This window comes from Bacillus sp. CGMCC 1.16607 (genome assembly GCF_042683745.1).
In the GTDB taxonomy this organism is placed as follows: Bacteria; Bacillota; Bacilli; order Bacillales; family Cytobacillaceae; genus Pseudoneobacillus.
On the sequence record NZ_JBHUJX010000018.1, the window covers coordinates 402,812 to 459,221 of the forward strand.

The window sequence follows — 56,410 nt, forward strand, 5'->3', positions numbered from 1 at the left end:
CTATTGATTGATTGCTAAATATTAAAATAAAATTTGTCGTCATTTGGACCACCTCATTTACTTTTAACTTACTAAGTTTAGAATACCGTATGTTACAAATTCAAAAAAGTGAAAATTATTTGATTCCTTTTCACCATTTACAAACCTCTACTTCATTATGTTATTGAAATTGAGTACTTCCATAAATCCAGAGCCATCACTGTTTATTTTAGCTACTATTTCTTCTTCATAGCTCCCATCTTTATTGTTTCTATCATAAATGAAATAAAGGGTGTTCTCATTTAGGTAAATAGGATGCTCTGCATAAGATTGCAAATTGGTTATTTGCCTTTTAATACCTGAAAGTATGTCCCTCTCAACTAATTCATATGGCTCCTGCCCACTCTCACTGTAAGCTACTTTTTTCCCATTTGGTGATAAAGTAGCGTTGGAAAACAGGTTCGTTTCACCATAAGCCAAAAGCTCTTTCGTATTAATGTCATAAATAATAAAATCTGTACCCTTACTACTTCCCTCTATTTTTATCACCTTTTTATTTCCATTATAAGGTATCATGATCATTCCAAGCTTTTCACCGTCTGCTGTTATCGATAGATCAGACATCCACTCACTTGAAAAGCTAGTTAGGCGTTGTTCGTCAGTACCATCAACATTCATTGAAAATAAATCATATGCATGTAGCCCTGCCGCTACACCACTGTGCGCAGCGTAAAACTCCTTTGCTTTTATCAAATAAATTCTCTTCCCATCTGGTGAAAAAATGGCGTCAGTTACGATCTCGTCTTCAGATGTTAATCTTTTATTTTCTGAACCATCCTTGTTCATAATATAAAGAACTTGATTTAATTTCTTTTTGTATATGGATGCTATATAAAGGATTTTTTCTCAATTATTTGAAAAGATAGGATTGATATGATCATCCTTCCTTGGACTAGTTAGCCTAGTAACGTTCCCTTTTAAATCGGTAAGATAGATGGCTCCTTTTCCCTTTTTAAAATATGAAAAAATAATCTCTTCTTCATTTGGGGAAATAGAGGTGCCACCATATATTCCTTGTTTAGGATAATAATCTTCAAAAAACAAACTTCCCCATAAAGATTTTCCGAAATAGAAAAATAAAATACAAAAAACGACACCTGAAAAAAGAACGAATCCTATTATTTGTTTTCGCAGCTTGTTTACCTCCTTTCAGTCTGTTCCTAAATGTTAAACCGACTAGTTAGTTTAATTGTAAAATTATTGCCTTATAGAATGACTCTTATTCATGATCGATTCCTATGTAATAAATTTTTTCTTTAGATAAACCTAATGTATAATTAATATAATAAATACGGATTGCTCAGGAAACATAATAAGAATTTGTGCTTTGTTTTTAGGAGGTAATTTATGCAACTAGCAGATTATTATTTTAGACTTTATAAAACGCTAAACACAGATTCCCAGACTTTCACTTTAATTAAGGCAAATATATTACAAATTTCTACGATATGTGATTGCACAAGTAGAAATGCAAAATATATAGTCAAGGAAATGCAGCAACAAAAGTGGATAAAGTGGCATCCTAAACCAGGCAGAGGAAACATTTCTTCTATTGAGTTCTTAAAAACTAATATAGAAGTCTTTCATCAGGTCATTCATCAAAAAATAGCTGATGGAGATCTATCTTGGTGTTACTCTCAATTAAAGCATTTTGATGCATCTACTCAAAAAGAATTCTTAGATGTCTTACATAATAAATTCGGATACGAAGCGGTCCAAAGTAGCGATAAAAACATTGATATTTTGCGATTACCAGCCTCATATAAAATTAAAGAAATAAGTCCTGAAAAATTACAATTTGTGGAGCAGTTGAATATCGTAAAACAAATATTTGATACACTTGTCAAATATAACCCAAGCAACGATCTTGTTGAGCCACATCTTGCACACTATATTGAAATAAATTCAGAAGCTACCCAATTTACATTTTATTTAAGAAAAAGTATTTCCTTTCATAATGGAAAAGGGTTTACGGGTCATGATGTAAAATATACTTTTAATCGAATAAAAAATGTACTACATCCCAGTTTTTTAAATCAAATATTTTCAAATATAATCGAAATTCAAGTCCCGCATCCTTTAATGGTTACCATTGCATTGAGGGAGCCGAATCACCTCTTTTTAAAATTTTTAACGGCAATTGAGGCTTCCATCATACCTGAAAATGCCTATGAAGAGTATGGTGGTCATTTTGATCAACTACCTATTGGAACTGGTCCCTATAAAGTAAAAGATCATACGGAAGATAGACTATATTTAGAGGCGAACCTCTTATATTTTAAAGAAAGGGCCCATATTGATACAATTGAAATTTGGACGATCCCTGAATTTGACTTTACGAATAAACCGCTTTCCTCCTTTCTTCCATCACCGCCAACAGCAAGTTGGATAAAATCAGAAACGATCGAAAATGGTGCTTTATTCCTTACATTTAACTTATCTAAAAATGGGATCACTCAAGACAAAGAATTCAGGGAATTTTTATTTTCTCAAATAAATAAAAACCATTTAGTTAGTCGATTAGGGGATGATTTCCAAACCGCTGATCGATATTTTGTTTCATCAAAAGATTGCGTATCAAAGGCATCTAATCAATGTTTGTCAAATGAATATAAAGGTCAGCTGAATCTCGTCACACTAAACAGTAATCTTTATATGATGACAGCTACTTGGTTAAAAGAATTATGTGAAAAGGTTGGGATATCATTAAATATAATTATTCTTCCTGATTTAGATGAGTCTACTTTACGTGATGTGTTTGAAATTGGAGACCTTTTCTTAATAAAAGATAGTGTGAGCGAGAATATCGAATGGGACATCTTTAATATTCTCTATTCCGATACATACTTTATCAATCGAGTGTTAAACAAAGAATTAAGGGATAAAAAGAATCAAATTCTTAAATCTGCGTTTAAAGAAATTTCTATTAAACGGAGATTCGTTTATTACCGTAAGATAGAAAATCTATTATTAAAGGAATCCATTGTTTGCTTCTTACTTAGACACCAACAGCATGTATTAACCCATCCAGGCTTGCAAACTCATTATCATGGAAATGAATTGCCTTATAATCAATTATGGTTTAAGCCATTATGTTAGTTAAATGTGAAGGGCTCCTATAATCTTCTAAAAGCAAAAGATAATCTTCGTGTCAAAAATCTATTTATGAAACAGTTGTTAAGAAGTAAATAAAATAGACCTCAAAATCTGAGGTCTATTTTATTTACTAAATTTTCATCTATCTTCTAATAATCTTATATAAAATTCCTACCAAAAACCTTGCGCATGGTGCGGTAAAGGGGAGTAAAACAATAGTATAAATTGTACCCCAAACTAATGTGTCTTCGATGTTTATCGTTTCCTTACCACCTCTAACAATATACTCACCAAAAATTGCACCTATTGTTCCACTGTATAAGGTTACAAAGAATGCACAAATACAACTAATAAGCCAAAGTTTTTTATTGGAAAGTTCTTTTCTATTGTGAAAGTATCCACCTAACACTCCAAAGGTAGCCGCAAATGGAATAATGACTGAAAAATATAACCAACTTTCACCCCAGAATGAAGTTATTCCCCCAGCCCATGCCTGCCCAATTAGCATAAACAAAAAAGCAATAATGAATGAAAATAAAGCACCAAGAATTATACCTTTTATCCGAGAAAGTTTTTTCATAATCTACACACCCACCAAGTTATCCTAAGAAGTTAAATGTAAATCATCTTTTAAAACCATACTAATATATACATCCCCATGCACTTTATTGATTTCGGTATTTTCTTTTATATATCCCGCTTCCATAAGACCATCATTAATCTTTTTTAATAATAACAGTTTAAAAAAATGCGAACGATTTGGTCCTATTTCTGCAGCGAGTTCCCAAATCCATGCTTCTAAGCTTACGCTAATCGGAATCTTCTCCGACTTTTCATTCGTCCCTCTTTTAGAACGAGATTTTTTATACAATAATCCCCTTTTTTTCTCTTTTAATATAGTCAATTTATACAGATGAGCATAAAGCTCGTTCACTTGAAAATTAGGATCAGTTGCGAAATGTTTTTTCAACTCTTGTGTTAAATAATCTAGGAATAATTGTCGAAAAAATTTGGTTCGATTGGGTTCTATTTTGCTAACAAAATCCCACATCCACTTTTCTAAATTAATACTTGCCGATATTTTTCTATTGGACGATTGACTAGGCATCATATCACCTCATTTATCATAAATAAAACGACTGATCAGTTTATTTAGAGTATAATATATTCCCCTTCTTTTCTCAATTACTTTCTTTTTATGGAATCATTTTCTTTATTTTTAAAATATTTGGAATAAATTGCAGGAATATAGTCCTAATCATCGAATTATATTTAGTCTATATATTTTTGAGGAGGAACTGTATGTCATTACGGCTTTATATTATTCACCGAATCTTCCAAGCGATTCCCTTACTCTTTATCATTTCAATTATCTCTTACTTATTAATGAGTCTCGCACCTGGTGATGTGCTTTCAATGTTCGAAGATCCTGGTGCATCCCATTTAGCTACACAAAATCAAAGAGAGCGAGTATTGGAGAGACTTGGCCTAGATGTTCCAATTTATATGCAGTATTTTAATTGGATCAAAGGAATTGTTCTACATGGTAACTTTGGGCGTTCCTTTTTAGATGGCCAGCCAATTATTCATTTAATTTTAGAAAGAATGCCAGCAACCTTAACTCTTACGATTACAGCAATTTTAATTTCACTCATTATTTCTATTCCAATTGGAATCTACTCAGCAGTGAAAAGAAATTCATTTTTCGACTTATTTTTTTCATTTAACTCTTATCTTGGTATTTCTTCCCCATCCTTTTTTATTGCTTTGATGGCGATTCTTTTTTTGAGTCTAAAGCTGGAATGGTTTCCGGTAAGCGGGATGAGAGCGGTGTTTGATCATTTTGATTTTACTGATCGGATTAGCCATTTGGTCTTACCAGCAAGCGTCCTTGCTTTTGGTATGATCGCTCAATATACTCGATTTATTCGTTCAAGTATGCTCGAAGTCATCAATCAAGATTATATACGAACAGCGCGAGCAAAAGGATTATCTGAGTTTAAAGTTATTGGTAAGCATGCCCTTCGTAATGCGTTATTGCCGATTATCACAATCATTGCGATGCAATTACCGATCATTGTCGGTGGAGCTTTTATTATTGAACTACTTTTTGCATGGCCAGGATTAGGACGATTAGGAATCCAAGCAGTCTTTATGCGTAACTTCCCGCTCATAATGGGAATAACGATGCTCGTTGCTGTAGCTATTGTTTTATGTAATTTATTAGCTGATATCCTTTATGCGATCGTTGACCCGAGGATTCGATTTCAGAAGAGAGGGTAAGCATAAAAAAATCTTATGGACTATACAATCCATAAGATTTTTTTTAAGCTATCCCTTATACTATTCGTAAAGGGGGCAACGACATGAACGAAAATCAAGCAGCGAATTATCAAGATCTTGATGAAGAAACATTATTTATGGTATCGCAAACCTTTAAAGCTTTATCAGATCCAACAAGGTTACGAATATTAAATTTGCTTTTTACTGGAGAACATTCCGTCAACGATATTGCCGATAAGCTTTCTTTATTACAATCAAATGTTTCCCATCAGCTCCGTTTTTTGAAAAATTTACGCCTAGTCAAATTCAGAAGAGAGGGTACGACTCTTTTTTATTCCCATGACGATGAGCATGTAATGGACATTTTAAAGAAAACGATTGAACACTCCAACCATCACTAATTGCAAGTACCATGATGGCTTGGGCAGCCGACTTCTTCTTTTTCAATTTGGATCGTGCTATGCTCGATTCCATATTCATCATGGAGAATGGATTGTGCGTGATGTAGCACGACATCATGCGCACCATCTCCAGCGATGCTGATATGACAGCTAAAGGAGTGGAAGTCAGATGTAATCGACCATACGTGCATATCATGGATATCTTTTACAAAAGGTATTTCCATTAGTGATTGTTTGACTTTCTGAGTATCTACCTGTGCAGGTGAACCTTCCATTAAAATATGAAGGGAAGCCTTTGTTACTCTCCAGCCGCTAATGATGATCAGAATTGCCACAATCACACTTGCAATTGGATCCGCTATTCCCCAACCAAAGAAATAGATTAATAATGCAGCAATGATTGCTCCAACTGACCCCAGCATATCCCCTAACACATGAAGAAAAGCACTGCGCACATTTAAATTTTCATCCTTATCTCCTCGCATCAAGATCCAAGCTGCGACAATATTCACGAGCAGACCGATTGTTGATATCGTTAACATTCCTAAGCTTTGAACTTCTGGTGGATCGATGAATCGGTGTATTGCCTCATAAAAAATGTAAATAGAAATTAGAATTAATGTTAATCCGTTTAAGGCTGCTGCGATAATTTCAAAGCGCTTGTATCCAAACGTTTTACTTTGGGTTTTCGCCTTTTCTCCAATTTTAATAGCGATAAAGCTTAACCCTAGTGCCGCTGCATCGCTTAGCATATGCCCTGCATCCGATAATAAAGCAAGACTATTTGTCAAAATTCCGCCTATTACCTCTACAATCATGTAAGTCGCAATTAAGATAAATGAGGTCAATAATACTTTTTTATTGTTCGATCCATGGTGATGATGCCCATGTCCATGGGAGTGAGAATGTCCGTGGTGGTGTCCCATACGATCCCTACTTTCTTTTTATATATGATTATATGTTCATATATACATTATGCAATAATTCCCTATAATGTTCAATCAAAACTTTTCCAAATTTTATATTACCTTTTAAAGTATTATTACTGTATGAATTTTTCAAGGATTTTCCGCTTACAAAACTAATAATTTCAAAACATATTACACACAGACCTTTCAGTCTGAACTTATTAAAAAAATAGGTAAATTACGATTCAATAATTCAAGTGTTTCAATTTTCTTTACAATATTTTGCTATTAGATTATAATAAAATAAACTAAATAGTCAGTTTATTAAATTCATTTAGTCAAAAGTATTAATCTGTACCATTCATTAAAAATACTAGAATTTTTAAGTTTATAGTTAATAGTTTTCAGCAAACAAATTTAGAAATAATACTGAGGTGAAGTAAAATGGCCAAAACTTCATTACTAGAAGTCAAAGGATTAAAAACTTATTTTAATATTAGTAAGGAAAAGGTAGCTAAGGCTGTTGACGGTGTTGATTTCGTTATTAATCCAGGTGAAACAGTAGCATTAGTTGGAGAGTCTGGTAGTGGAAAAAGTATCACTTCCCTATCTATCATGCAGTTGGTGGGAAAGCCAGGAAAAATTAATGAAGGAGAAATAATATTTGGCGGTAAAGATCTTGTCCAATTCTCTGACAAGCAAATGGCTAAAGTTCGTGGCAGCGAAATTGCCATGGTTTTCCAAGAGCCGATGACAGCACTAAATCCCGTCTACACGATTGGTAATCAAATTGTCGAAACTTTGATGAGGCATAAGAAGTTGTCCAAAGTGGAGGCTCGTACGAAAGCAATCGATTTGCTGAAAATTGTAGGATTTCCTCGCGCTGAAGAAACAATGAAGGAATATCCACACCAGCTTTCTGGGGGGATGCGTCAACGTGCCATGATTGCGATTGCAATTTCCTGTGACCCTAAACTGCTGATTGCAGACGAACCGACAACTGCGTTAGATGTGACAATTCAAGCCCAAATTCTAGATTTAATGGATGAGATGAAAAGGAAGTTTAATATGGCCATCTTACTGATTACACATGATTTGGGTGTTGTAGCTGAATATGCAGATCGTGTCATGGTCATGTACGGTGGACAAATTGTTGAAGAAGCAGATATCGAAACGTTGTTTTTAAACCCTAAACATCCATATACAACAGGGTTGCTAGATAGTTTACCAAGCTTAGACAAAGAGGTTGATAGACTCGGAGCGATAAAAGGAATGGTTCCACCAGCCCATAGCTTTCCAATCGGCTGCCGTTTTGCAGACCGTTGTCCAAATGTAATGAGTAAATGTAATGAAAGTAATCCAGAACTCTTTAAAGTGGAATCAGATCACAAAGTCCGTTGCTATCTTTATGAATAGGAGGTTTTACTTGTGACAGTGTTAAAGATAAAATCAGAAAAAAAATCAGAACAAGATTACATATTACAGGCGAAAAATATTAAAAAATACTTCCCTATTAAAGGTGGTGTTCTCAAATCAACGATTGGACATGTAAAAGCTGTCGATGATGTTTCTCTCGATATTTTGAGAGGGGAAACACTTGGTATCGTTGGAGAATCCGGCTCGGGGAAATCAACACTAGGTCGAGTTATTTTGCGATTGATGGATCCAACAGCGGGGCAAATCATTTTTGAAAATCAGGATATCTCTAATTTAGGGAATCGTAAGCTTCGTCCTATCAGACGAGATATGCAAATTGTCTTTCAGGATCCATTCGCTTCCCTCAACTCTAAAATGAGTGTACTCGAGCTAATTGAAGAACCGTTAATTGTTCAGACAGGTTTAAAAAGGAGAGAACGAACCGAAAAAGCTATTAATCTACTAGAAAAAGTTGGCTTAAGACCTGATGATCGATTTAAGTATCCGCACGAATTTTCCGGAGGTCAAAGACAAAGGATTAGTATCGCCAGAGCACTTGCACTTAATCCTAAATTTGTCATTTGTGATGAACCAGTATCTGCTCTTGACGTTTCCATTCAAGCACAAGTACTTAACTTAATGGTTGACCTACAAGATGAATTCAACCTAACGTACTTATTTATTGCCCATGATTTAAGTGTCGTCAAACATATTAGTGATCGTGTTGCAGTAATGTATCTCGGACGTATAGCTGAAATTGCACCTAAGAAAAACCTCTACGATACTCCTTTACATCCTTACACAGAAGCATTATTATCTGCCGTTCCGTCAACAGATATTCGAAATCGAAGACAAAAAATTATATTAAGTGGTGATTTGCCAAGCCCGTCTAACCCACCTACTGGTTGTGCATTTAGAACTCGTTGTCCGAAGGCTCACGAACAATGTGCAGCAGTTCGTCCTGAACTAACGGAAGTTTCTGAAGGACATTACGTCGCCTGCCATTTATATCAGTAGAACCATTTGTTCCAACATATAAGGAGGTGGTTTCTGTAAAGGTAATGTTTTAAGTAAGAAACATTTTATAAAATCAAAAGGGGTGCAATATGTTGAAAAAGAAAAGCTGGTTAGTCATGCTTTGCTTTGTTCTACTACTAGGAGTGTTAGCGGCATGTAGTGGTGGAAAAGAGAAAGCTTCAAATTCGAGTGATGGTAAAAGTTCAGAGCCAAAAAAAGGCGGTACAATCATTGGAGCGATGGATACAGCTCCAGCAGGATTATTCAATCCAGTGTTTTACTCTGATTCCTATGAAAATAATATTTTAGCTTTTACCCACGAAGGATTATTATCTCAAGATAAAAATCTTGGATTTATCCCAAACTTAGCAAAAGAGTGGACATTTAATGATGACCAAACAGAAGTAACCTTTAAGTTAGAAGAAGGGGCAAAATGGCATGATGGGAAGCCATTTACTGCCAATGACGTTGTATTTACCTACAAAACAATTGCTAGCCCTGGTTATATTGAAGCGGGGGGCGTTCGTACCAGTTTCGCAGAAAGATTACTTGGTTATAAAGAGTTTTCTGAAGGAAAAACGAAAGATTTCCAAGGTGTTGTTGCTGTAGATGAGCATACTGTTACGTTTAAATATGCAGAGCCGAATGTGTTAGCATTAGCTGACGCAGCATTCTCTTATTTAATGCCTGAGCACATTTTTAAAGATATTCCAATTAAAGATATGCCTTCCGCTGGACCGTCACGTAACCCAGGAGAAGTCATTGGTACTGGTCCTTTCAAATTAGCGAAGATGGTTGAAGGTGAACAATATATTCTTGAAAAGAATGCCGATTATTGGAAGGGCGAGCCATTCCTTGATAGTGTAGTATGGAAAATTGTAGATCAAGCGGTTATTTTAGGTTTGTTAGAAAATGGAGAAATTGATTTTGTATCCGACCCTAATGGATTCCAAGCAGCTGACTATGAAACGGTCGCAGCGCTCGATCACGTGAAGATCATTGAACAACCTGATTTTGGTTATCAAATCATGGGTATGATGGTAAACCATCGTGCAAAAGATGATCAATCTCTTGACCCAACGAAATGGACGGTTAATAAGAAATTGGCTGACAAAAAGGTGCGTCAAGCCATAGCCTATGCAGTAGATCGCCAAGGAATCATAAATGGTTTACTTTATGGCCGTGGAATTGTTCAAAACTCACCAATGGCAACACAATTCTGGGCATATGATGCAGAGAGTCCAAATCAATATAAGTTTGATCCAGAGCAAGCAAAGAAGCTTCTTGATGAAGCTGGTTATGTAGATAAAGACGGAGATGGATTCCGTGAAGATCCGGAAGGGGCAAAATGGGTATTACATCTAAACTACCCAACAGGAAATCAAATCCGTGAGCGTTCTGCACCAATTATTGAAGAATTCCTTGAAAAAGTAGGCATCAATATTGACCTTCGTCAACCGAAGGAAGCGGCTGCATTTTACGAAGATCTTGAATTGAATGCTCAAGATTGGGATTTATATTTAGCAGGCTGGAGTTTAGACAGTACAGATCCAGATCCAAGTGGATTATGGTCTTCAAAGGCTTCTTATAACTATTCACGCTGGAACAATCCAGAAGCGGATAAGTTGTTAGTAGAGGCTGCATCTCCACCAAATGCGTTTGAACAAGACTTCCGCAAACAAAAATATAGCGAATGGCAAGTCATGTATGGTGATGATCTTCCTGCATTGATTCTATACGCTGCAAGCAGTCTATGGGCACATAATAAACGTCTACAAGGGATTGAAGTATTACCTTATACATTTGTAAACAATCCGCATTTATGGAATGTCACTGAGTAGAAATTAACATTAGAATCCAAGAAGAGAGCGTTCGGTATGACGCCAGATGCTCTTTTCTTTTTTCAAACAGTTTAAATCCCAGCGCCACCACATACCCCCTAGTGTTGGCGCTGACCAAGGTTTTTTTGCTTTATTAGAATGGAGGGTGCAACAATGTACAAATATTTCATAAGGAGAATCCTCATTTTTATCCCTATGCTCATAGCCCTTACCATGATTGTATTTGGACTTATTCAAGCAGCACCAGGTGATCCTTTTTCAGGTAAACTTGATCCAAATATCGATCGAGAAATTTATGAAAAACAAAGAGAGGCACTTGGATTAAATGATCCAATTCCTGTTCAATATTTTCATTGGTTAAAGGACGTGGTAAAAGGGGATTTTGGGGAGTCTTATGTTTCTAAGGGACGAAGTGTAACCGATTTAATTGGAGAGCGAATTGGCAATACTTTTTACCTAGGGATATTTACTCTATTTATTACCATCATTGTCTCTATCCCTATAGGTATATACTCGGCTAGAAAACCATATTCTATTCTCGATTACGGTGCGACTGCGTTCGGCTTTTTCGGATTAGCTGTTCCAAGCTTCTTTTTCGGTTTAGTGGCCATTTATGTATTTTCTATCGAGCTTGGTTGGTTCCCTTCTCAAGGTTCCATTTCCACACCAGGGTTAGAAGGGTTTGAACTTTTTGTCGATAAACTTCAGCATTTAGTTTTGCCGGGATTGACACTTGGCTTAGCGGGTACAGCAACCTATATGCGATTTATGAGGTCAGAGGTGTTAGATGTCTTAGCTAGTGACTATATACGAACAGCAAGAGCAAAAGGCATGACCGAAAGGAATGTATTATACAAACAAACTCTACGTAATGCGATGATTCCCATTGTCACATTGCTAGGCTTTGAAATTGGAACATTATTAAGTGGAGCTATTATTACTGAAGGTGTATATCAATATCCGGGACTTGGTACGTTATTTATTAGTTCTATCACGAATCGCGACTATCCAGTCATTATGGCTATTAATCTAATGCTGGGCTTCTTTATTTTACTTGGAAACTTATTAGCAGATATATTTTACAGTGTCGTAGATCCTAGAATCCGATACGAGTGAGGTGAAAGACGTGCAAGTTAATCAACAGCAAACATTAGAAATAGATCCACAAATCCATCCTATAAAGAAACCCGACAAAAGTAATACCCCTTTTCAAATTGCTCTAAAAAGATTTATGAAAAATAAATTGGCCGTAGCTGGAGTAATCGTATTATTATTAATTATTTTAGCTGTTACATTTGCGCCTTTCTTAACCGACCAAAATCCGACTAAATCGAATTTAATGTTAATCGAACATCCTCCTAGTGAAGAGCATCTATTAGGCAATGACAGTTCTGGGCGAGACAACTTTGCTAGGCTTTTATACGGAGGAAGGATCTCACTAATTGTAGGTTTTAGCGCCATGTTATTTACATTAGTTATAGGTGTGACTGTTGGGTCAATTGCTGGTTATTATGGCGGCAAAATAGATGCCATTATCATGCGTGTAACGGATGTTATGCTCATGTTGCCTTTCTTAGTAATCGCATTAACAGTAGTTGCTATATTAGAGAGGGTAACTGTTGGGATATTTGTAACGATTATTGCTTTAACTTCATGGCCTAATTTAACGAGAATCATTAGGGGGACATATTTATCTCTCCGAGAGCAGGAATTTGTACTAGGGGCCAAAGCAATTGGAGCAAGTGATTTCCGAATTATTTTCAAGCATTTTATTCCGAACGCAATTGGTCCTATCGTTGTAAATGCTTCCTTAATGATGGCAAGCTACATAATAGTAGAATCCGCTTTAAGTTTCATAGGATTTGGTATTCCACAACCTACTCCATCATGGGGGAATATGATATCTGAAGCACAAAGTTTACGTATTTTACGGAACAGTCCAGCTGCTTGGATTCCACCTGGTCTTGCCATTCTCTTAACGGTACTCTGTATTAATTTCATCGGCGATGGTTTGCGTGATGCATTAGATCCGAAAAGTAATAAACGTTAATGTTTGAAAAATCCCTACTGATGAAAAAATCAGTAGGTTTTTTTAAGAAGCTTTGTTAATAAAGGACATGTTCTATATTTGTACTGTTAATTGGAGCAGATGGCACTTAGCAGCAAAACAATGCGGCCAATTGGCAACTATTAGCACAACCACTCCAGACGCTTGCTTTTCGCAGGTGTGCAGTAAGCCTGTCTAGCTACACAATGTACTTGTTACAGATGCTTGGAGAGCATATAAAATATATGTAAAAGAAAAAGGATTAGAGCATTATTGAATTAAATCAAATGATGGAAAACACGTTATTAGAGGGTTTATGATAGTTTCCGCCTGTCAAAATTCTCTGTATAAATATCAAAGGAGTGATTTTTTTGGAGTTTTTCGGAATTGTACTTGTTGTAATAAATATCATAATTATAGGTTTTGTTATATGGACTGTATCAAGCATCAACGAAAAACTTGAACTTTTAATAAGAATACAATTAAAAAAAAATGATATTCATTTTTCGGATAAAAACACAGAAGAAGAAGTTGAAAAGTATAGAGACAAATAAAAGTTTGGGTTAAATGCGCAGGAGGGAAATTCCAACATTTGGAACCTCCTTCTAATTTACCATAAAATCAACATTAAAGTGTAACAGAGCCATTTTAAAAGTAACCTTATTTCCCTTCAAATTCCAACTTCTATTAGTGTGCAGATTTTGAGATTGTTTATCATTTTCAATACAAGGTGCTCCATTTTTTATAGATGTTTATATTTTAATTTTGCTTCTTCAAAGTTATCTCTTCCCTTTTTCCCCCATACATAACCGTTAAAGTTAACTCATTTGGAAAGTCACTAACAATGATTCCATCATGAATCATTACTACCGTTTGATAACTACCCGTTTCATTTATTTTTTGTGGCGAGCTACTTTCTAAACTTGATTTAATCCCTTGTAGCTTAAATTCAATTTCTTTTTCATTATCTCCAGTATTCGATTGAAGGAATAATGTCTCAAAGGATGTTTCCTTTTCATCGACATACGTAAATAACCCATACCAATCCTTTCCCTCACCAAAGTATAAAACAGGAGATTTATCTTTACCTTTGCATCCTACTATTAAAAAAATTAGAATAAGAAAAATAAAAAATAGTTTTCTCATGAACTACCACCTCAGATAAATATTCCATAAGGTTATCTGCTAGTCTGCAGCTTTAAAGATTATACAAATGTAACATCCATCATGTATCGTTCAGCAATAATCGAAAAACCAATATCCTTTAGAAATGGTATAACTTCTTCTGTCGAAGATGTGAAATCACCCGTTTCGATTAATACTGAACAGTTTGAGAATGGGCGATAAATTGCTGAAACCAATTGCTCCAAGATTACTCTTTTCTCATCAATACTCGGGTTAATCTCAAATTGATGTAGTACAATCCTTTGATCCCCGTTCATTAGAGTGTTTTCAGTATATAATGCGTAACCACTAATTATGCCATTTTCATCTTTAACAATAGCAGCTCTACCATTTGGAATATTTTCAGCCTTTGACTGCCAGGCTACCTGATAATTATAAAATGATAGATTAGTAACATCAGAAGCTAGTCCTTTATATATTGTAAACCTATTATCGTTAACATTTATGGAATCCAATTCGTTCTTCTCATTTAACTTTAATACGGATAAAGACTTTGTTTTTTTATAACCATATCTTTCATACAGGGCAATTGCTCCAGCATTATTCTTTAACACCTCTAATGTTGCATGCTTTACCCCTTCTATTTGATAAACTTCAATTAGTTCATCCATGAGAATTTTCCCTATTCCTTGTCCTTGATACTGTGGAGAAACACCTGTACCACCGTTCCATGCGGTTTTAATTCCATTTATCGTTTTTATGCTTGTTAAGATAAATCCGATTGGCCTAGTATGATTAAAAATGATTGTTGAACACTTTGGGGACAATTCTCTTTTCCCAACCATAAAACCGATTTGATCAGCATTCATTTCAAAATTAATAGAGTAATTGGAAAATGCCTCATTCCAAGCAGTAGTTAGTTCGGTAAAGGTACAATCCTTTAGCCTCTTAATTTGGTACATTTAATAACCTCCAATAATTTTAGATATATGCTTATAATTCTGTTTCATTGGTTAGGATTTACTACTAACCAAGCCTCATTTAAATCTACGATGGTTCCATGAATATCTATCAAATCCTCACTAACTTGCGACTTTTCGCGTAATAATGCTAATTTATTTACTATGTATTGTTCGTGAAACTCCTTACTTTCCCAAAAGGAAGAAACAAAATACTCAGTATCTGCTTTTTCTGCTTTACAAAATACTCCACTTAAAAATCCTGTACTAGTTGACATTTCTGGGTTCCAGACTTGCTCTTGCATACTAGTAAAATGCTCTTGTTTTTCCCGATGAACAATACATTCAGCAACTCGGAGTATTTGTGCTTGGCTTAAAATTTTGGTTGGATTATTATCATTAATCATAAACATACTTTGATAAACGGATGTAGTAATACGATCAAAAGTGCCTCTCTGCTTACTTCTTTCATAAATATCGTCATGATAATCGTTCATAAATACTTTATAAGAATTGTAATCCTTCCAAAAAGCAACGATACAAGCTTCAGTTTCCTTATTCTGATTCCATCCTCCAGCTTGCCCTAAAAATCCTTCCATACTTTTTAATTCATTCCAAAATTCTTGCGCTTGCGAAAACGGTATTTTTTTATCTATCGGTACTTCAACTTTTATCCACTTTATAATCATATCTTCTCGCCCTCCTAAAAAGAGTAACAATTAACTTATACACCAAATTATATAACTGAACAGTCAGTTTATATTTTAACTGACACTCAACAAATGTCAAACATTACATTTCGTTTGGATCTCCCCAAGATTGGGAAGAGAGAACAACTAAAAACAGACTTTTGCAAGAGGACGTGACACTGTGTTTAAGGGATGGATTCAACACTTTCAAGAGTTGCCGAAGGATAGAAAGCAATTCAATTTGTATTATATTTCGTTGTTGAAAAGTAACATTTACTTTTTCTTATTTTTACGCCAAATAGAAGAAAAGAGAAGATTTGTAATAAAACCAAAAAATCTAAATATCGATTCCAATAACTCCATGGAACAATACCGCTCCTTCAATAATTAGTTATACAAAAATGAGATGATTTTATTACTCAATCTATTTATTGAAATTGAGGATTATGAATGGGTTTATAAGAAATTGATCTTTTTAGATAAGCAACTCTTGAAAAAAATAAGTATATTTCATACAAGAAAATAACAAAGGAGGAAGTGGATTTACTCATACTTCCCCCTTGATACTTATTAATCCCAAATTAAGGGTACTTCTAAACGCAACATTCTCAAATATTGTAATAACTGACCGGTATGAACAGCATCATGATAAGATTTTCTTTCTAATGCGTCTCCTAAAGTCCTATTTATTGGTTTATGCGGCCATTCAATGTAGGTAGTGTCTAGAACATCGGGAGTAAGAGATAGTATGTAATCCAAAAATTGGTTGTAGTATATATATTCGATCTTTCTATTTCATCTTGAAGATTTGTATAGGGTTCAGCCCATAAGTGACCTCGCTCCTCATCAGTAGGTAGTCTATTATCTATCAATATCTTTAGCCAAGATAAATCATGTAGCAGTACATGGCGAATAGTTTCTCCTACTGATAAAGCATTTTTATCTGGCTTCCAAGTTAATAATTCATCCTGAAAAGAATTAGCAACGATAAGAAATCTTCTTCTACACTCTTTAAAGTCTAACAAGAACATTTCAATAGCATTCATAAATGATTACCTCCTATTAAAAATAATTACATTCTTAAATTAACATGTAATCATTTTGATGCTCATCGATATATGGATATAAAGAATAGAAAGTGCTTAAATTATATGGACAAAAGAATTATTAGGTATGATAGATGACCTTACAGCTGGAAATATATAAATAAAGCAAGTGGAGAAAAACGATTAGTTTATCCCCACTTGCTTTATTTAAAGAATTAATCAGACAGCACGTTAAATTCCTTCATTATATAAATGACAAGCCGTAAAATGACCTTTTTTAACTTCTCGCCATTCTGGAACACTTGAGGCACAAATGTCAGTTGCATATTGGCATCTGGTACGGAATACGCATCCACTTGGGGGATCAATCGGACTCGGGACTTCCCCTTCCAAGACAATTCGTTCTCGTTCTACAAATGGGTCCGGAATAGGAACCGCGGACAAAAGTGCTCTTGTATAAGGATGTAATGGTTCTTTATATAAGGAATCGCTATCCGTTAACTCAACCATATTGCCTAGGTACATAACCAAAATACGATCGGATATGTATTTCACCATGGACAAGTCATGGGCTATAAAGAGATAGGTTAAATTCATCTTGTCCTGAAGATCTTTCAACAAGTTTACAACCTGTGCTTGAATCGATACATCTAGGGCGGAAATGGGCTCGTCACAAACGATAAATTTAGGATTCAAAGCTAAAGCGCGAGCAATGCCGATTCTTTGACGCTGACCACCACTAAATTCATGTGGAAAACGGTTAATGTGTTCTGCCTTAAGACCAACTAATTCAAGCAGTTCGATGATTCGCTCTCGACGTTCTTTGCCTTTAGCTATTTTGTGTAGATCGAGAGGTTCCCCAATCAAATCTTCAACGGTCATTCTAGGATTTAAAGACGAATATGGGTCCTGAAAAATAATTTGCATATCTTTCTTCAATTTATTAAGGGAACGCCCTTTTAACTTAAAAACATTTTCTCCATCAAATACTACCTCACCTGAGGTTGGCTCGTGTAAACGAATAATCGTTTTTCCAGCAGTTGACTTCCCACAGCCACTCTCTCCAACAAGACCAATGGTTTCCCCTGGATAAATGTCGAGGCTAACATCATTTACAGCTTTAAGCTGCTTGCCACCAACTTTATAGTATTTTTTTAAATTTCTTATTTGTAAAAGTGGTTCCCCTGTTTGCTTCGTTTTTACGTTCATTGCTTAACCTCCTTCGCCTGAGCTGCTGCAGCTTGTGCCTTAGGATGGTGGAGCCAGCATGCTGATTGTTGTGAGCCATGAACACTCTCTAATACAGGATGATGGTCTCTACAGATTTTCATGGCATGTTCACATCTTGGAAAAAAGGAACAACCTTTAGGTGGATCCAGTAAGTCAGGCGGACTGCCCACGATAGAATATAATCTTTCCCCTCTATCCATATCTAGACGGGGAATAGATTTCATTAAGCCTTTTGTATATGGGTGTGTTGGATTGCGGAAAATTTCTTCGACCGTTCCCGTTTCAACTACTTCCCCTGCGTACATGACGATAACTTTATCGCAGACTTCTGCCACCACTCCTAAGTCATGTGTGATTAAGATAATTGAAGTTTCAGTTTCTTTTTGAAGCCGCTTCATTAAATTTAAAATTTGAGCTTGTATCGTCACGTCCAGGGCAGTTGTCGGTTCATCCGCAATTATTAACTCCGGATCACAAGCTAAAGCCATTGCAATCATTACCCTTTGTCTCATTCCACCAGAAAATTCGTGCGGGTAATGTTTCAGGCGGCTCCCTGCTTGAGGAATACCTACTCTTTCCAATAATTGAATAGCATGCTGCTTGGCCACATTTCGTGATAGCTTTTTATGCTTGATTAATCCCTCTGTTAATTGATCACCAATTCTACTAGTTGGATTAAGGGATGACATCGGATCCTGGAAAATCATACTGATTTTATTTCCCCGAATCTGTTTCATCTCCGATTCTTTTGCCTCTAAGAGATTCTGACCATTGAAGATAATTTTACCGGATTTATATTCTGTTGGCGGGGTAGGAAGTAGCTTCATAATGCTTTTAGCCGTAACACTCTTTCCACATCCTGACTCTCCTACAATAGCAACAGCTTCTCCTTTATTAACAGTAAAGTTAATACCCCTAACTGCTTTTACCTCTCCGCCATAAGTATTAAAGCTGACATGCAAATTTTCTACTTGTAATAAATTTTCCTTCATTTTTCTCACCTCACACCTATTTTTATTTTCTCAATTTAGGATCAAGCGCATCTCTTAATCCATCACCAAGTACATTAAAGGCTAACATTGTGAGCGAGATTAATAGAGCTGGAATGGCTAATTGATAGAAATTCCCTACTAATATACTACCTACAGCATCACTAGCCATTGTTCCCCAGCTAGCTTGCGGAGCTGGAATACCCAACCCTAGAAAACTTAAAGTTGCTTCGGCAAAGATGGCGGTCGGTACAGTTAATGTAAGGTTCACCAGTATAGGTCCCATAGTATTAGGTACCATGTGTTTGCGAAGCTTCCAACTTGTTGGTGCTCCCATGGCGTTAGCCGCATGAACATAGTCAAGCTCTTTTAATTGTAAAACTTGTCCTCGAATAAGGCGGGCCATTGGAATCCACCCGGTTATCGTCATCGCGATAATGATTGGCCAAATTCCTCTCTCTAAAACAATCATCATTAAAATAACCATTAATAGATAAGGGATAGCATATAAAACTTCAGCAAAGCGCATCATAAAGTTATCCACTTTTCCACCTCGAATAGCTGAAACACCGCCGTAAATAACACCAATAACAAAATCAATGGCAGCCGCCATTAAACCAATAAATAAAGAAATTCTCGCTCCATACCACGCGCGTGTAAAAAGATCACGGCCAGATGAATCCGTACCGAACCAATGCTCCGCGTTTGGCCTTAAATTCTTTCTACTAAAATCTTGTTCATAATACGTGTAACCGCTTAAATAAGGGCCAACAATAGCCATAATCACTAATAGGACAATAACGATAAGCCCAAACATCGCTAATTTATTTTCTTTTAAGCGCCTCCAAGTGTCTCTCCAGTACGAGATACTTGGTTTAGCGATTTTTTCCGATTCTTTAAAATTATCGGCTGCAGGAGTAAACAAATCATCTGTAAAATGTAATTCTTTTGCCATTATTTACTCTCCCCCGTAAGTTTAATTCTAGGGTCAATCCAAGTGTACGCAATATCCACAATAAGGATAAGGAAAATTAAAATCATACTATAAAAAATAGTCGAACCTAAAATAACTGGGTAATCTCGATTGAAGATTCCTTTAACAAACATTTCACCGATTCCAGGTACACCAAAAATACTTTCAACAATAAAACTACCTGTCACTAGATTCGCCGCAATGATCCCGAGTACCGTAACAACTGGTAAAATAGCATTTCTTAAACCATATTTTAATAAAATAAAACCTCTATTTAATCCTTTCGATTTTGCGGTTACCATATAATCTTGATTTAATACTTCCAGCATACTAGATCTCATAAGACGTGCAATATAAGCCATCGGCAGCATCGCTAATGAAATAGTTGGAAGGATCGTGTGTTTCATTGATTGCCATGTTGCTACTGGAAGTAGTCGCCATTCAACAGCCAAATAATTAATAAGGACATAGGCTAAGATAAAGCTAGGTACAGAGATTCCGATAATTGCTAGAACCATAGCAAGGTAATCCGGCCACTTATTTCGGTTAAACGCAGCAATCACACCTAGAATAACTCCAAATATCACGGCCACAAGCAGGGCTTGTAAACCAAGTTGCAGGGAAACAGGAAATCCCTTTTCAATATAGTCATTAACGGTTAACGTTTGTGACTTTAGTGATGGGCCAAAATCAAATTGAGCAATTTGTTTTAGGTATAGCCCATATTGAACAATTCTAGGTTCATCTAAATTATAAAAAGATCTAAGATTTTGATAGACTGATTCAGGCATGGTCCCTTCTCTTGCAAATGGATCGCCTGGAACAGAATGCATAACGATAAAAGTAATGCTTATAATCGCCCATATAGTGACCAACGCCCACAGAAAGCGTTTTACGATAAAGCTAATCATGATGAGACCCCCCTTTTATAAACAAAATATGAAGAGTCTACACAAGTATCTCTTCACTTTAAAAGATCGGGTATGCGCAGGTTAGCGCATACCCAGACCAAAAAACTTTAATTTTGGATGTCAGCGTATTTAAATGATGGCTGACGATTAATTAATGAGAAAATTCCTGTTACATTTTCTTTATAAACATGCGGTCGAGTATAATAGTAAATTGGCACAATTGGCATATCATTCATTAGAATTTCTTCGGCTTTATGCATGGCATCCATACGAATTTCTGGATCCATTACTGTTTTTGCTTTGTTTACAAGCGCATCATATTCACGGTTGCTGTAGTTAACATCATTATATGGTCCATCCGTTAACCAAAGGTCTAAGTATGTCATTGGATCAACATAGTCTCCTACCCAACCAGCACGACTAATCATAAAGTCACCTGATTTTTCACGGTCTAGTTTAACCTGGAATTCTACGTTTTCTAACTTTAGGTTATCAACACCTAAATTTTTGCGCCACATTTCTTGAATCGCCTCAGCGATTACCTTGTGAACTTCACTTGTATTATAAAGTAAGGTTACTTCTGGAAGTTTCTTCAATCCTTCCTCCGCTAGCCCTTCAGCAAGTAGCTTCTTCGCTTCTTCAACATTCTCTTCGAATAGTGCACCTGCATTTTCTCTAAAGTCACCTGTTACATCTGGCATACCTGGAGGAATGACACCGTAAGCAGGCATTTGCCCACCTTGAGAAACGTGTTCAGTAATTGTTTTGCGGTCGATTGCCATCGAAAATGCTTTACGCACCTTTGGATTATTAAAAGGTTTAACATCTGAGTTTAAATTATAATAGTAAGTAGACAGTTCAGCCGCGTTATGGAAATCAGCACGTTGTTCAGCAAGTAGCTTTCCAGTTACTTCTGCTGGTAGATCATCTAATAAATCGATATCTCCAGTTTCATACATTTGCCATGCTGTATTTTGGTCTTCAAGAATGTATAAAAGTACCTCGTCTAGTTTTATGCTAGCTGCATCATAGTACTTTTCATTTTTTGAAAGAGTGATCGTTTCTTTATGTTTCCACTCCGTTAATTTAAATGGACCATTGGAAACAAAAGTTGACGCTTCTTTGTACCAATCTGGGTTACTTTCTGCCAGCTTCTTATTAATTGGGAAGTACGTGCGGAAAGAAGTTAAGTCTAAGAAATAAGGAGTAGCTTGTAACAATTTTACTTCAAGAGTCTTATCGTCTAAAGCCTTTACTCCAACTTTATCTCTTGCTGGTCCTAATTGATCTTCAGAAATCACTGGCTTTGCTGGAGGTTCTTTACCTTCCGCTTCAGCTTTAGCAACTTCTTCGTTGTATTTAGCTAAAACATCTGCTCCAATATTATTGTAATCCTGTGCACCTGCTAAATAATAAAATTGGTAAGCATATGTAGAAGCTGTGTTTGGATCTAAAGCAAATTTCCAAGCATATTCAAAATCTTGAGCTGTTAATGGCTCACCATTAGACCACGTCATTCCTTCCTTTAAATGGAATGTCCATGTTAAACCATCTTCACTTGGCTCCCAACTTTCAGCCATCCCTGGCACAATTGTTCCATCTGGAGCTTTTGTTGTTAAGCCTTCAAATACATGATCGACGATCCAAGAATCATGTGTACCTTCGGCCAATCCTGGATGCAAAGCCCCTGGCTCTGAATGGTTATTTGTGCGAAGAACTTTCTTTCCTGACGCTTCTTCTCCTGAATCATTATTGTCTTTTTTATCTTTCGATTGATTAGTAGTCGTTGTACAGCCCGATAATACTAACATGAAAGCAAAAAGAACTGTCAGGAAAACATGTAATCTTTTTTTCATCATAAACCCCCCTGTTCGGAATATTGTTTCTAGTTTTCTTGTAATTCAAATTTTCAGAATCATCATTACAAAAAAATATAAATTTTCAATATCACCCACCTTATCTAACCGAAGACAGTTTGTTTAAAAAACTGTATGGTCAGTTTAATTTTAAAGGAGCAAAATATAAATTACAATAAATTTTTCTATTTTTTTTGTTTAGTTGATTTTAAAGCATGCATTATTCTTAAATAATAAGGTGACCAACTAGTTTATTTATGCTATAAAGAAAAAGGAATCATTAATCAATTAGAGGTGGTATTTATGATTAGCAGGAAAATCGATGCAAATAAAATAAAAATACAAGTTTATGAGGGTGGTAATACATCGGGAGAAGCTATCCTTTTTTTACACCCACAAGGAAGCACATCGAAAATATGGGAGAAGGCACTCCCATTGTTCGAAAAGGAGTACCATGTCATTTCAATGGATTTAAGAGGCCATGGTGAATCGGATAAAGCTGTTAGTGGTTATGACATTGAGTCTCAATGTAGAGATATCAAAGATGTTATGGAAAATTTAGAAATCCAAAAAGCTCATTTGGTAGGGAATTCATTAGGAGGCGATATTGCGACTGCCTTTGCAGCTATTTATCCAGAACATATCATTTCTCTTACGAATATTGACTCTGGCATGATTGATTACATCGGTCCCGAGGGAGAAAGAAATAAAACGAAAGAAGAAGTTTTAGAAGAATTCAAAAATAGACAAATTAAAAGCTTCTCTTCCAAAAAAGAATTATTAGAATATGTTGAAAGTGTATTTCCTGAATCCCTTTGGGAGAATTATTTCGAAGAATGGTTTAAGTTTGTATCTATTTATCAAGACGAAGACAACCGCTTATCTTATCAAATTCCAATTGCTATAAACGTCCAGATTATGGATATGGTTTGTCGTTTACATTACAAAGAACTCTATCAAAATATTACTTGTCCGATTCTATTTCTTCCCGCTGAAATGGAAGATCATCTTTCAATTAAGTTAAGGAATATTGAAGAAGCCAATAAATACACTTTTGTTAAAACTAGCATCATTCCAGAATCTAGGCATCTAATGGTGCTAAATCAATCGCAGGAAATATGTCAAGAAATTATACAGTTTTTTCAAGAGGTTAGAGTAAGTCAAAAGTAATCAACTCTTCCAATGAAGTCATAAATTATCGTTTGTAAAGGAGGAAAAAATTATGGGTATGTCAGTACAAACCTTTTTACAAGAGTTAAATAATCAAATGCAAGTATTAATGCGTGATGTTACAGAAGCAAGTTGGATGGCCCAAACTACAGGTGATGCAGATTGGGCAGATAAGCTTAGTGAAGCTGATACAAAATTGAATTTATTCTTTTCTCAAAAGGATACTTTTGAAAAAACAAAGCGATATTTAGAAGAAGAGGGCTTAACTGAACTGGAAAAGCGTCAACTATTCCTTTTTCTTAATATCATGAAAGATAATCAGTTACCCGAAGAAATGATTGCCGACTTGTCTAAGCGGTCATCTGACTTAAATCTTTTGTTTAATACGTTTACCCCTGAAGTGGATGGTAAAAGATATTCAGCGAACGATATTAGAGATATTTTAATTAACAGCAATGATCAAGAGCTTCGAAAACAAGTTTGGTATGCAAGTAAAGAAGTTGGAAAGGTCGTCGAAAAAGATCTATTAGAGCTTATTAAAAAACGGAATGAGGCTGCAAGATTACTTGGTTACGAGAATTATTACCAAATGAGTTTCGCCCTACAGGAATTGGACCAAAAAGAGGTATTTTCCATCTTTACGGATTTAATTAATCAATCCGATCGTGCTTATCGTTCGATGAAAAAAGAGTTAGATGAACGATTAGCCTCAAAGTTTGAAATCGACCTTACTGACATTCGCCCATGGCACTATGTTGATCCATTTTTTCAAAAAGCCCCATCTTCAGACAAAGCAAATTTAGATCCGTTCTTTAGAGGTAAAGATTTATTACAAATGACAACTGATACATTTCAGGCTATGGGAATTGAAGTAGCGGATTTATATGAAAAAAGTGATTTATTCCCACGTGAGAAGAAAAATCCTACTGCATTTTGTATGGACATTGATCGCGAAGGTGACGTCAGGGTTTTATGTAACCTTGAGGAAGTTTCCTATTGGATGGAAACTAATTTACATGAGTTCGGTCATGCGGCTTATTTTAAATATGCTGATTCGGAACTTCCATTTATCTTGCGTAACTGTAGTCATACCTTAACAACCGAAGCCATTGCTATGATGTTTGGGAAAATGGGGAAAGATCCTCGCTGGTTACGTCAATTTCTAAATATGGATGATGCAATGCTCCAAGAGCTTTCACCGGAACTAGAACAATTGCAACAGCTGTCAATGTTGGTCGCTGCTAGATGGATGATTACCTTTGTCTTTTTTGAAAAGGAATTATATGAGAATCCGGATCAAGATTTAAATTCCTTATGGTGGAAAACGGTCAGTGAAGTTCAATTAGTCAATCCTCCAGATTCCACCGACCAACCAGACTGGGCAGCTAAAATTCATTTTACGCTTGCACCAGTCTATTACCAAAACTACTTACTTGGTGAATTAATGGCTGCTCAATTGCTTCGATTTATTGAGAATTCCATTTCACCGGAGTTTTTTACAAAAGCAACTGGTGATATGCTCATGAATCAATACTTTAAACCAGGTGCACTTTATAACTGGAATGAAAAAATCCGAAGAATTACTGGTGAAAATTTAAATCCAATCCATTTCAGTGAACTTTATTGTCAAACTGATATTAAGGTTACACAATAGAGAAAAACGGAGTCAGGGAAAACATCTCCTGCTCCGTTTTTATTAAACTAATACCATCACATTATATTAGAAATGAACTTGTAATTAGGTTATAGCATTGAATATAAACTAACCAGTTAGTTTCATATGTTCTTGACTAATTTAAAAGGGAGATGAAGAAATGAAAGTCTTGCTTCGAAATCAAATCGACGAGCAATACCAATGGAATTTAGGAGACATATACCCTTCTATTGAAGAATGGGAAGATGATTATCAAATTACAAGTGAAAAAATTGATCAGATCAGTAAGTTTGAAGGAACCATAGCAAAAGGACCTGATTTTCTTTTAGGGTACCTCCAGCTGATGACAGAAATTAACCTTATCCAAGAACGTCTACTTGTTTATGCAAAGTTTTTGCATGATGAAAATACAAAAGACACACAGAGACAGGAATTGCTTCAACGATTACAACCACTTGAGGTTAAATACTCAAAAGCCATCTCCTTCTTTATACCTGAATTACTTGAATTGGATTCAGAAACTCTTGAATCTTATTATTTGAAAGCAGAATTACTATTTTTTAAAAAGTTCCTAGACAACATCCTGCGGGCTAAACCTCACCAATTATCAAAAGAACAAGAAATATTACTTTCCCAAACAAATCTTTTATATTCTGCCGATCACACATTCACGATGTTAGATAATGCAGATATTACTTTTGAACCTGTTATTGATGAAAATGGTAACACCCTGACCTTGACGAGCTCTACGTTTGGAAAGTTAGTAGCAAGTGAAAACAGAGAAGTTCGAAAGAGTGCGTTCTTTAACACGTATAAATCTTACGGGTCTTTAATTAATACCATTTCAAGCACGTACTTAGGAAATGTAAAAAAGGATCTATTCTACAGTCAAGTTAGAAACTATCAATCTTCGCTAGAGCAAGCACTTTTTGAGAATAATGTGCAGGTACAAGTTTATTCGAACCTTGTAGATACAATCAAAGCAAACCAACATTTAATGCATAGGTACATTACGATCCGTAAAAAAGCGTTAAAACTTCAGGAACTGCATATGTACGATATTTATGCACCACTTGTACCAAATGCGAATCAAGATATTCCTTATGAAGAGGCCTACGATATGATGTTAGATGGACTTTCCATCCTCGGGGAAGAATATATCACCATATTAAAAGAGGCCAGAACCAATAGATGGATCGATGTTTTTACGAATGAAGGGAAAATGAGTGGTGCCTATCAATGGGGAACGTACGGTATTCACCCATATGTGTTACTCAATCACCGAAACGATTTAGATAGTCTTTTTACACTTTCCCATGAGATGGGGCACGCCCTTCATAGCTATTACAGTGATCGGGAGAACCCTTATTTATATGCGCAATATGTAATCTTTGTGGCTGAAGTTGCTTCAACAGTGAATGAAGTTCTTCTCATGTACCATATGTTGAATAAAACAAATGACCCGGCTATGAAGAAGAATTTAATTAATTACTTCCTAGAACTTTTCAAAGGAAAAATGTTCAGACAGACGATGTTTGCCGAATATGAGAAAGTCATCCATGAAAAGGTCCAAAACGAGGAACCTTTAACCTCTACTCACTTTAGTGATATTTACTACAAGCTAAATCAAGAATACTATGGCAATGATATCATCCATGATGAGGAAATTCGTTTTGAATGGGCAAGAATCCCTCATTTTTATCGTTCTTTCTATGTTTATCAGTATGCGACAGGCTTTGCGGCTGCTATTGCGATTGGCAAAAGAATTATGGAAGAGGGTAATCCAGCAGTTCAAGACTATTTAAACTTCTTAAAAAGTGGCGGTACAGACGCCCCTATTGAACTATTAAAAATTGCTGGTGTAGATATGACTTCACCTAAACCAATCCAAGATGCGATGGATGTATTTGAAAAATTAATGAACGAATTTGAAGATCTTTTAGATTAAATGAAAAAGGAGTCTGCGAGAATTATAGACTCCTTTTTCGTTTTAAAACTTCATTATCGAAAGCCTAACTAGTTGGCTACCTTTTTATTGTGAATAAAATTCATTAAACATTCGCAACTCGATTTTTAATAAAGTAGTCCATCACTCTTTCATCTTCTAGCATTTCTTCCGTTTCAACAAATCCAATATTTTTATAAAAGTTAATGGCTGCTTGATTCTCTGGTACAACGGATAGACGTACTCTCGAGCAATCTGAATGTTGGTTTGTTATCATTTCAATAATTTTTAACATTCCTTGCTTTCCGTAGCCTTTGCCTTGAAATTGCTCACCAATCATAAATCTAGGAACCCAATGTCGATCATAGTCTTCATTTTCTGGAATGAATTCAACCGCAGCCAGACCTACTACAGTATCCCCATCACAAATGGCATATGGAGTAAATTTAGGATCAACATAAGCCCATGCAATAGTTGCCAAATTTCTCGCAACAAACTGCTTTTGATCCTCTGAAACTTCTAATTTTGCACATGCCCTAATGTTATCTTGTGTAACTGGTTTAATTTCAACTAAATTATTCTCCATTATAAACCCTCCATAAATGCAATAATCAGATAAAACTGAATAGTCATTTTAATTTTACACATAATGTCTCTATTATTGCAAATAATAATCTTTTTATTACGATGTTATAAATTATAGATTTTCTTAATCATTTGGCTTTGTTAAAGTTTAGTATTGTTTCAGTTAGTAAGATGATCTTCCATATGACAATGATATCCTACCTTGTTCTATAAAGTATGTCTTTAATATAAATCTATTAACTTGAAATATCATAATAAATATTATAACCTATTTAAAATGACCAGTTAGTTTAAATGATTTGAAAACTGCTTTTTATAGAAATTAGCCATTCAAAGAACACTAAGAAACAATAAGACTGTGGAAAACATTGGTTGGCTGGGAGGTATGTTTGTGTATGCAATTAATTTGTTTGAAGTAGGGTTAACCATAATAGTTATCTATTCAATATATGATTTCATTAAAAACAAGGATAAAGACTTGAAAAACCGACTTATTATAATTAGTTTCTGGATCTATTTTTGTTATAGTGTTCAAGAAATTTTTGGGCACATTAATGTTCCCCCGAGACTATCCTATTATAATGTTCAACTCGCCCCATTTTTATATATTAAGTATATCCTTAGTAAAATGGATTTTATTAGTAGAATTATTGATTCGTCATGGATATTTTTAACCATCAAAGATTTATTAAAGACTTTTCTTTTAACCTTCCCACTTGGAGTATATATCCAATTGATATTTGATATAAAACATTTTAAAAGAGGATTAATCGTTATTGCATCCACCTCATTAATATTAGAGGGTTTGGAATTTATGTTTGCATATACTGGTGTGATCGATTCTGGAATATTTCAAACAGACGTAATCATATTATATACGTTGGGGGGAATAGCTGGGTTTTATTTTTATCGTTTTTATTTAAAGATGGTACGTGTAGTCCAAACGAGATAAAAAGCTAAAAATTGGGTTGTACCGTTAATTGAGAGTTTAACTTTTCAGTTCTGGAAAATGAACACTAACACTATAGCCCCCTTTATTGGGGGCAACTTATTTCACTATTAGAATCGATGGATCCACTTTTTTCAATATAACGGCAAACGCCATTCTTTATCCAATGGATAAGAACGGGTAACCAAAATCAAATTTAAGTTCAACTCGTTAGGAAGTTCGTTTATCTCTTTCGTCTGAAGAGTGATAGTTGATTTATAACGCCCATTCTCATCTTTTTGATCAGTAATTAACCAATCACTTGAAGTCGAATAGCTTTTTCCGTTATTATCAGTTATTACCCATTGATCAAGTCTCGAAGCATCGGCTTTTCTCGATCCGACCATTTCAATGGTAAGAGCTGTTTCTTTTTTTAACGGGAACAATGATTTTTGTAAGGATATCTTTGATTCTTGATCCGCTTGTTTAATGGTAAAGTGGTTACCTTCATACTCAAAGGACACTGGTTTGTTTGCTATTTCCTTCGGTTTGATTTTTAAAGAAAAATCAGTTGGCTCTGTTCTTAGTATTCCATCTAAAACAAAGGTGAGCTTACGATTATTTTTTTGAGGAACGAATGAATCAATACGTGATTTGTGTCCAACTTCCCCACCCACCTCATCATTTCCTGTAACTTTAAGAACACCAAAATCAGATGGAAAACCATTCTCTTTTACGAAAGCATTTTTATATAAAATGGTTTTTCCATCTTCATCTTCAATATGATATTGAAGATTATTTCCTAAGTTAATCCAACTCCTTATGGCATCCTTATTTCCAAACTTATCTTCTAAATTCTTGATTTCCTCTGTATATTCTTTAAGTTCTTCTTCAGTAAATTGTGTTTCATATATTAACTCATTTGAGGAAGGAGCAAAGCGCACCTCTTCCATATTTAAGATAATTCCATGTTTAGTTACACTAGCATTATTTAAAGAAACTGTTTTGATTGCAAGCAGACTTTTACTAACGTCTACTGGAACCTCAAGTTGCCAGTTCCCTTCTTTTCCATCTAGTTCACCCAAATCAAATTTAATTATCATATCTTTAGGAATCTTTGTATCTCTTAAATTTAACTCCATTAATCCATAATCTTTTTGATTGGACCAGCTTGTAGAGTAGACCTTTATTTCACCCCCATTTTTATCCATTAATATGATCTTATTTTTACCATTGCGTGTATCAAAATGGTTTGTTTTTACTTTTTGTTTATGATCTAGAATTTGAAAGGAAAATGTTAACCGCGAAGAATCCGCAACCATTTCATCTACCTTAAATGTAATGCCCTTATCTGTAACCTCTTGATTTAGTTTGGTTGTGAAACCTTTTTCATTCGCAATTCTTAAACCTTCATCTACCTGACTACTTGAGAATATACCATCGACCCAATTAGATAAAGCTGGGTTTAAGGTCGTACTTAAACTAAGAACTAGGATAACTCCAGCTGCTGGTAATAGTATTTTCTTTCTTAGTGCCCTTTTTTTATTGGAAATTCCATTTGGAAAATAAGGCTGAAGTTGGTCTATTACCATGCTTGCAAAATGATCAGGTAAGGTTGGCTTTCCTAGGTTATCTTGAATAAATTGCTGCTCATCTATCAAACTTTCTACTTTAACTCTACAGTTGAAACAATTAAGTAAATGATTATTGATCTTGGAATGTTCTTCTTTGGATACTATTTTATCTACATACTGTGATAGTTTTTCAATTTCCAAACACTTCATGAATGTATCCCCCTTCATTTTTAATCAGCACTCTCATTTTTTTCTTAGCACGATAAAGTTTAATTCCAACATTGGAAACAGTAATGCCTAATAACTCACTAATTTCTTCGTAACTTAATTCATTTACAAAACGTAATAGAATAATCATTCGTTCTTCCTCAGGCAGAGTATGAATTAAAGATTTTATCTGCCGTTCCTCCTCCTTTTTCAATAAAATAATCTCAGGGTGATTCGGATTTTCGATAATATACTCATTTATATTGACTTGTTTTCGAAGCTGATGGTTCTTTCGGAATTCATCTATACAATGGTTGATTGCAACCCGTTTCAGCCACCCTGCAAAGGATCCTTTTCCATCATATTTGGCAAGCTGATAATAAACCTTAATAAAAGCCTCCTGCACCAAATCCTGTGCATCCTGCGAATTACTGGTCATTCGAAGAATCGTAGCATATAATTGATTTTTATATCGATCTATTATATTAGCATAGGATTGTTTATCTCCCTCCAACACCTCTTTAATCCATTGAAGTTCATCTTGATCTTGCATAATAGCCTCCTTATTGAACGAGCATGTGCATAATTCGTTTAGTGTATTCAACCTATATAACGAAGTTTGCTCATAAGAAATTACGCCTTTTTGAAAATTTTGTATTCATTTCACGAAGAAGTAGAATATATAGTCCATATAATTTCAATAGTAGGCAAATGCTTTACTTAGACTACATAGTCTTTTTATGGTATCATAATTCTAAATAATCCAACAATTTTGTTGAAAATAGGAGTTCGGATAAAACAGAACGGGGAATGATATGGAGAAAACAACGAAATGGTCATAATAGGTGATGTCTTCAAAATCGTAATCTATTGGAGGTTTTATGTATTCTATTAGGATATTGACTCAGTACTTATTCAGTCTTCTGTTTTTGTTCGTTTTGGCAGCGATACCCTTAGTTTTTTTCACTACATTTGATCAACCAATTACATTTCAACCGCAAAAGGTTGTATTGCTGATTAAGGATTTCTTAGTTGGTATAGTTTCAAAAGAATCCTTTTATTATAACTCAGGTCGGGATATACGGTTTTTCCCTACGGATATGGTTAAACTTTTTACATCTTCTTACCTTTATTTAGCATCGGCAGGGTCAATTGTCATTATCCTATCGTTTTTATTTGGTATTTATTTGTGGAAGGTAAGTGTGAAATATCTTCATGGTTTTCTGAGTTTGTTTGGGATGATTCCCGATTTTATTTTCATATTGATGCTTCAACTTTTGGTTACCTTCATTTATAAATGTACAGGTATTAAGACAATAAAGGTCGCATCTTTAAGCATAAGTGAACCGGCTATTTTCCTTCCAATACTTACCCTTGTTGTCATTCCTTTTGTTTACCTGATCAGATCATTGAATGAGAAAACATTTGAAGTGATAACCGAAGATTATATCCAAACAGCTATAGCAAAAGGTTTAAGCAAACCGCAGATCTACTTTCACCATATCACATCCAATGTGCTCCCCTTTTTTAAGGCGGATTTGCATAAGGTTACAAGCATAATGATAAGTAATCTTTTTGTAGTCGAGTATCTTTACAACACTAAAGGGATAACCACTATGCTGTTTCAGCATCAAGTGCAATTCGGCTATCAATACAATCTTGTTATTCTTTGTTTTTTAACTTTAATCGTTCTTTATCTCGTCGTTTATTTCTCTTTTAGGCTGCTAATTTGGATCGTTGAAAGGGTTATCAAATATGTATAGGAAAAATCGAAAATTTTTGGCTGGGTTCATCCTATTAGCTTGCTTCATTCTTTTATCATTTATAGGGCCATTAGTAGCCCCCTACGAGGAGGATTACTCTAAAAGCATTGGTTATATTCAAACAGAGAAAGGAGAGCAAATGACATCCCCCCCATTTCCACCATCCAAAGAATTTATTTTCGGAACGGATAAATGGGGTTATGATCTATTGACCTTGATGCTGCATGGTGCGAAATACACAGTAATAGGAACAATTCTAATAGCATTGTCTAGAGTAATTCTAGGAGGACTTACTGGAATCATAAGTGGGCTTCGAAAAGGTGCTGAAAAACCAAGTCGAACATCGATCCCCATTTTCTCAAGCATCCCCTCTTTTATCATTATTTATTTTATTATGATTGGGATTAACATTAATCCGATCATACCTGAGTGGGGACTAATTATGATTCAAAGTATGTTAATGATTATACTTGGGGTTTCGGGTGTCCATAACGTCATTTCCTTGAAGACGATTGAGGTTAAAAAAGAACAGTATATCCTTGCCTCTGAATCCTTTGGTGCGCAAAAAAAGCATCTTATGGTAAAACATATTTTTCCTGCTTTAAAGGACAATTTATTCATTATTCTAGTGAATGAGGCCATTCTTGTCTTACATTTAATTGGCCAGTTAGGGATTTTTAATCTATTCTTCGGAGGAACGACACAGCATTTCAACCCTCCTGTATTTCTTTCTATTACTCATGAATGGTCTGGATTAATAGGTCAAGCAAGAGGTTATATGTATCTTTCCCAATGGATTGTCTTATTCCCCATCCTTGCTTACATTCTATTTCTGTCTTCCTTGTATCTCATTTCAACTGGGTTAAATGAAATTCAAAGGTCAAATACTAGGAAAGATAGTCTGTTATGAGGGTGAGCATTCCAAAATTAATTCAACCATAAATTACAATGAGAGAATTGGAGGAAGAAATGATTAATTTATATATTACGAGACATGGGGAAACAGTATGGAATACACAAAAAAGGATGCAAGGTTGGAGTGATTCCGATTTAACTGAAAATGGAATAAGAAATGCATTATCTCTAGGTGAAAGATTAAAGGATATTGATTTCACTGCTATTTATTCGAGTCCCAGCGATAGAACTAAAAAAACGGCTGATTTAATTAAAGGTGAAAGAGATATATCTATTTTACTTGATAAAGATTTGAGAGAGATCCATATGGGTGAATGGGAAGGCCAAACAGTATCTTTTATTGAAAAAAATTTCCCCAACGAACACTATTCCTTTTGGAATACACCCCACTTATATAAAACAGAAACTGGGGAAAGTTTTGATGAATTAAGAAACAGGGTGAATAATTTTCTGAATAGATTACAAGAAATGTATACTTCAGGAAATATTCTAATCGTTACACATGCGGTTGTCATAAAAACTATATTAGCTATCTTCAAAGATTACCCAACAGAGAAGTTATGGACGCCTCCTTTTATCCATGATACAAGTCTAACAAATGTTGAGTTGATCGGGGAGAAAAAAAATTTCATTATTGAGGGAGATTTATCTCATAGAGTAAAGTGAAAATGTATGATTAGAAAATAAAATAAGTTCTATCGTATCTTTCTAATAAAAATTTTCGTTTTATTTAATGAAAACGAATTTTAGGAGGCTAAATAACGATGACTTTATCTTCAGAAATTGAAATTCATGACCTAAGTAATCCCCTTCGAGATGTCAAAAAATTGTTTGATGAAATGATTGTCCCGTATCGCCCGGAGTTATGGCGGTATTGCTACTTCATAACAGGATCACCATGGGATGCGGAAGACTTAGTTCAAGAGACTTTAATAAAGGCTTTTGCCTCCATAGCTCAATTATGGCAGCCAATCCATCCAAAATCATATCTATTTAGGATTGCATCGAACAGTTGGATTGATCAATGTAGGAAAACAAAAATAAAAATCGATCCATTTGAGAACGTATCTGAGTCATTTTATCAAGAGGAAATTGATATTTTCGAAATAGAAAATGCGATTGAACAATTGGTGTTATATTTATCCCCCCGCCAAAGAGTCGTCTTCTTGTTAATGGATGTATTTAAGTTTTCATCTAAAGAAGTAGGAGAGATAATCGGTACGACAGAAGGTGCAACTAAGGCCTTACTTCATCGGGCCCGAGGAAAATTAAAACAGTTTAATGAGGATAAAGAAGTACTTGAGAATGGTTCCAACACCATATCCGATGAAAATCGTGAAATAATAAATTTATTTTTGGATGCTTTTAATAGAAGAGATCCGAACGGAATTGCCAAGTTATTAGATACAAACGTAAGTAATGATATTGTCCATATCGCAAAGGAACTTGGAAAGGATATTGTTGAAAAGTACTCCCTTACTGATTGGTCGAAAGACCCGGTGGAAATGAGGGCAGAAATTCACATGTTATGGGGGCTACCGACGATTGTTCAAATTGGAAAAATGAATGGAGGTAACGCCATTTACAATTTGAATCATATAAAAATCGAACATGGAAAAATTGTTGAAATCAAAGATTATTATTTCTGTCCAGAGCTTCTTCATGAAGCAGCAATACAATTAAATTTAACTGCTTTTCAAAGAAATTATACTTTATAGTAATTTAAAGTTTTCACATATTATTTATCGATATATAGTTATCTTAACCCATAGCAAAATTTGTATTAGCTTAACTTAGGTAGAAAACTTATTTCTAATCGGATGCAGGGGAGAATTCCCTTATTGCATATATATTTTTTAATTAATAGGTAAAGGATTGATTATTTATGAAAATTTCACGCAACCCTAACTCTATTCACAAACCAGTTGCTCCATATGTTCATCAAATTGAAATAACAGGTACGAATAGATGGTTAACTTTATCAGGACAATTAGGCATGGAAGTCGATAGAGCAGTGCCTGAAAATCCTTTAGAACAAATGAAGTTAGCATTAGAAAATATAAAGAGAAATCTCGAAGCTGCCGAAATGGAGGTCCATGATTTAACTAAATTAGTTTTTTATCTAGTCGGTGACTTTGATGCTAGTGAAAGAAGAAAAATAATAAGTGAATTCCTGGGAGACCATCTACCATGTACAACAATGGTGTATGTCGTTGCATTAGCTGCACCTGCTTTTAAAGTTGAAATTGATGCTTGGGCATGTAAAGAAATTAAATAAGGCTATTGTTTGTTCATAAAGAACAATTACTTAACTACGAACGGAAGGTAATTACAGGGCGGTTCGAGAAACTTATCAAAGGTTAGATAAATGGTTCCTTGGCTTATCAAACATGAATAAAGGCAATCCTTTAGTGGATTGCCTTCTAAAGTTTTTCCAGAGTGAACTTATCTTGTTAAGGGCGGAATTACGGAATAACATGAGGAATATCAAAGGGGTGAGATAGTTGAAGTTAATTAGGCAGAATATTATTTACATCCTTTTAGGATTAGGTATGTTATTTTTCTTTACTTTATGGGTTTTCTCTGAAAGAGATAATAAAACTTACGAACAATATTTATCTGATGAATTAGTAAACAAAATTGTTCATATAACAGGAGCACCACAATACGCTATAGGGATCATACAAGATGTATTAAGTTCAGGTGAAATTACAAATAGTCAAGCAGAGGAATTACAAATTAGCTTTCATGACATTGCATTTGATACACAAGAAATAAATCAAATGGACAATTATTTTAACCGTTTGGAAAATTATAGTCAAAACCAAGTTATTTCTATAAATAACGATTATAGTGATTTCTTTATGAAACTAAATGTAGAAAGCGATAAAGTAAAATTATCAAAGGACCAATTAGAGAAGATAAAGAAAATGGAAAGTTTGTTGCAAAAATATAACGATGTAGTTAATGAGACATTATTGTATACAAACAAATCGGGGGAAAAAGGGCAAACATCAGCATTCTGGGATTATTATCGCGAACAAGGGTTCAAAGATGATTACTGGGTTGATCTTTTAAAAGGATATGGAAAAGTAACAGATTTTAGTTATCGTATAAATTAGTAGAGTTCTTTTTCAAGTAGACTATAAAACTTATTTCAACAACCAATGAACTTCTATATATATGGAAGTCTATTTCACTATTAAAAAAACAACGCTACACTTTAACATATAAAAAAGGAAAAATCTTCTTATTGGCTATTTTTTAAGTGGCAAAGTGAGGTGAAAATATGAGGAAAATAGGTACGAATATCTTAATACTCTGTTTATTCTGTTTCCCGTTTGTTTATTTTTCTATGTACCAAGACTTTACTGATCGTTCAATGTTTGGCTATTTAATAATGATTGTGGCCACTTCGCTTCTTGCTTTCTTAGGCAAATTCAATGGTAACTCTTTTCCTATTTATCTGGGTAATATAGCATCTGGTTTCATCTCATATTATTTCATCAGTGAAATGGCGGGAAATGAACGATGGAATGGCTATTTTAAACCACTAACTCCAAATCAATTTTTACTATTGGTTACTTTTTTGAATTTGATTCCTCAGTTCTACGCTATAAAATTAGCAAATAAATATAAAAAATAAGTTTAAATTGATGCTTGGGTCGTACAAAGAAGTTAGATAATATTATAAATCCTTTATTATTTGTTTCATCAGAAACAGTAAGGCAACCATTTAAATGATTGCCTTTTAAAATTTTCTAGAGGTGAGCTCATTATACGGCCGTTCTATTTTGGGTGTTCCTTTCCCTTTTTGCTAATCTTGGTAGACTAATAATGTAATAGGTTCCTACGATTAACGCCGCGAAACTAACGATATAAAAAATAACCTCAACATTTATATATTTTGGAAATGCAAAGGCGATAAAACCTTGGGTCATTGTCATCATGAGTAAGGATAAAGGTGCAATCAAACCCTGTACCCTCCCCATCATCTTTCGGTCGACAATTTGTCCAAGCCAACCCGAGAAGGCGATATTAAACATAGGGACTGTAAAGGCAAAAAAGAAATGAAGCATCATAAAAAGATATTTGTTTGTAACTTGAGATTCTAATAAAAAAACAATCCCTGGTAAAATAAAGCTCGCAATAATGAGTTTATAAAAAGAAAACTTTTTGATTAAATACACTGTTACAAAACTCCCCAGCAGGACACTAATGCCGGATACAGACGATAATAAGATTTGCGTTTGTTCATAGCTTTCAGGTGCAAGCTTATACTTCATGATAAAAATATTCATAACCGTTAATCCGCCATTAATCACACCTAAAAAAATGATTCCTAGCATTAACGAAAAGACAATAGGTTGTTGTAAGACATATCGAAGACCTATCTGAAAGTCTTTTAAAATAATCGATAGATTGATATCTTTAAGCTTAAAATGGCCATTTGGCTTTTTCACGTCATTGGTTAACGCAATTTTACTAATAAGAATTCCAGAAATGAAATAGCTCATCGCGTCAATGATAACTGCCCCAGCTACACCAACCTTCCAATACACTAAGGCACCCATTCCATTTCCAGCAATAATAAACACGCTATTTAAGAGTTGGTTGAGCCCCATCGCAACTGGGTAATCATCCTTCGAAAGAATCCCATGTACGATGGAGCTTTGTGCCGGATGGAAAAACTTCCCCACTGCACTGCGTAAAAAAATGGTCAAATACACGAGCGGAAGGAAATCAATCCAAATAAAAAGCAGTAAAAGTATACTCAACCCTGAACAAATCCAATCACTGTAAAGGGCAATTTTTTGACGGTCAAACTTATCGGCGATTACCCCCGTTAAGAAAAAAACAAATAGCATGGGTAGTGCATACATCATTTCCGTTAGTGTGGCATAAAATGGTTGTTTGCTAAATCGGTCTAAAATATAAAACGTAAAGGCAATCACACCAATCATGGAACCAAACTGAGATGTAAACTGTGCAAAAAAAAGACTTCTATATGTGCGATTTCTAAAAATCCTTTTATATTCCTTGAAATTCATTCATTAACTTCCCTTCTGAAACAACAATTTTCTGATGATTTTACATTAAATAAAATAACTGGTCGGTTTCTTATTAGTTTACTACATTACATACTATCTGGTAACTAAAATAATTCCTTTATCTTAAAATTTAAACAATTATTTATTTATCCATAAAGATAAATAAAATAGGTAGTCGGTTTAATTGCGAAATGCTAAAATTAATTAAATAATTATTTTATTCGAAAGGAAGATTTGTATGGGTACAAAAATAGGCATTCTATCTGATATTCATGGAAATGCAGCAGCTCTTAAAGCGGTGTTAGACGATTTACATCGAACGGATGAAATCAGTCATCTTTACTGTCTAGGGGATCTAATAGGGGTCGGTCATGAAACAAATGAAGTTCTTGAGCAACTATCATGTTTAGGTAATATTTCATTTGTAAAAGGTAACCATGACCTAGAGGTCATCAACATTCTTAATGGAATCGACAATCCAGATGATGTGCTAAAAGATCATCATGCATGGATTGCGGAACAGATGGACCCTCAATTTAAAACGATGTTAGTCAATCTCCCTCTTACATTATCAAAAGAGTATGGAGGAAGAAACTTTCACTTTGCTCATTATCACCTAGACGAGCACCAAACAATCATGCCAAGTGATAGAGAACCCAGTCTAAAAAAATTAGAAAGCCATTATCAGGACTCATTAAGTTCGGTCATCTGTTTTGGACATCACCACGCAGTCCATTTCTTTCATTCTGATCGTAGAATGTATATTAATCCTGGACCTGTAGGAATTGACAACTTTGGCCCTCTTGCTAGATACGCGATTATAGATATCGACGAAACCGTAAATGTCACCTTTAAGCAAGTTCATTACCCATTATCATCTCTTGAAAAATTTATTAACGGATTCAAAACGAAACAAGTGCCTTGGGGAGATCGATTTGATAAAATATATAAATTTTAAACCTGTTTTTAAATAGAAATTAGTGAGTTTAATCACCTATCCAATTTCTAATTTTATCCGGACGGTTATGTATTAAATAAGTGGAGGTTACTATGAGCATTTACCAGTTTTCTGCTACCGCTATGAGTGGACATGTAATTAACTTTGAAGAATTTAAAAACAAGGTCGTACTTATTGTTAATACTGCAAGCCACTGTGGATTTACATCTCAGTATGAAAATCTACAGTTATTATATGATCGATATAAAGATAAAGGCTTTACGATTTTAGGTTTTCCCTGTAATCAATTTGCAAATCAAGAACCTGAGGATAATGAAAATGTTCACTCTTTTTGCAAACTTAACTATGGAGTATCTTTTCCTATGTTTCGAAAAGTGAATGTTCGTGATCATGCGGCCCACCCACTATTTGAATACTTAGTTTCAACACAACCATTTAATGGATTTGATGATTCTCACCCAGTTACAAAAGGACTGATAAATTTTCTAGAAAAAAGGCATCCAGAATACTTAACAGGAGATTCTATTAAGTGGAATTTTACTAAATTTCTTGTAAACCAACGCGGTGAAGTAATCAAGCGATTTGAACCAACTACAGATCCTATAGATATAGACAAAGATATCAAGGAATTACTGAAACTTTAGCTCAAATTTGACATGAACTACTAAGAGAGAGCCCTCATCCATTGGGTTTATTAACTTTTCTACTTGTGGCGTTCACTACATTATAAGTGTTATGAGTTTTTAAAAAATGATTTTGGTGGTGCCTAGGTGCAAACAAAAACCACATTGAGTGGAAAAAAGAGAACTCTTAATAAATTTAGGACCAATAAGCAAATTTTGTTATTGGTCCTTTTATACCCCACTAAAGCTTTTAATAGTTAAGGTGCTCTTTATTTAATAACAAGGTTTTTCTTATCTACAATATTAATCTCAAATTTATCGTCTAATATTCTCTCCTTAACCTCATCTCTGTTAAGAAGATTTAACATAGTATTTCTTAACTCTGCGATGGTGGATTTCATTTGTGGTTCGTTCGCATCTAAATTCGTCATTATCTTAATAATGACTACCCCATCTATAATATCAAAATCATATGAATCAATTTTAAACCTTTCCTCTTGCATTACTTGTCCTGAAATAGTTGTAATAACAGGTGCCCATCTATCTTGCTGCTCCCTTTTCTCTTTATTATATTGATGAACATTAAATGTTAATCGCACATCTTGTCCTGTTTCTTTTGCAAATGCCTCTTGAATATCCAGTTTTATCTGTTCCAAACTTTCTTTATTTTCATCTTCGGCTATCCAAAGATCTACTTCATTATGTCCTACCCCCCAAGATAACTTATAATCATATCTTGTTAATATTGGCTGAACAATGTTAGATAGCACATCTGCTCTTTCTTTATCAAATTGTATGACATTGGTTGATTTTTGATAGGATTTTACATTAATCTTATATCCCTCAAAACCTGACTGCTTATCTAAATAGTTAGAAGAAATGTGTTCTATTTCCTCTCTAACAAGTTGCAGTTCCTCCTGATCCTTATTAATAACGATACTGACTACTTTATTTTCATTACTTTCCTCTACGATTTTAACATCAAAACCACTATTTTTTAGTTCCATAAAGAGTCCGTTTGTATCGAAATGAACTTCATCCTGTTTAAAAATAGAATGAAATGGTGGTATTTTTGATACCATTTCAGCCATTGCAGGAGATACAAATCCCGATGCTACAAAAACAATAAAAAGGGATGCAGCTAGACCAGCTAGCACTGTTATTTTCTTTAAGATACTGTTGGTCCTACGACTTTTTTGGAATGTACTCCATTCACTAGATATCCTCTCAAGCGACTCCTCATATTCCGCCTTGGAGTAAATGTGATTAGGTATATCTTCAGCCCTTTTTTTCAACAATAAGATAGGCTCCAATTCATCTTTTTTCAAGTCATTATAGTTCATACGTTTTAACCTCCAGACTAGAACGATCTTCCATTTTAATTAACTGAGAAATTTTCCTTTTTCCACGCTTCAATCTTGACTTAAGTGTGTTTAGATTTACATTTAGCACTATAGAAATTTCCTTTAAACTCATTTCTTCGAAATAATAAAGTAAAAGCGGCAATCTTTGATCAATATCTAATTTATGGAGTAAATTAGATATTTCTTGTTTGTTCTCATTTTGAATCAACATTTCTTGAATTGATTTAGTCTTTTCGTCACTGTAGTAATTGTCTTCAAAGACCATATAGGATTTTCTCTTATTACTTCTATACAAATCAACGGAACGATTATAAACTAAGCGCAAAAACCATGTTTTAAAATTTTTTATTGGATATCCCTTCGTAATACTTAAATAGGCGTCAAACAAAGCATTCTGGACTGCATCCTCTGCATATTCCCTTGTCCCAAGCACGAGATAGGAGACTTTATAGGCAGTAAAGATGTGATCATTAACAAGTAAGCTAAAAGCCTCTCCTTCACCTCCCCTAATACGTTCGATAATTAATTCATCATCCATCAAATTTTTCACCTCTTATACAATTTTTCATGTATATGTCGTTCTTGGGTATTGAAAAAGTTTCACCTATTTTAGAAAACTTGTTAATTTTAGCAGTAAAAAGATAAGTAAACTGATCATTAGTATTCTAAGGTTACCGGATATTACTGATTGACCTCTTTTTATTTGGTCATTTAATAGGAGTAGATAAATTAAACTGACTATTCATTTTATATGTACCCAATTATAACTAAGTAGGAGATACTCAGAAATGACAAATATACTAATAAAAGCTCATGGACTTAAAAAGCAATACAGTTCTAGGGCAGTTGTAAATGGGATTTCGATTAATGTTTACGAAAATGGAAATTCCTTGTATGATCGGTCCCAACGGTGCGGGAAAATCAACAACTTTAGAAATGATTTTTGGTTTGTGAAGCAAGATGCAGGGGATGTGTTATTATGGGTAGATGATTTTCGCAACTTAGTAGGTGTCCAACTTCAATCTACACCTTTTTCCCGGGCTTAACAGCGTAAGAAAATTTAAAATTATTTGCAGCTCTTTATAATTAAAACTTTCGAATCAGAAAGGAAATGAGTTTCTAAATCTATGCGGCTTAGGTGATGTTTTATAAACAGAGGCATCAAAATTATCCCGAGGTCAGCAGAAACGACTAGCGATAGCCGTTTCCTTGGTTCATAATCCGTAAGTGGTTATCTTGGATGAACCAACTGCTGCACTAGATCCAAAATTAAGGAGAGAAATTCTTCAGTTAATTAAAACAGTAAAGTTAACCTCCCAGGATATGAGACCAAATTGAAAAGTCTCCCGTACTTTAATTAAAATGGGTACATAAATGAATAGATTCTAATACGTTCTAGGTAATAGAATGGTAAAATTAATTTCCGACCTTTATTTAATTTTGCATTTAAGTCTTGAAACAATATACTATAATTAAAAATACAATTTATTTATCTCGATCCAATAGTTTTAAAAAAGGACCAAGATGTGTTGTTTGGAAAAGAAGATACACTATTTGGGAATTGAAATATTTTGTAAATCCATTGCTACAATTAAGGAAGGTTAGGTCCCAAGACAAATCTTATCTTCCCTTTATGGCTTAGGTGTAACCTATCTGACTAAAGATTACTTTCCATGAGTTAACAGTCTGTCGAGGTGGGTTATAATTTGAATTAGAGCATTTAAATGATTGGACATACTGTAGAGTTCGATATGGTGAATTTGGATTGATTCCCACTTCCTGTAAATGTGAATAATCTTGGAATATAAATCAGATGAAACACTTAATTATTTTGTTATAGAAATGAAAACTCGCCGACTGGCGAGTCTTAAGCTGGAAACTCTAAAACATTTGATATCCACTCTTGCGCAACAATTTTATAGTGATACCAGCAACAATAGCACCTGCTAGCCCACTGGAAAGTATTAGCATATCTGCTATTGATAAGATTGTTATTTTCTCTCCTAATTCCAGGAAAGCCTGCTGACTGTTTGTAAAATACTCTAAGAACTCAACCTTATCCACTATTAATATAGTAATTACTGGATACAAAATCGCCATTATCCATGACGCTCTTAAAAGCATATTGAGTATAAACCCAATTCCAAAGAATAATACGAAAAATAATACGATTGAAATGATCACAACCCAAATGGGCATCGGTGGCATTACTGTTCCTCCTTAAAATATTTATTTTCTACTACTCTACTTACTTGTGTTTTACCACTTAATTCTTCTTCACAGTAAAAATCTTCAATCATATGCACCTCTTAGATCTTTAATTTTCTAATTACTAACATCATAAATGAAGAATCGTACTCTGATAGTCAATAATCCCCTATCAAGTATTTATGTCGTCGATGTTGATGGTAAAATTCCACTGCACTAATTGGATGAGTTCCTTCAAATAAATTCCTTTAATCTTCTTTTCCCAAACCTCTGTCTAACCTAACATTGGAAAAAGACCTAATGACAACATTTTCCGATTTCAATGCATCCTGAATAAAGAACTACATTTTATAACAGTTGCATAACAGTAATAGCTTTCAAAAATAATTTGATTTTTCAAAATTTGGTCTACCTCTTCTGATGCCTTTGTTTATTTTTTCTTTCTTCCGAGTTAAACATTATATTTAAATCAGGTAATATGGAATAATTTAAAAAAGTTAAAGTCCATTTAGGTACCGGATACTAATCTTCCATATCAAAATACCAATTCCAAAGGATAAAATGATCCCCCATATATCCCGAGTTATTAAAAGTAATAAGTATATTATAGCTTCTAATATTAAAACTGACCAGTTAGTTTTATTTTACATCCATATCATTGGGATAAATATCCGTTTACTTTTTTATAGTGAAATTAGCTATTAATCAATGAGAACCGACCCCGAAGATAATTAAGCCAGCTGAATCAACAATCATATTATTGCTTTTAAATAAAGTTTGATGAAAAATATTCATCATACACTAATCTTTTACTACTTTTAAAATTCCATACAATTTACACGGTCGACAATATCCTTGTGAAAGAAAAGGCAATGCCAAACCGATCTGAGTACCGTCTTAAAATATGCAATAATGGAAATTTTTTCATACCCTTCACTATTAGTATCTCTTAGATAGAGAACACAGCCAAAAAGGTATCCCCATATTCCCCGCCTGTATTAAGCAATTTGACATTCAAATCGTACCTTCCTTTCCTAGAAACATCTTAGATTCTCCATCTGTGTATTTTTTGTGGTAGAATAGTTTTTAAAAAACTTCTTTGGTGATGACATGAAAAATAATAATAAAACGATAGGTAAGTTTGGGAAGAAACTTTTATTGAGTAAATTCATATCGAACGTCGTGTTTATGTCGATTCTTACCGTTTGTTTAATTACCATACTAGTAGTAATCAATCTTACTAATCGTAACCAGGAGCGGATAAGTCAATTAAACGAATTGGTTGATAACCTTTACAGCTCGATGTTAGAACAGGAGACAGGACAAAGAGGATACAATCTAACTGGAGATAATGAGTTTTTACAACCGTATAGCGAAGGTTCAAAAAATTACCAAAAAAGTTCTGATTTATTAACCGAACACAGCAAGTATTTTCCGGACCTGAAATCGGATATTTACAAAGTGATTCAACAAGGATTTCATTGGCATGATCATTATGGAAAAAAACTAATATCTGCCACTTATATCGGCAGTTACCCAACTCGAGAACTATTTAGTAACAGTAAAAAGGCACTAGATGATTTTCGTCATACAGCTAATCTTTTAATGCAACAAATTGAAAAGAAGAGTGAACAAGAGAATCGGATAAATTACTCTCGAATCTTAATCACACTTCTTGTTTTATTCCTAACCGCTTTTGGAGCTTCAATCATAAATTATTTAATTAATGTAAGATTTATTAAATCTGCAGTGAAACCGATTATAGAGTTAAATGAAAGTGTCAGCGCATATGCGAAACATGATTTTTCCATACCAACACCTATTTATGTAAAGGGGAATGATGAACTAACTGAATTGATTGGTAATATTGAGGTCATGAGGTTAGAATTAGCGAATACATTTACTACCTTACAAAAATTAGCCGATTTTGACGGATTAACTAAATTATTCAACCGACGTTATTTTGATAACTATTTAGCTATAGAATGGAAGAATGCAATAGTCACTTCCAATCCTATCTCCCTCATTCTTTTTGATATCGATTATTTCAAGAATTACAATGATACCTATGGACATTTAAAAGGGGATGATTGTTTATCCCTAATTGCAAATGCCCTAAAAGAGCTATTGGATCCTTCTATCGGTATTACTGCTAGATATGGTGGAGAAGAATTTGCGATGATTTTAATAAATCAGTCAGAGCTGGATTCCGTCTCTATCGCTGAAAGAATTAGAAAAACCATTTTAAATCTTAAAATCCCGCATGAGGGCTCATCGATAAGCAAATATGTCACAGTCAGCCTCGGTGTCTCTACCTTAATACCTGATCATAAAATGAACCCAAATCATTTAATTTCTTTGGCTGACCAGGCCCTATATGCTTCAAAATTAAAAGGACGTAATTGTGTTTCGAGTTAAAGTTGTAACAGTAAAAACCAAATCACATAGATTTGGTTTTTACTATGAGTGCCCGTCATGGGCTATAAACTTGATGGGTGAAATTCCACTACATGTTGGGCAATATAAACTTTTAGTTGAGTAATAATTTAAGATAAGATTCATTAAAAGCGGCCTGCAAGACAAAACGTTAGCACAACAAGAATAGACTTTTAATCTACCTTCTTAACAAACAACACTCTATCTTGGTTTATTCCATCGTAATCAGAAAATACTGATACTCCACCAACTTCTTTGTCACCATTCTCGATAATAAATCCCATCTTGGTATGATAAGCAATTGAAACCTTATTAACTGGAGAAGTTACAGCACGCACAACATTTCTATTATTCTTTTTAACCACATTAAAAAATTCATTATAAAGCCGCTTTCCTATATTATGTTTTCGGTATTTAGGGTGAACACCAACAAAATGTATGTACGCAACATCTAAATCTGATTGAGACAAAAAACCAATTAAAAATCCAACAACATTACCATCTATTTCAACAATAAAACTTGTATTATTAAAATGAACAAAGAATAACTTAGGCAACATATCTGACATTTGCCTTCCACCCCACCATTCGTTAATCAAAGGAGAGATACGGTTGTAATCTGAACTTTTTACAGTTCTTATTTCCACTTTAAACATCCTTTCTTGTAAGCTTATCCTTGAAATAGTTTTTAACTAGAACGATTTCTTACTGATTTTATTACAAGCCAAACTGTTACGATTAAAACTGCTAAAAGGATACTTGAAGTGATAATCGTCTCTATCTTAAATAGCAAATGATGAAATTTCATTAAAATAACTCCTCTCTTTTTTTATAAAAGATTGGTTATTCTTATTGTAGCCTCTTAAAGGAAATTGTACAGTGTATGGGGTACGGAAATGATTCGAGGAGTGACCTCCACTAAAGGAAATCACTCCTCTTCTTCAATTTCCTTTCATTCTCGGAGTTTAAATTATGAAGATAAAAATCTAAATATTTAGAACGATTTAATCCTTTAACCTAAAACGTTTTGTTTCATCTTTGAGGGATCGGCCCCGATACATTTCTCGATATCTTAATCTTATATTCTTTATTGAACTAGAGTTAGGTTTGCTTTGTGATTGTTGTTCGATATATTCTTCTCGAATAACAGAGCGTTGAAAAGCTAACTGATCCATTTCAGATTCTTTTTTCAATAAATTTCCCCCTTTGAATCTAATACATTTATCCTTCTTAGCCATTTGTATACAATAAGTAGTCTAAGTTGATTTACAGACCTAGAATTTCTAATAATTAAAATCAAGTGCATCAATTAAAGTATCATTAACCTTGTTACTATTATTATAACTTTTTGTTAATAAACTGACTAGTGGGTTTCTAACTAAATGTGATTTACTCAAGCTAGTGAAGTAATGCTTCCCTTCCTCTGTCTAAACAATCCTAGAATGCCTAGCAACCATTCGATCACTACTATAGCAAATTTAGCATTCTAACTATTAGGGAAAAAAATACCTATTACTATAACATAGATGAGAAACTTCTTCTTCATTCCTTTCACACACTGAAATCGACAAACTAGCTTGATAATACATAAAATAATTTGAATAAAAACTTCCTTTTTAAGTAAAAATGGACTAACAAGTCTTTTTGGAAGGGAGAATAATAATGATCAGAAAACAAATATTGTCTATCATGGCATTAATTCTATCTCCATTGTCACAGTTTTATTATGATGTTTCTTTCCTTTTTTGTGGGAATGGTTTGTGTTTAGCTTTAAATTACTATGAAGGAGGATTACATCATTGAATCCTAAAATATTTTTAAGACTTTCATATTTAGCAGTTATTGTCGGTATTCTATCATGGGTTATTGCTATCCCTAATTCCGAAAACTCTCTCGGAACATTATGGATGGCCACTTGGATAGTTAATCCATTAGGTATTCTTTTTTCCATAATTTCAGCTAAGAAAGGGATACATTGGTCATGGTTATCGATCATTCTCAATATTTTATTAACAATTAGTGTAGGACCTATGTGGTTCTTAGGTGACCTATTTGGGTTTTAAAGTAATTTCATGATCAGAAAAATGTTTCAAGTGAAAATTATATGTACACAAAATGAAATAGTGGAGGTTACTATGAAAGGAATATTTGGATTCCCTTTTTTATTATTAATGATTGCAGGATTAATCGCTTGCAGTAAAGAAACAGTCAAAGAAGAGGACGTACTAAAACTTGTAAATGATTATAAAACGGTACAATACAATATTAAAGACTCTTCCAATCCGCCAACAGGAATTGAAATTGGTGAAAAAGTAAAACGATTCTTCTCGAAAGAGGGATTCGATAGGCAGATGGCTAATCAAGTTTTTCAAATAGGACCTGATATTGCGAAAAAAACAAATAAGAGCATCAAATTTGAAAATATTAAACTTGAGAAAACGAAGGAAAATAAAAATGGTGAGATTAATTATAGTTACACATTAAAATTGAAATTTTATGATGCTAGCTCCACCGAGTTTGTTGAGAAAAAAGGTCAATTAACAATCAAAGGATTAAAAATAACCCGTGATTGGGAAGAAAGAATAACTAAAATTGGAAATGAAGTATTTTAATACCACCAAAAGAAGTACCGAAATGGTACTTCTGGATTTTATCTTAAACTGTTCCAAAATTATATATTTTAGATTCATTAAGCGATAAAGTAATCCATTTCCTTTAAGAAAACCGGCTAAAGGATTGCACTTTCTAATTCAAGAAAGGAAAATGGAGGCAAAACTTATAATTTTTTTATAGGGCTTATTGTCGCAATGATTACTTCAACGAATTTAGTAATGGAAGCAAAAATAAACACCGTTAAAGGATTTATTTCCGCAAGTAATGTTCCAACAAATGCTCCAAGTGGCATAGCCAGTCGTGTAAACATCCTTGAAAATCCGAGAACTCTCCCCAACATTTCTTTAGGAACTGTTTCCTGTCTTACAGTAGAGACAATCGAATTCCACCCTACATTACAACAAGTCGCTATCCCAAAAGCAATACCTGGAGCAAGCCAAAAATCACTTATTAGTACAAACAATAATCCAAAGGCACCAATAGCAAGTAGACTTTGGATGAGAAGCCCCCTTCTAACCTTTCGTTCAAGAGGTACAATGATTAAACTACCGAGTAACCCTCCTACACCGATTAGTGTATAGTTAATCCCGCTCATTTCAGAACTCAAATGAAGATCTGATAATAAATAATACATAAAAATTGCTAAAACCGCACTTCCACCAAAATTTCCGATCATCGCTTGTAAAGACAAGGAAAAATTTAATTTGTTATTCACAAGCCATTTAAAACCTTCACTTGTTTCTTTAAAAATATGTTTTTTTATTGGATTCTCATGACTTGTTCTTGGAAACTTCCATACGATAATAAAAGTAGCAAGGAATGATATAGAATTGATCCAAAGAGTATTAAAGCCTCCAATAAGTGCTATTGTCACACCAGCAATAGCTGGACCTAATAAATTGGCAAGTTGATTGACAAGCTGATAGCCTGAATTAGCACGAGTTAATTCTTTTTTAACAAGATCCGGGATCGATGATACAGTAGCAACATCAAATAGCAATGTGAGTATGGCTAAAATAAAACCAGCTACATACAATTGCCATAACTGAAGAAGCTCACAGAAATACAAAATAGGAATCAATCCAACTATTACCATTCTAATTAAATCTGTGATTAACATTATCATTCGTTTATTCCATCGATCCACTGCCACACCAATAAATGGTCCAAATAATACAACAGGCAGAACACTCATCACATATAGCGATCCCATGATTTTCACTGAACCAGTTAAGTGAAACGAAATCCATGGAATGGCTAATGTAAATAAAGAATCCCCTAATCGATTTATAAATAGACCGAACAAAAAGTGAATTTGGGTAGAAGGCAACTTTAATTTTACGTATAACGCAATTAAAGTTGAAATTCTTTCCTTTTTTTCATATTGAGGTAGCAATCAAAACATCCTTTCACATTTGCCAACCTCTCTTACATTATGAATCTCCGTACAACCCTTCGCTATGATTATTTTACCAATTTTACCTTAAATTGTAAAATTAAACTGACTAGTAATTTTTTTCACTAGAAGAATAAGTTTTAAGTCTTTATAATCCAGAAACTCAAGGAATTAACAATACTAAGTAATTTGGAAAAAACAACTAAAATAAGAAATAAATTTATCCAAAATTCACCAACATAATTACTCAATAGTAATTAAAAATTAGTTCTAATCATGACGTATCTACTAATAATCACAAGGAGATAGAGTAATGAAACAAAATGAAAGAAGGTTAATTGAGATAGTTAGAGAGAATGAAATGATAGTAAAGGTACTTGATATATTACAAGAACTTAAGGATGCTCCAAACTGTTATCTAGGTGCAGGTGCAATTACTAATACAATTTGGAACTACCTATCAAATTATCCTCTGACATACGGCATTTCTGATATAGACATTGTTTATTTTAATAGCGGTCATCTAGAACCAGAATACGAGGAAACAATCAGAATCGAATTGATTAGTAAATTAGGCAACTTTCCATATAAATTAGACGTAAAAAATCAAGCTCGTGTTCATCTATGGTACGAGAAAAAGTTTGGCTTTCCTATTAAACCGTATACATCAGTAGAGGATGCTATAAATAGCTGGCCAACAACTGCTACTGCATTAGGGATGAGAAAAGAGGAAAACGATATTTATAAAATATATTCTCCGTATAGTCTAGATGATCTATTTTCCATGATAGTTAGACCTAATAAACGTATGATTACTAGAGAAATATTTGAGGTTAAAGCAGCTAAGTGGAAGAGCAAGTGGCCTGAACTAACTATTATTTCTTGGTAATATAATTATTTTACAGAAAGCAATCGTAAAGAAAAAAAAGAATGAGAACGTTTCCTAAATTTATAAATATCAATAGTAGTAATATGAATATAAAAAATAAAGATTGACTATAAGTATACGGGAGATTAGAAAATCTAAATGTTGATTTCTCAATCTCCATTGAAATAACTTTTTAATTGATATTATACGAATACTCAGGGAAAGAAAGGCTTAAAGAAGCGTCTACTTCTACTTTTATTGGATGAATAGAACATGCTAACTGAGTTGGGAACCAAGGTCTTCCTACCTTAGTTATAACAAAAACACCATTTTCATCTCCATAAAAAGAGAAGTTATCTGAAGCTTGTTTATAAATGTTATTTATTGATTGCAAGGAGTTAATAAAAGAGTTTATGTTACTTACAGGCATACCGATTTCTAATATTCTGGTATCTTGGTTCTTTAAAAATTCAATGATATTGCCTTGTGGATCATAATAATATACTTGTTTTCTTTTCCATAAACCTGATTCAAATTCCTGTTGACCATCGGAATCCTTTATTGGCTCAATACTTTGGTTTATTTTTTCCATTAGGATTGGATATAGTAACTCATTTATTCCGAATGCAAAATGGTAAAAAGTATCTTCTTTTGTATTTTCCAGAGTGAGAAAGATGTTTTCTAGTCTAAGTGTAAGCGAAAAATGGTTTTCCCTAATTACAATAAAATTTAAGAGATCCTGATAAAATTTTTTCAACTCACTAAGTTTATTTGTCTTTAAATATAAATGTTTAATTTCCATTTAAATATCCCCTGCTTTATTAATTAATTATGCATATAGATGCTCTAAAATTATTTTAAGTAATATAGTTAAGAAAAAAATCAATAATTAGTAGGAAACTTAAATAGACTTTTGATTGAGTAATAAACAGTTATAGCTGCTTAATGCTCTTAAAAGAGACCTATTTCCAGATGAACCAGATAAGATTATCAAACTATTGAAACTCGTTTTAGTAGGGTATGACTTGTGTTCTTTGTGGAAGTACTTCTGTTAAGATGTAATGGAAAGTATAAAACTCGCCAAATCTTTCTTTGTAAGAATTGCAATAAGACATCAAATGTTATGACGAATACACCATTCTCTAGCTTTCGTTATTCTGATAAATGGTTTAAATATATGGAGATGAGATGATGGTTGAAGGCTATTATTTATTGCGCAAATTGTTAACTAGCTTAAATTACACATCTCAACAGCTTTCTATTGGGGAACATAAAATACTGAATGCCCCCTATGTTCGTTAGACTTTGAACTACTACAGGTATAGTTGAAAGATACAAGACTTTCTTTCATGAGTCTTGTAATGGTCGAAATGTTGAAATGCTAAGAAGTGCATAAAAAAACCTCTACGAAAGAGGAGTTTGTATTTTTAAAACTTCAAATTTCTTTGTTTGAAAATTAAGGACACAGTTAATATCAACAATCCAATGCCAATAATTAAATACCATCCCCTACCGTCATAAGAGATCATAAGGATTAGCTCCCAAATATTTGCTGGACCTGAATTGGGACTATCAGTATGCGGATATTTGAATATAAAAGGTAATGTACCTAAAAACGTTAAAACAACTCCTAAAATCATTGACAAAACAGAGAATATTTTCATAGACACTCCCCTTCACTTTTGTATTACTTTATCATATTTCAGATAATTAAAACCATTTTCTGATTCATTATACTTGTTCAAAACAACAAACTAAGTAAAAAAATATTTCGTGGTGTACACAGATTGTGACACAATTAGATGTTTATTAATCCAACAGGTTTTCAAGATTTCCCCATAAAAGTAAAAAAGAAAATATGGATAAGGCAATGTGAATAATAATACCAAAAAATGCTCCATCCTTTTCTTTGATCCTTATAAGTTCCAATTATACTTAGGATTAACCCTCTTGAAATTTAAAAACCAAACTAAGGTACTCATAATGAGAAAATTATTGTGGAAGTTTAAATAATGTTTTTTTATTTCTAAGAAAAATCAAAAGTCACTCCGGTTAATTTTTCCGATGTTTCCCAGAGTTTTTTCATCAATTGTTCATCATATACACCTTTTTTAACCTGTTCAATTGCAGGATAGCCTTTAATATTTCCTAGACCATTTGGTCCGATATATTCTCCTCCTTTTAAGCTATCTTCTGTTGCGGCAAATATAGAAGGCAGTGCTCCCTTCTCTGCTGGTTGGAAAAGGATTTTCATCAGTGAAGTTAAATATCTTGGTGTCTGATTGCCTATTTTTACAAGGTTTGTCGCAGAAATTCCTGGATGACAAGCAATACTTAATGTATGAATTCCATTCTGTTTTAATCTTTGGTCTAGTTCTTTAGAAAAAAGCAAGTTTGCAAGTTTACTTTGACCATAAAACTTGATCGCTTTGTACCTTTTTGAGCCATCTAAGTTATTAAAATAAATGGATGCTCCTCGATGAGCAATACTGCTTAGTGTAACTACACGGGATCCTGATGTATTTTTTATTACAGGTAACAACAATCCCGTTAATGCAAAATGTCCTAAATGATTGCTACCAAATTGTAATTCAAAACCATCTACCGTTTTTTGATAAGGCGGAAACATTACGCCCGCATTATTTATAAGGATATCTAAAGAATTGTATTTATTTATATATGCATCAGCAAAATCTCTCACACTCTTTAAGTCGGAAAGATCCAGTTTCATTACTTCTAATGATGCATTTTGATTTGTTTCTTTAATGGCTTGAAGAGCCTCATTGCCTTTTTGGAGATTTCGAACTGCAAGGATCACAGTAGCTCCTTGTTTTGAAAGTGATTTAGCTGATTCCAATCCGAGCCCACTATTTGCACCTGTTATGATAATGTTTTTGCCTTTTAATTCTATACTGACCAAAATATCGCACCTCGATTTTATATATTTATTTTTTCATTTTAAAAGCTTCAAAGAAAATGATAAGTTAAATTGGATTAATTTATAACTTAGATAATTAGAATTGTCAAAATAATAGATGTATATTATAATTTGAAACTATATATTAAGCTATATTTATATTATCTAAAATACTAAATATAGAAATGAATGACCAATATTAATGGTGTCTGAAAAGACTTAATAGGGAATCTGGTGAAAATCCAGAACTGTACCCGCAACTGTAAAATGCTGACGAATTAAGCATATCCACTGTCTTAGAACGGGAAGGGCTTATAGTAGGAAGAAGCATAGTCAGGAAACCTGCCATTTTTATACGTATTATCTTCTTCGGGAGTTGGGAAGATATGACGAGGGACTCTTACTAATTACAGTAAACTAGTACTGTTTTATTGATTTTTCCACGTTATCTAACCCATCTCTTTGATGGGTTTTTTGTTGTCTAAAAAATTTTTAGATTATGATTTTCCCATTCCCGAAGTTTGGCAAGGCTGATCTTATTTAAGGAAATGAGGAAATGGTATGGAAGAAAAATTATCTACTAGTATTTCTAGAACAATCCAAACAAAGCTTGTATTACCACCGGATACGAATCATATGGGAACAATCTTTGGTGGGACGGTGCTAGCCTACATTGATGAAATAGCCGCAATAACAGCAATGAAACATAGTAAAAAGGTGGTTGTTACAGCATCAATAGATACGGTGAATTTTTTATCATCTGCAAAAGTGGGAGATATATTAACTTTGGAAGGGGTAGTCATATCGACAGGTAGGACATCGATGGAAGTGTATGTGAAAGTAGAGTGTCAAAATATAGAAACAGGTGGAAGAACATTAACCACAACAGCAATCCTTACGATGGTTGCAGTAGATAGTGAAGGCGTACCAACTCCTGTTAATGGGATTGAGCCAGAAACAGAGGAGGAAAAAACTTTATACTTAACGGCAAAAAAAAGAAAAGAGAGAAGATTGAAAATCCACGAACTTTAACATGTGAGGCTTTCCACTCTCACCTATTTCCACTAGCCTTACTAAACCTTATGATTACTAATTTATTGAACTCATAGTTTGAAATAGTTTATAATTTCATTAAATATGTTACCTAACCTTTTAATGAGAGGAGTATCCAAATCATATGAAAAAAAAGTCGCTAAATAATTTATCAATTGGGTATGGGTACTCAACTGCTGTTTTTTTCTAGATGTCATTTTAAGGGGTGAAGTGTGTCCAAAAATGACTTTATATAACACAGCAGTAAATTAAAATGATGAGGTAATAAAATGAACGATAAAAAAATTATTAGAACGAATCCTGTCGGGATGCCTGAACCTGTTGGAAAATATACTCATATTACCAAAATACCAAGAAATGCAGAACTTTATGTGACATCTGGTCAAATTGGAATGGACATCAATGGTTCGATTCCAGATAATATGAACGAACAAATTAAGAATACTTTTGAAAATATACAAAAAATATTACAATCTGAACATTTATCTCCTGATAATATTATCAAGGTCAATATTTGGGCTACTGAAGATATCGATTGGCAACAACTATATTCTGAGTGGGAGAAATTATTTGGAAACAATTATCCCGCAATGACAATTGGATATATCGTTAAGTTAGGATTACCGCAAATAAAAGTAGAAATCGAAATCTGGGCTGCTAAGATTTAAAATCATACACTTCACCCAAACCTATGCAAATTCTTTTTGCGTAGGTTTTTTTCATTAAACTGATCTAACAATGTATATCTACGTTTTGCAAATTATTTTCGATCCGCTTCGGTACCTAACCCTTTTGATTTAACTGTACTCCTTATTCAGTTACATATATTTCTCATATTTTGTATAGTAAAACTTATAATAGTTAACAATGACTATATGGTCTATTTTATTAAGGAGGTACTTTTTATTGAAAAATAATAAATATGGGTTGCTTTCATTGTTGTTCTTTATCATTTTTTTTTATTAATTATTATTTTCCTTCCGAATATCCAGAGCGGCCACTTCCTCTCACTCAAAGAATCATCGGATTAATACCTCTGATTTTAAACTTTGTAGGTATAGGCATAGGTATAGTTGCTATAAAAAAAGATAAAATTAGAATATTCGGTTTGATGGGACTAATATTAAATTCTCTTATCGCTTTATTGTTTTTGGCATTTTTTATCTCATTTGGTCCTGGGGGATATGTTATAGAGTATGTTCTAAAGTTCTTCCATTGAACTACCCCCACCTACTTTGTGATATGCTCCCCTTTAAGTAGACAGATTAAAAAATAAAAATCTGTTTACTCAAGGGGAGTATTTATTTTGTCTAAAAGGGCTTATCCTGTAGAGGAAAAATTGAAGATATTAAAGGC

55 protein-coding genes, 1 pseudogene and 1 riboswitch are annotated in these 56,410 nt (G+C 34.0%); of the genes and pseudogenes, 30 read left to right on the plus strand and 26 right to left on the minus strand.

Annotation, left to right across the window (positions count from 1 at the left end):
• Positions 1-147: 147 nt before the first annotated feature.
• Positions 148-825 (minus strand): TolB family protein, encoded by a 678-nt coding sequence (locus ACFSO7_RS12140; RefSeq protein WP_377877572.1) that lies wholly within the window; start codon positions 823-825, stop codon positions 148-150.
• A gap of 561 nt (positions 826-1,386) precedes the next feature.
• Between ACFSO7_RS12140 and ACFSO7_RS12145 the strand changes: the two genes are divergently transcribed.
• Positions 1,387-3,138: an ABC transporter substrate-binding protein gene (locus ACFSO7_RS12145; RefSeq protein ID WP_377877573.1), complete on the plus strand. Its 1,752-nt coding sequence runs from the start codon at positions 1,387-1,389 to the stop codon at positions 3,136-3,138.
• Positions 3,139-3,277: 139 nt separating this feature from the next.
• Here ACFSO7_RS12145 and ACFSO7_RS12150 read toward each other — a convergent pair whose 3' ends face one another.
• Both ACFSO7_RS12150 and ACFSO7_RS12155 read right to left on the minus strand, forming a co-directional pair.
• Complete coding sequence (locus ACFSO7_RS12150) at positions 3,278-3,715, minus strand: hypothetical protein (RefSeq protein WP_377877574.1); 438 nt, start codon at positions 3,713-3,715, stop codon at positions 3,278-3,280.
• A gap of 24 nt (positions 3,716-3,739) precedes the next feature.
• The gene (locus tag ACFSO7_RS12155) at positions 3,740-4,243 is read right to left on the minus strand and encodes a hypothetical protein (protein ID WP_377877575.1); all 504 of its coding nucleotides are present in this window, start codon (positions 4,241-4,243) and stop codon (positions 3,740-3,742) included.
• A 194-nt stretch (positions 4,244-4,437) separates the two neighbouring features.
• On the opposite strand from ACFSO7_RS12155, the gene ACFSO7_RS12160 reads away from it, so the two are divergent.
• Together ACFSO7_RS12160 and ACFSO7_RS12165 are read left to right on the plus strand one after the other, a co-directional pair.
• Positions 4,438-5,418: an ABC transporter permease gene (locus ACFSO7_RS12160; RefSeq protein WP_377877576.1), complete on the plus strand. Its 981-nt coding sequence runs from the start codon at positions 4,438-4,440 to the stop codon at positions 5,416-5,418.
• A gap of 83 nt (positions 5,419-5,501) precedes the next feature.
• Positions 5,502-5,819, plus strand: a complete 318-nt coding sequence (locus tag ACFSO7_RS12165; RefSeq protein WP_377877577.1) for an ArsR/SmtB family transcription factor — start codon at positions 5,502-5,504, stop codon at positions 5,817-5,819.
• On the opposite strand, the gene ACFSO7_RS12170 is transcribed toward ACFSO7_RS12165, so the two are convergent.
• Positions 5,816-6,745 carry a cation diffusion facilitator family transporter gene (locus ACFSO7_RS12170; RefSeq protein WP_377877578.1) on the minus strand — a complete coding sequence of 310 codons (930 nt, stop codon included), beginning with the start codon at positions 6,743-6,745 and terminating at the stop codon, positions 5,816-5,818. The genes ACFSO7_RS12165 and ACFSO7_RS12170 overlap by 4 nt on opposite strands.
• A 426-nt stretch (positions 6,746-7,171) precedes the next feature.
• Here ACFSO7_RS12170 and ACFSO7_RS12175 point away from each other — a divergent pair, with 426 nt between their 5' ends.
• The 6 genes from ACFSO7_RS12175 to ACFSO7_RS12200 all read left to right on the plus strand — a co-directional run bounded on the left by ACFSO7_RS12175 (position 7,172) and on the right by ACFSO7_RS12200 (position 13,602).
• A complete protein-coding gene (locus ACFSO7_RS12175; protein ID WP_377877579.1) occupies positions 7,172-8,143 on the plus strand; it encodes an ABC transporter ATP-binding protein in 972 nt (323 codons plus the stop codon).
• An 18-nt stretch (positions 8,144-8,161) separates the two neighbouring features.
• The gene (locus tag ACFSO7_RS12180) at positions 8,162-9,160 is read left to right on the plus strand and encodes an ABC transporter ATP-binding protein (RefSeq protein WP_377877644.1); all 999 of its coding nucleotides are present in this window, start codon (positions 8,162-8,164) and stop codon (positions 9,158-9,160) included.
• A gap of 89 nt (positions 9,161-9,249) precedes the next feature.
• The gene (locus ACFSO7_RS12185; RefSeq protein ID WP_377877580.1) at positions 9,250-11,001 is read left to right on the plus strand and encodes a peptide-binding protein; all 1,752 of its coding nucleotides are present in this window, start codon (positions 9,250-9,252) and stop codon (positions 10,999-11,001) included.
• 153 nt (positions 11,002-11,154) lie between these two features.
• Entirely contained in the window at positions 11,155-12,117 is a 963-nt protein-coding gene (locus ACFSO7_RS12190) for an ABC transporter permease (protein WP_377877581.1), read from the plus strand.
• Positions 12,118-12,127: 10 nt separating this feature from the next.
• The gene (opp4C, locus tag ACFSO7_RS12195) at positions 12,128-13,051 is read left to right on the plus strand and encodes an oligopeptide ABC transporter permease (RefSeq protein WP_377877582.1); all 924 of its coding nucleotides are present in this window, start codon (positions 12,128-12,130) and stop codon (positions 13,049-13,051) included.
• 368 nt (positions 13,052-13,419) lie between these two features.
• Positions 13,420-13,602, plus strand: a complete 183-nt coding sequence (locus ACFSO7_RS12200; RefSeq protein WP_377877583.1) for a hypothetical protein — start codon at positions 13,420-13,422, stop codon at positions 13,600-13,602.
• Positions 13,603-13,807: 205 nt separating this feature from the next.
• Here ACFSO7_RS12200 and ACFSO7_RS12205 read toward each other — a convergent pair whose 3' ends face one another.
• The 9 genes from ACFSO7_RS12205 to ACFSO7_RS12245 all read right to left on the minus strand — a co-directional run bounded on the left by ACFSO7_RS12205 (position 13,808) and on the right by ACFSO7_RS12245 (position 22,826).
• A complete protein-coding gene (locus ACFSO7_RS12205) occupies positions 13,808-14,194 on the minus strand; it encodes a hypothetical protein (protein WP_377877584.1) in 387 nt (128 codons plus the stop codon).
• 59 nt (positions 14,195-14,253) lie between these two features.
• Positions 14,254-15,135: a GNAT family N-acetyltransferase gene (locus tag ACFSO7_RS12210; RefSeq protein ID WP_377877585.1), complete on the minus strand. Its 882-nt coding sequence runs from the start codon at positions 15,133-15,135 to the stop codon at positions 14,254-14,256.
• A 44-nt stretch (positions 15,136-15,179) separates the two neighbouring features.
• The gene (locus ACFSO7_RS12215) at positions 15,180-15,821 is read right to left on the minus strand and encodes a DUF4937 domain-containing protein (RefSeq protein WP_377877586.1); all 642 of its coding nucleotides are present in this window, start codon (positions 15,819-15,821) and stop codon (positions 15,180-15,182) included.
• 722 nt (positions 15,822-16,543) lie between these two features.
• Positions 16,544-16,867, minus strand: a complete 324-nt coding sequence (locus ACFSO7_RS12220) for a DinB family protein (protein WP_377877587.1) — start codon at positions 16,865-16,867, stop codon at positions 16,544-16,546.
• Between the two features lie 231 nt (positions 16,868-17,098).
• Positions 17,099-18,076 (minus strand): ABC transporter ATP-binding protein, encoded by a 978-nt coding sequence (locus tag ACFSO7_RS12225; protein WP_377877588.1) that lies wholly within the window; start codon positions 18,074-18,076, stop codon positions 17,099-17,101.
• Complete coding sequence (locus ACFSO7_RS12230; RefSeq protein WP_377877589.1) at positions 18,073-19,089, minus strand: ABC transporter ATP-binding protein; 1,017 nt, start codon at positions 19,087-19,089, stop codon at positions 18,073-18,075. Before ACFSO7_RS12230 ends, ACFSO7_RS12225 begins: the two co-directional genes overlap by 4 nt.
• A 22-nt stretch (positions 19,090-19,111) precedes the next feature.
• Positions 19,112-20,041, minus strand: a complete 930-nt coding sequence (locus ACFSO7_RS12235) for an ABC transporter permease (protein WP_377877590.1) — start codon at positions 20,039-20,041, stop codon at positions 19,112-19,114.
• Positions 20,041-20,970 carry an ABC transporter permease gene (locus ACFSO7_RS12240; RefSeq protein ID WP_377877591.1) on the minus strand — a complete coding sequence of 310 codons (930 nt, stop codon included), beginning with the start codon at positions 20,968-20,970 and terminating at the stop codon, positions 20,041-20,043. The genes ACFSO7_RS12235 and ACFSO7_RS12240 overlap by 1 nt, the downstream gene beginning before the upstream one ends.
• A 107-nt stretch (positions 20,971-21,077) precedes the next feature.
• Positions 21,078-22,826: a peptide ABC transporter substrate-binding protein gene (locus tag ACFSO7_RS12245; RefSeq protein WP_377877592.1), complete on the minus strand. Its 1,749-nt coding sequence runs from the start codon at positions 22,824-22,826 to the stop codon at positions 21,078-21,080.
• A 303-nt stretch (positions 22,827-23,129) separates the two neighbouring features.
• On the opposite strand from ACFSO7_RS12245, the gene ACFSO7_RS12250 reads away from it, so the two are divergent.
• From ACFSO7_RS12250 to pepF, 3 genes are all read left to right on the plus strand, one after another.
• Complete coding sequence (locus ACFSO7_RS12250) at positions 23,130-23,996, plus strand: alpha/beta fold hydrolase (protein ID WP_377877593.1); 867 nt, start codon at positions 23,130-23,132, stop codon at positions 23,994-23,996.
• A gap of 52 nt (positions 23,997-24,048) precedes the next feature.
• Entirely contained in the window at positions 24,049-25,650 is a 1,602-nt protein-coding gene (locus ACFSO7_RS12255; RefSeq protein ID WP_377877594.1) for a M2 family metallopeptidase, read from the plus strand.
• Between the two features lie 160 nt (positions 25,651-25,810).
• Positions 25,811-27,598 (plus strand): oligoendopeptidase F, encoded by a 1,788-nt coding sequence (gene pepF, locus ACFSO7_RS12260; protein WP_377877595.1) that lies wholly within the window; start codon positions 25,811-25,813, stop codon positions 27,596-27,598.
• A 103-nt stretch (positions 27,599-27,701) separates the two neighbouring features.
• Here pepF and ACFSO7_RS12265 read toward each other — a convergent pair whose 3' ends face one another.
• Positions 27,702-28,181 carry a GNAT family N-acetyltransferase gene (locus ACFSO7_RS12265; RefSeq protein WP_377877596.1) on the minus strand — a complete coding sequence of 160 codons (480 nt, stop codon included), beginning with the start codon at positions 28,179-28,181 and terminating at the stop codon, positions 27,702-27,704.
• Between the two features lie 390 nt (positions 28,182-28,571).
• On the opposite strand from ACFSO7_RS12265, the gene ACFSO7_RS12270 reads away from it, so the two are divergent.
• Positions 28,572-29,132, plus strand: a complete 561-nt coding sequence (locus ACFSO7_RS12270) for a VanZ family protein (protein ID WP_377877597.1) — start codon at positions 28,572-28,574, stop codon at positions 29,130-29,132.
• Positions 29,133-29,263: 131 nt separating this feature from the next.
• Here the strand turns inward: ACFSO7_RS12270 and ACFSO7_RS12275 are convergent, their stop codons facing one another.
• Together ACFSO7_RS12275 and ACFSO7_RS12280 are read right to left on the minus strand one after the other, a co-directional pair.
• The gene (locus ACFSO7_RS12275) at positions 29,264-30,892 is read right to left on the minus strand and encodes a DUF4179 domain-containing protein (protein WP_377877598.1); all 1,629 of its coding nucleotides are present in this window, start codon (positions 30,890-30,892) and stop codon (positions 29,264-29,266) included.
• Positions 30,873-31,442: an RNA polymerase sigma factor gene (locus ACFSO7_RS12280; protein ID WP_377877599.1), complete on the minus strand. Its 570-nt coding sequence runs from the start codon at positions 31,440-31,442 to the stop codon at positions 30,873-30,875. Before ACFSO7_RS12280 ends, ACFSO7_RS12275 begins: the two co-directional genes overlap by 20 nt.
• A gap of 328 nt (positions 31,443-31,770) precedes the next feature.
• On the opposite strand from ACFSO7_RS12280, the gene ACFSO7_RS12285 reads away from it, so the two are divergent.
• The 7 genes from ACFSO7_RS12285 (at position 31,771) to ACFSO7_RS12315 (ending at position 37,213) form a co-directional block, all read left to right on the plus strand.
• Complete coding sequence (locus ACFSO7_RS12285) at positions 31,771-32,652, plus strand: ABC transporter permease subunit (protein WP_377877600.1); 882 nt, start codon at positions 31,771-31,773, stop codon at positions 32,650-32,652.
• Positions 32,645-33,562 (plus strand): ABC transporter permease, encoded by a 918-nt coding sequence (locus ACFSO7_RS12290; protein ID WP_377877601.1) that lies wholly within the window; start codon positions 32,645-32,647, stop codon positions 33,560-33,562. The genes ACFSO7_RS12285 and ACFSO7_RS12290 overlap by 8 nt, the downstream gene beginning before the upstream one ends.
• A gap of 59 nt (positions 33,563-33,621) precedes the next feature.
• Positions 33,622-34,233: a histidine phosphatase family protein gene (locus ACFSO7_RS12295; protein WP_377877602.1), complete on the plus strand. Its 612-nt coding sequence runs from the start codon at positions 33,622-33,624 to the stop codon at positions 34,231-34,233.
• A gap of 98 nt (positions 34,234-34,331) precedes the next feature.
• The gene (locus ACFSO7_RS12300; RefSeq protein ID WP_377877603.1) at positions 34,332-35,285 is read left to right on the plus strand and encodes a sigma-70 family RNA polymerase sigma factor; all 954 of its coding nucleotides are present in this window, start codon (positions 34,332-34,334) and stop codon (positions 35,283-35,285) included.
• 167 nt (positions 35,286-35,452) lie between these two features.
• Positions 35,453-35,845 carry a RidA family protein gene (locus tag ACFSO7_RS12305; RefSeq protein ID WP_377877604.1) on the plus strand — a complete coding sequence of 131 codons (393 nt, stop codon included), beginning with the start codon at positions 35,453-35,455 and terminating at the stop codon, positions 35,843-35,845.
• A gap of 226 nt (positions 35,846-36,071) precedes the next feature.
• Positions 36,072-36,689 (plus strand): hypothetical protein, encoded by a 618-nt coding sequence (locus tag ACFSO7_RS12310; RefSeq protein ID WP_377877605.1) that lies wholly within the window; start codon positions 36,072-36,074, stop codon positions 36,687-36,689.
• Between the two features lie 167 nt (positions 36,690-36,856).
• The gene (locus ACFSO7_RS12315; RefSeq protein WP_377877606.1) at positions 36,857-37,213 is read left to right on the plus strand and encodes a hypothetical protein; all 357 of its coding nucleotides are present in this window, start codon (positions 36,857-36,859) and stop codon (positions 37,211-37,213) included.
• Between the two features lie 130 nt (positions 37,214-37,343).
• Here the strand turns inward: ACFSO7_RS12315 and ACFSO7_RS12320 are convergent, their stop codons facing one another.
• Entirely contained in the window at positions 37,344-38,618 is a 1,275-nt protein-coding gene (locus tag ACFSO7_RS12320; protein ID WP_377877607.1) for an MFS transporter, read from the minus strand.
• A gap of 238 nt (positions 38,619-38,856) precedes the next feature.
• On the opposite strand from ACFSO7_RS12320, the gene ACFSO7_RS12325 reads away from it, so the two are divergent.
• Positions 38,857-39,576 (plus strand): metallophosphoesterase family protein, encoded by a 720-nt coding sequence (locus tag ACFSO7_RS12325; RefSeq protein WP_377877608.1) that lies wholly within the window; start codon positions 38,857-38,859, stop codon positions 39,574-39,576.
• Between the two features lie 92 nt (positions 39,577-39,668).
• The gene (locus tag ACFSO7_RS12330) at positions 39,669-40,220 is read left to right on the plus strand and encodes a glutathione peroxidase (protein WP_377877609.1); all 552 of its coding nucleotides are present in this window, start codon (positions 39,669-39,671) and stop codon (positions 40,218-40,220) included.
• 248 nt (positions 40,221-40,468) lie between these two features.
• Here ACFSO7_RS12330 and ACFSO7_RS12335 read toward each other — a convergent pair whose 3' ends face one another.
• Both ACFSO7_RS12335 and ACFSO7_RS12340 read right to left on the minus strand, forming a co-directional pair.
• Complete coding sequence (locus ACFSO7_RS12335; RefSeq protein ID WP_377877610.1) at positions 40,469-41,542, minus strand: DUF4179 domain-containing protein; 1,074 nt, start codon at positions 41,540-41,542, stop codon at positions 40,469-40,471.
• On the minus strand, positions 41,532-42,101 hold the full coding sequence (locus ACFSO7_RS12340; protein WP_377877611.1) for an RNA polymerase sigma factor: 570 nt from the start codon (positions 42,099-42,101) through the stop codon (positions 41,532-41,534). Before ACFSO7_RS12340 ends, ACFSO7_RS12335 begins: the two co-directional genes overlap by 11 nt.
• A 250-nt stretch (positions 42,102-42,351) precedes the next feature.
• Here ACFSO7_RS12340 and ACFSO7_RS24035 point away from each other — a divergent pair, with 250 nt between their 5' ends.
• Entirely contained in the window at positions 42,352-42,609 is a 258-nt protein-coding gene (locus ACFSO7_RS24035; protein WP_483861711.1) for a hypothetical protein, read from the plus strand.
• An 835-nt stretch (positions 42,610-43,444) separates the two neighbouring features.
• Here the strand turns inward: ACFSO7_RS24035 and ACFSO7_RS12350 are convergent.
• Complete coding sequence (locus ACFSO7_RS12350) at positions 43,445-43,762, minus strand: YuiB family protein (RefSeq protein ID WP_377877646.1); 318 nt, start codon at positions 43,760-43,762, stop codon at positions 43,445-43,447.
• 1,167 nt (positions 43,763-44,929) lie between these two features.
• Here ACFSO7_RS12350 and ACFSO7_RS12355 point away from each other — a divergent pair.
• Positions 44,930-46,189, plus strand: coding sequence for a diguanylate cyclase domain-containing protein (locus ACFSO7_RS12355; protein WP_377877612.1), 1,260 nt, complete (start codon positions 44,930-44,932; stop codon positions 46,187-46,189).
• Positions 46,190-46,380: 191 nt separating this feature from the next.
• Here the strand turns inward: ACFSO7_RS12355 and ACFSO7_RS12360 are convergent, their stop codons facing one another.
• Positions 46,381-46,854 (minus strand): GNAT family N-acetyltransferase, encoded by a 474-nt coding sequence (locus ACFSO7_RS12360; RefSeq protein ID WP_377877613.1) that lies wholly within the window; start codon positions 46,852-46,854, stop codon positions 46,381-46,383.
• Between the two features lie 357 nt (positions 46,855-47,211).
• A complete protein-coding gene (locus tag ACFSO7_RS12365) occupies positions 47,212-47,400 on the minus strand; it encodes a hypothetical protein (protein ID WP_377877614.1) in 189 nt (62 codons plus the stop codon).
• A gap of 606 nt (positions 47,401-48,006) precedes the next feature.
• On the opposite strand from ACFSO7_RS12365, the gene ACFSO7_RS12370 reads away from it, so the two are divergent.
• Together ACFSO7_RS12370 and ACFSO7_RS12375 are read left to right on the plus strand one after the other, a co-directional pair.
• Positions 48,007-48,270 carry a hypothetical protein gene (locus ACFSO7_RS12370; RefSeq protein WP_377877615.1) on the plus strand — a complete coding sequence of 88 codons (264 nt, stop codon included), beginning with the start codon at positions 48,007-48,009 and terminating at the stop codon, positions 48,268-48,270.
• A 72-nt stretch (positions 48,271-48,342) separates the two neighbouring features.
• The gene (locus tag ACFSO7_RS12375) at positions 48,343-48,819 is read left to right on the plus strand and encodes a hypothetical protein (protein WP_377877616.1); all 477 of its coding nucleotides are present in this window, start codon (positions 48,343-48,345) and stop codon (positions 48,817-48,819) included.
• Positions 48,820-48,983: 164 nt separating this feature from the next.
• On the opposite strand, the gene ACFSO7_RS12380 is transcribed toward ACFSO7_RS12375, so the two are convergent.
• Positions 48,984-50,186, minus strand: coding sequence for an MFS transporter (locus ACFSO7_RS12380; RefSeq protein ID WP_377877647.1), 1,203 nt, complete (start codon positions 50,184-50,186; stop codon positions 48,984-48,986).
• A 343-nt stretch (positions 50,187-50,529) separates the two neighbouring features.
• On the opposite strand from ACFSO7_RS12380, the gene ACFSO7_RS12385 reads away from it, so the two are divergent.
• Positions 50,530-51,105 carry a nucleotidyltransferase family protein gene (locus ACFSO7_RS12385; RefSeq protein WP_377877617.1) on the plus strand — a complete coding sequence of 192 codons (576 nt, stop codon included), beginning with the start codon at positions 50,530-50,532 and terminating at the stop codon, positions 51,103-51,105.
• 172 nt (positions 51,106-51,277) lie between these two features.
• Here ACFSO7_RS12385 and ACFSO7_RS12390 read toward each other — a convergent pair whose 3' ends face one another.
• The gene (locus tag ACFSO7_RS12390) at positions 51,278-51,886 is read right to left on the minus strand and encodes a VOC family protein (RefSeq protein ID WP_377877618.1); all 609 of its coding nucleotides are present in this window, start codon (positions 51,884-51,886) and stop codon (positions 51,278-51,280) included.
• Between the two features lie 136 nt (positions 51,887-52,022).
• Between ACFSO7_RS12390 and ACFSO7_RS12395 the strand changes: the two are divergent.
• Positions 52,023-52,459: pseudogene (locus ACFSO7_RS12395) on the plus strand (transposase); the annotation flags it as partial.
• A gap of 52 nt (positions 52,460-52,511) precedes the next feature.
• Here ACFSO7_RS12395 and ACFSO7_RS12400 read toward each other — a convergent pair.
• On the minus strand, positions 52,512-52,748 hold the full coding sequence (locus tag ACFSO7_RS12400; RefSeq protein WP_377877619.1) for a hypothetical protein: 237 nt from the start codon (positions 52,746-52,748) through the stop codon (positions 52,512-52,514).
• 362 nt (positions 52,749-53,110) lie between these two features.
• A complete protein-coding gene (locus ACFSO7_RS12405) occupies positions 53,111-54,004 on the minus strand; it encodes an oxidoreductase (protein ID WP_377877620.1) in 894 nt (297 codons plus the stop codon).
• Positions 54,005-54,187: 183 nt separating this feature from the next.
• Positions 54,188-54,365, plus strand: a riboswitch (cobalamin riboswitch).
• Positions 54,366-54,562: 197 nt separating this feature from the next.
• Between ACFSO7_RS12405 and ACFSO7_RS12410 the strand changes: the two genes are divergently transcribed.
• On the plus strand, positions 54,563-55,033 hold the full coding sequence (locus ACFSO7_RS12410) for an acyl-CoA thioesterase (RefSeq protein WP_377877621.1): 471 nt from the start codon (positions 54,563-54,565) through the stop codon (positions 55,031-55,033).
• A gap of 290 nt (positions 55,034-55,323) precedes the next feature.
• Complete coding sequence (locus tag ACFSO7_RS12415) at positions 55,324-55,722, plus strand: RidA family protein (RefSeq protein ID WP_377877622.1); 399 nt, start codon at positions 55,324-55,326, stop codon at positions 55,720-55,722.
• The last annotated feature ends 688 nt before the right edge of the window (positions 55,723-56,410 follow it).

Bases quoted from the DNA above. Each gene is read 5' to 3' on its own strand.
- ACFSO7_RS12340 (WP_377877611.1), bottom strand. From the start codon at position 42,101: ATGGATGATGAATTAATTATCGAACGTATTAGGGGAGGTGAAGGAGAG.
- ACFSO7_RS12265 (WP_377877596.1), bottom strand. From the start codon at position 28,181: ATGGAGAATAATTTAGTTGAAATTAAACCAGTTACACAAGATAACATT.
- ACFSO7_RS12165 (WP_377877577.1), top strand. From the start codon at position 5,502: ATGAACGAAAATCAAGCAGCGAATTATCAAGATCTTGATGAAGAAACA.
- ACFSO7_RS12145 (WP_377877573.1), top strand. From the start codon at position 1,387: ATGCAACTAGCAGATTATTATTTTAGACTTTATAAAACGCTAAACACA.
- ACFSO7_RS12300 (WP_377877603.1), top strand. From the start codon at position 34,332: ATGACTTTATCTTCAGAAATTGAAATTCATGACCTAAGTAATCCCCTT.
- ACFSO7_RS12210 (WP_377877585.1), bottom strand. From the start codon at position 15,135: ATGTACCAAATTAAGAGGCTAAAGGATTGTACCTTTACCGAACTAACT.
- ACFSO7_RS12150 (WP_377877574.1), bottom strand. From the start codon at position 3,715: ATGAAAAAACTTTCTCGGATAAAAGGTATAATTCTTGGTGCTTTATTT.
- ACFSO7_RS12185 (WP_377877580.1), top strand. From the start codon at position 9,250: ATGTTGAAAAAGAAAAGCTGGTTAGTCATGCTTTGCTTTGTTCTACTA.
- ACFSO7_RS12375 (WP_377877616.1), top strand. From the start codon at position 48,343: ATGAAAGGAATATTTGGATTCCCTTTTTTATTATTAATGATTGCAGGA.
- ACFSO7_RS12350 (WP_377877646.1), bottom strand. From the start codon at position 43,762: ATGCCCATTTGGGTTGTGATCATTTCAATCGTATTATTTTTCGTATTA.
- ACFSO7_RS12140 (WP_377877572.1), bottom strand. From the start codon at position 825: ATGAACAAGGATGGTTCAGAAAATAAAAGATTAACATCTGAAGACGAG.
- ACFSO7_RS12220 (WP_377877587.1), bottom strand. From the start codon at position 16,867: ATGAATGCTATTGAAATGTTCTTGTTAGACTTTAAAGAGTGTAGAAGA.
- ACFSO7_RS12390 (WP_377877618.1), bottom strand. From the start codon at position 51,886: ATGGAAATTAAACATTTATATTTAAAGACAAATAAACTTAGTGAGTTG.
- ACFSO7_RS12250 (WP_377877593.1), top strand. From the start codon at position 23,130: ATGATTAGCAGGAAAATCGATGCAAATAAAATAAAAATACAAGTTTAT.
- ACFSO7_RS12285 (WP_377877600.1), top strand. From the start codon at position 31,771: ATGTATTCTATTAGGATATTGACTCAGTACTTATTCAGTCTTCTGTTT.
- ACFSO7_RS12335 (WP_377877610.1), bottom strand. From the start codon at position 41,542: ATGAACTATAATGACTTGAAAAAAGATGAATTGGAGCCTATCTTATTG.
- ACFSO7_RS12325 (WP_377877608.1), top strand. From the start codon at position 38,857: ATGGGTACAAAAATAGGCATTCTATCTGATATTCATGGAAATGCAGCA.
- ACFSO7_RS12290 (WP_377877601.1), top strand. From the start codon at position 32,645: ATGTATAGGAAAAATCGAAAATTTTTGGCTGGGTTCATCCTATTAGCT.
- ACFSO7_RS12205 (WP_377877584.1), bottom strand. From the start codon at position 14,194: ATGAGAAAACTATTTTTTATTTTTCTTATTCTAATTTTTTTAATAGTA.
- ACFSO7_RS12245 (WP_377877592.1), bottom strand. From the start codon at position 22,826: ATGAAAAAAAGATTACATGTTTTCCTGACAGTTCTTTTTGCTTTCATG.
- ACFSO7_RS12230 (WP_377877589.1), bottom strand. From the start codon at position 19,089: ATGAAGGAAAATTTATTACAAGTAGAAAATTTGCATGTCAGCTTTAAT.
- ACFSO7_RS12255 (WP_377877594.1), top strand. From the start codon at position 24,049: ATGGGTATGTCAGTACAAACCTTTTTACAAGAGTTAAATAATCAAATG.
- ACFSO7_RS12410 (WP_377877621.1), top strand. From the start codon at position 54,563: ATGGAAGAAAAATTATCTACTAGTATTTCTAGAACAATCCAAACAAAG.
- ACFSO7_RS12385 (WP_377877617.1), top strand. From the start codon at position 50,530: ATGAAACAAAATGAAAGAAGGTTAATTGAGATAGTTAGAGAGAATGAA.
- ACFSO7_RS12215 (WP_377877586.1), bottom strand. From the start codon at position 15,821: ATGATTATAAAGTGGATAAAAGTTGAAGTACCGATAGATAAAAAAATA.
- pepF (WP_377877595.1), top strand. From the start codon at position 25,811: ATGAAAGTCTTGCTTCGAAATCAAATCGACGAGCAATACCAATGGAAT.
- ACFSO7_RS12275 (WP_377877598.1), bottom strand. From the start codon at position 30,892: ATGAAGTGTTTGGAAATTGAAAAACTATCACAGTATGTAGATAAAATA.
- ACFSO7_RS12400 (WP_377877619.1), bottom strand. From the start codon at position 52,748: ATGAAAATATTCTCTGTTTTGTCAATGATTTTAGGAGTTGTTTTAACG.
- ACFSO7_RS12175 (WP_377877579.1), top strand. From the start codon at position 7,172: ATGGCCAAAACTTCATTACTAGAAGTCAAAGGATTAAAAACTTATTTT.
- ACFSO7_RS12235 (WP_377877590.1), bottom strand. From the start codon at position 20,041: ATGGCAAAAGAATTACATTTTACAGATGATTTGTTTACTCCTGCAGCC.
- ACFSO7_RS12225 (WP_377877588.1), bottom strand. From the start codon at position 18,076: ATGAACGTAAAAACGAAGCAAACAGGGGAACCACTTTTACAAATAAGA.
- ACFSO7_RS12155 (WP_377877575.1), bottom strand. From the start codon at position 4,243: ATGCCTAGTCAATCGTCCAATAGAAAAATATCGGCAAGTATTAATTTA.
- ACFSO7_RS12170 (WP_377877578.1), bottom strand. From the start codon at position 6,745: ATGGGACACCACCACGGACATTCTCACTCCCATGGACATGGGCATCAT.
- ACFSO7_RS12240 (WP_377877591.1), bottom strand. From the start codon at position 20,970: ATGATTAGCTTTATCGTAAAACGCTTTCTGTGGGCGTTGGTCACTATA.
- ACFSO7_RS24035 (WP_483861711.1), top strand. From the start codon at position 42,352: ATGACAAATATACTAATAAAAGCTCATGGACTTAAAAAGCAATACAGT.
- ACFSO7_RS12315 (WP_377877606.1), top strand. From the start codon at position 36,857: ATGAGGAAAATAGGTACGAATATCTTAATACTCTGTTTATTCTGTTTC.
- ACFSO7_RS12190 (WP_377877581.1), top strand. From the start codon at position 11,155: ATGTACAAATATTTCATAAGGAGAATCCTCATTTTTATCCCTATGCTC.
- ACFSO7_RS12280 (WP_377877599.1), bottom strand. From the start codon at position 31,442: ATGCAAGATCAAGATGAACTTCAATGGATTAAAGAGGTGTTGGAGGGA.
- ACFSO7_RS12320 (WP_377877607.1), bottom strand. From the start codon at position 38,618: ATGAATTTCAAGGAATATAAAAGGATTTTTAGAAATCGCACATATAGA.
- ACFSO7_RS12160 (WP_377877576.1), top strand. From the start codon at position 4,438: ATGTCATTACGGCTTTATATTATTCACCGAATCTTCCAAGCGATTCCC.
- ACFSO7_RS12415 (WP_377877622.1), top strand. From the start codon at position 55,324: ATGAACGATAAAAAAATTATTAGAACGAATCCTGTCGGGATGCCTGAA.
- ACFSO7_RS12330 (WP_377877609.1), top strand. From the start codon at position 39,669: ATGAGCATTTACCAGTTTTCTGCTACCGCTATGAGTGGACATGTAATT.
- ACFSO7_RS12295 (WP_377877602.1), top strand. From the start codon at position 33,622: ATGATTAATTTATATATTACGAGACATGGGGAAACAGTATGGAATACA.
- ACFSO7_RS12305 (WP_377877604.1), top strand. From the start codon at position 35,453: ATGAAAATTTCACGCAACCCTAACTCTATTCACAAACCAGTTGCTCCA.